The 57,671-nt window shown below is 55.4% G+C and carries 49 protein-coding genes, 2 pseudogenes and 1 other annotated feature (1 of these 52 running past the window's edge); of the genes and pseudogenes, 22 read left to right on the plus strand and 29 right to left on the minus strand.

The window, feature by feature from the left end; translation table 11 throughout:
* Positions 1–129, plus strand: a pseudogene (locus FHS21_RS30995) (slipin family protein); the annotation flags it as partial.
* A gap of 758 nt (positions 130–887) precedes the next feature.
* Here FHS21_RS30995 and nhaA read toward each other — a convergent pair.
* On the minus strand, positions 888–2,063 hold the full coding sequence (nhaA, locus tag FHS21_RS27015; RefSeq protein WP_183664982.1) for a Na+/H+ antiporter NhaA: 1,176 nt from the start codon (positions 2,061–2,063) through the stop codon (positions 888–890).
* Between the two features lie 618 nt (positions 2,064–2,681).
* On the opposite strand from nhaA, the gene FHS21_RS27020 reads away from it, so the two are divergent.
* Positions 2,682–2,957: a hypothetical protein gene (locus tag FHS21_RS27020; RefSeq protein ID WP_183664984.1), complete on the plus strand. Its 276-nt coding sequence runs from the start codon at positions 2,682–2,684 to the stop codon at positions 2,955–2,957.
* A gap of 584 nt (positions 2,958–3,541) precedes the next feature.
* Complete coding sequence (locus tag FHS21_RS27025) at positions 3,542–5,458, plus strand: potassium transporter Kup (RefSeq protein WP_446686532.1); 1,917 nt, start codon at positions 3,542–3,544, stop codon at positions 5,456–5,458.
* A 451-nt stretch (positions 5,459–5,909) separates the two neighbouring features.
* On the opposite strand, the gene FHS21_RS27030 is transcribed toward FHS21_RS27025, so the two are convergent.
* Together FHS21_RS27030 and FHS21_RS27035 are read right to left on the minus strand one after the other, a co-directional pair.
* A complete protein-coding gene (locus FHS21_RS27030) occupies positions 5,910–7,970 on the minus strand; it encodes a TRAP transporter permease (protein ID WP_183664989.1) in 2,061 nt (686 codons plus the stop codon).
* Positions 7,971–8,060: 90 nt separating this feature from the next.
* Entirely contained in the window at positions 8,061–9,047 is a 987-nt protein-coding gene (locus tag FHS21_RS27035) for a TAXI family TRAP transporter solute-binding subunit (RefSeq protein ID WP_183664991.1), read from the minus strand.
* 534 nt (positions 9,048–9,581) lie between these two features.
* On the opposite strand from FHS21_RS27035, the gene FHS21_RS27040 reads away from it, so the two are divergent.
* The 3 genes from FHS21_RS27040 (at position 9,582) to FHS21_RS27050 (ending at position 12,779) form a co-directional block, all read left to right on the plus strand.
* Entirely contained in the window at positions 9,582–10,067 is a 486-nt protein-coding gene (locus tag FHS21_RS27040; RefSeq protein WP_183664993.1) for a hypothetical protein, read from the plus strand.
* Positions 10,068–10,438: 371 nt separating this feature from the next.
* On the plus strand, positions 10,439–11,020 hold the full coding sequence (locus FHS21_RS27045; RefSeq protein ID WP_183664995.1) for a TRAP transporter small permease subunit: 582 nt from the start codon (positions 10,439–10,441) through the stop codon (positions 11,018–11,020).
* Positions 11,013–12,779 (plus strand): TRAP transporter large permease, encoded by a 1,767-nt coding sequence (locus tag FHS21_RS27050; protein ID WP_183664997.1) that lies wholly within the window; start codon positions 11,013–11,015, stop codon positions 12,777–12,779. Before FHS21_RS27045 ends, FHS21_RS27050 begins: the two co-directional genes overlap by 8 nt.
* Before the next feature lie 1,176 nt (positions 12,780–13,955).
* On the opposite strand, the gene FHS21_RS27055 is transcribed toward FHS21_RS27050, so the two are convergent.
* Positions 13,956–14,207, minus strand: a complete 252-nt coding sequence (locus FHS21_RS27055; protein ID WP_183664998.1) for a hypothetical protein — start codon at positions 14,205–14,207, stop codon at positions 13,956–13,958.
* 1,078 nt (positions 14,208–15,285) lie between these two features.
* On the opposite strand from FHS21_RS27055, the gene FHS21_RS27060 reads away from it, so the two are divergent.
* The 4 genes from FHS21_RS27060 (at position 15,286) to FHS21_RS27075 (ending at position 20,811) form a co-directional block, all read left to right on the plus strand.
* On the plus strand, positions 15,286–17,160 hold the full coding sequence (locus tag FHS21_RS27060) for an ABC transporter ATP-binding protein/permease (protein WP_183665071.1): 1,875 nt from the start codon (positions 15,286–15,288) through the stop codon (positions 17,158–17,160).
* A 150-nt stretch (positions 17,161–17,310) separates the two neighbouring features.
* Positions 17,311–18,261: a TAXI family TRAP transporter solute-binding subunit gene (locus FHS21_RS27065; protein WP_183665000.1), complete on the plus strand. Its 951-nt coding sequence runs from the start codon at positions 17,311–17,313 to the stop codon at positions 18,259–18,261.
* 88 nt (positions 18,262–18,349) lie between these two features.
* Positions 18,350–20,452 carry a TRAP transporter permease gene (locus tag FHS21_RS27070; RefSeq protein ID WP_183665002.1) on the plus strand — a complete coding sequence of 701 codons (2,103 nt, stop codon included), beginning with the start codon at positions 18,350–18,352 and terminating at the stop codon, positions 20,450–20,452.
* Between the two features lie 32 nt (positions 20,453–20,484).
* Positions 20,485–20,811, plus strand: coding sequence for a DUF1850 domain-containing protein (locus FHS21_RS27075; protein ID WP_312879941.1), 327 nt, complete (start codon positions 20,485–20,487; stop codon positions 20,809–20,811).
* 489 nt (positions 20,812–21,300) lie between these two features.
* On the opposite strand, the gene FHS21_RS27080 is transcribed toward FHS21_RS27075, so the two are convergent.
* The 4 genes from FHS21_RS27080 to FHS21_RS27095 all read right to left on the minus strand — a co-directional run bounded on the left by FHS21_RS27080 (position 21,301) and on the right by FHS21_RS27095 (position 24,020).
* Positions 21,301–22,032, minus strand: coding sequence for a DUF4336 domain-containing protein (locus FHS21_RS27080; RefSeq protein WP_183665004.1), 732 nt, complete (start codon positions 22,030–22,032; stop codon positions 21,301–21,303).
* Positions 22,033–22,232: 200 nt separating this feature from the next.
* Complete coding sequence (locus FHS21_RS27085; protein ID WP_183665006.1) at positions 22,233–22,445, minus strand: hypothetical protein; 213 nt, start codon at positions 22,443–22,445, stop codon at positions 22,233–22,235.
* A gap of 837 nt (positions 22,446–23,282) precedes the next feature.
* Positions 23,283–23,549, minus strand: a complete 267-nt coding sequence (locus FHS21_RS27090) for a DUF982 domain-containing protein (protein ID WP_183665008.1) — start codon at positions 23,547–23,549, stop codon at positions 23,283–23,285.
* A 60-nt stretch (positions 23,550–23,609) separates the two neighbouring features.
* Positions 23,610–24,020, minus strand: coding sequence for a hypothetical protein (locus FHS21_RS27095; protein WP_183665010.1), 411 nt, complete (start codon positions 24,018–24,020; stop codon positions 23,610–23,612).
* Between the two features lie 532 nt (positions 24,021–24,552).
* Here FHS21_RS27095 and FHS21_RS27100 point away from each other — a divergent pair.
* Positions 24,553–25,977, plus strand: a complete 1,425-nt coding sequence (locus FHS21_RS27100) for a GGDEF domain-containing protein (protein ID WP_183665012.1) — start codon at positions 24,553–24,555, stop codon at positions 25,975–25,977.
* Here the strand turns inward: FHS21_RS27100 and FHS21_RS27105 are convergent.
* Positions 25,974–27,269, minus strand: coding sequence for a chloride channel protein (locus tag FHS21_RS27105; protein ID WP_183665075.1), 1,296 nt, complete (start codon positions 27,267–27,269; stop codon positions 25,974–25,976). The two genes, FHS21_RS27100 and FHS21_RS27105, sit on opposite strands and share 4 nt — an antisense overlap.
* A gap of 476 nt (positions 27,270–27,745) precedes the next feature.
* Here FHS21_RS27105 and FHS21_RS27110 point away from each other — a divergent pair, with 476 nt between their 5' ends.
* The 3 genes and pseudogenes from FHS21_RS27110 to FHS21_RS31695 all read left to right on the plus strand — a co-directional run.
* Entirely contained in the window at positions 27,746–28,105 is a 360-nt protein-coding gene (locus FHS21_RS27110) for a hypothetical protein (RefSeq protein ID WP_183665014.1), read from the plus strand.
* 203 nt (positions 28,106–28,308) lie between these two features.
* Positions 28,309–28,364, plus strand: a sequence feature (sul1 is cis-regulatory element that is thought to sense ions involved in sulfur or methionine metabolism; They are found in Alphaproteobacteria).
* Between the two features lie 67 nt (positions 28,365–28,431).
* A complete protein-coding gene (locus FHS21_RS27115; protein ID WP_183665016.1) occupies positions 28,432–29,919 on the plus strand; it encodes a SulP family inorganic anion transporter in 1,488 nt (495 codons plus the stop codon).
* A 152-nt stretch (positions 29,920–30,071) separates the two neighbouring features.
* A pseudogene (locus tag FHS21_RS31695) lies at positions 30,072–30,473 on the plus strand (SDR family oxidoreductase); the annotation flags it as partial.
* 108 nt (positions 30,474–30,581) lie between these two features.
* Here FHS21_RS31695 and FHS21_RS27125 read toward each other — a convergent pair.
* Positions 30,582–31,550, minus strand: a complete 969-nt coding sequence (locus FHS21_RS27125; protein ID WP_183665018.1) for an AraC family transcriptional regulator — start codon at positions 31,548–31,550, stop codon at positions 30,582–30,584.
* A gap of 153 nt (positions 31,551–31,703) precedes the next feature.
* Here FHS21_RS27125 and FHS21_RS27130 point away from each other — a divergent pair, with 153 nt between their 5' ends.
* Positions 31,704–33,098, plus strand: coding sequence for an FAD-dependent oxidoreductase (locus tag FHS21_RS27130; RefSeq protein ID WP_183665020.1), 1,395 nt, complete (start codon positions 31,704–31,706; stop codon positions 33,096–33,098).
* A 399-nt stretch (positions 33,099–33,497) separates the two neighbouring features.
* Here FHS21_RS27130 and FHS21_RS27135 read toward each other — a convergent pair whose 3' ends face one another.
* Complete coding sequence (locus tag FHS21_RS27135) at positions 33,498–34,205, minus strand: SDR family NAD(P)-dependent oxidoreductase (protein ID WP_183665077.1); 708 nt, start codon at positions 34,203–34,205, stop codon at positions 33,498–33,500.
* Between the two features lie 138 nt (positions 34,206–34,343).
* Between FHS21_RS27135 and FHS21_RS31415 the strand changes: the two genes are divergently transcribed.
* Positions 34,344–34,502, plus strand: coding sequence for a LysR substrate-binding domain-containing protein (locus FHS21_RS31415; RefSeq protein ID WP_312879942.1), 159 nt, complete (start codon positions 34,344–34,346; stop codon positions 34,500–34,502).
* Between the two features lie 322 nt (positions 34,503–34,824).
* Here the strand turns inward: FHS21_RS31415 and FHS21_RS27145 are convergent, their stop codons facing one another.
* On the minus strand, positions 34,825–36,597 hold the full coding sequence (locus FHS21_RS27145; protein ID WP_183665023.1) for an SLC13 family permease: 1,773 nt from the start codon (positions 36,595–36,597) through the stop codon (positions 34,825–34,827).
* A gap of 317 nt (positions 36,598–36,914) precedes the next feature.
* On the opposite strand from FHS21_RS27145, the gene FHS21_RS27150 reads away from it, so the two are divergent.
* Positions 36,915–37,637, plus strand: a complete 723-nt coding sequence (locus tag FHS21_RS27150) for a DUF2270 domain-containing protein (protein ID WP_183665025.1) — start codon at positions 36,915–36,917, stop codon at positions 37,635–37,637.
* Positions 37,638–38,030: 393 nt separating this feature from the next.
* Here FHS21_RS27150 and FHS21_RS27155 read toward each other — a convergent pair whose 3' ends face one another.
* The 3 genes from FHS21_RS27155 to FHS21_RS27170 form a co-directional block, all read right to left on the minus strand.
* Positions 38,031–38,558 carry a c-type cytochrome gene (locus FHS21_RS27155; protein WP_183665027.1) on the minus strand — a complete coding sequence of 176 codons (528 nt, stop codon included), beginning with the start codon at positions 38,556–38,558 and terminating at the stop codon, positions 38,031–38,033.
* Between the two features lie 1,087 nt (positions 38,559–39,645).
* Entirely contained in the window at positions 39,646–41,079 is a 1,434-nt protein-coding gene (locus tag FHS21_RS27165) for a hypothetical protein (protein ID WP_183665029.1), read from the minus strand.
* 391 nt (positions 41,080–41,470) lie between these two features.
* Positions 41,471–41,608 (minus strand): hypothetical protein, encoded by a 138-nt coding sequence (locus FHS21_RS27170; protein WP_183665031.1) that lies wholly within the window; start codon positions 41,606–41,608, stop codon positions 41,471–41,473.
* 416 nt (positions 41,609–42,024) lie between these two features.
* On the opposite strand from FHS21_RS27170, the gene FHS21_RS27175 reads away from it, so the two are divergent.
* From FHS21_RS27175 to FHS21_RS27190, 4 genes are all read left to right on the plus strand, one after another.
* Positions 42,025–42,777 (plus strand): transporter substrate-binding domain-containing protein, encoded by a 753-nt coding sequence (locus tag FHS21_RS27175; protein WP_376772222.1) that lies wholly within the window; start codon positions 42,025–42,027, stop codon positions 42,775–42,777.
* Between the two features lie 64 nt (positions 42,778–42,841).
* Positions 42,842–43,513: an amino acid ABC transporter permease gene (locus tag FHS21_RS27180; RefSeq protein WP_183665035.1), complete on the plus strand. Its 672-nt coding sequence runs from the start codon at positions 42,842–42,844 to the stop codon at positions 43,511–43,513.
* Entirely contained in the window at positions 43,510–44,169 is a 660-nt protein-coding gene (locus FHS21_RS27185; protein WP_183665037.1) for an amino acid ABC transporter permease, read from the plus strand. Before FHS21_RS27180 ends, FHS21_RS27185 begins: the two co-directional genes overlap by 4 nt.
* Positions 44,147–44,872 carry an amino acid ABC transporter ATP-binding protein gene (locus tag FHS21_RS27190; protein ID WP_183665039.1) on the plus strand — a complete coding sequence of 242 codons (726 nt, stop codon included), beginning with the start codon at positions 44,147–44,149 and terminating at the stop codon, positions 44,870–44,872. Before FHS21_RS27185 ends, FHS21_RS27190 begins: the two co-directional genes overlap by 23 nt.
* A gap of 358 nt (positions 44,873–45,230) precedes the next feature.
* Here FHS21_RS27190 and FHS21_RS27195 read toward each other — a convergent pair whose 3' ends face one another.
* The 7 genes from FHS21_RS27195 to FHS21_RS27225 all read right to left on the minus strand — a co-directional run bounded on the left by FHS21_RS27195 (position 45,231) and on the right by FHS21_RS27225 (position 51,736).
* Positions 45,231–45,596 carry an HVO_A0114 family putative DNA-binding protein gene (locus tag FHS21_RS27195; protein WP_183665040.1) on the minus strand — a complete coding sequence of 122 codons (366 nt, stop codon included), beginning with the start codon at positions 45,594–45,596 and terminating at the stop codon, positions 45,231–45,233.
* Positions 45,593–45,955 (minus strand): toxin-antitoxin system TumE family protein, encoded by a 363-nt coding sequence (locus tag FHS21_RS27200; RefSeq protein ID WP_183665042.1) that lies wholly within the window; start codon positions 45,953–45,955, stop codon positions 45,593–45,595. The genes FHS21_RS27195 and FHS21_RS27200 overlap by 4 nt, the downstream gene beginning before the upstream one ends.
* Before the next feature lie 130 nt (positions 45,956–46,085).
* Positions 46,086–47,480 (minus strand): NAD(P)H-dependent oxidoreductase, encoded by a 1,395-nt coding sequence (locus FHS21_RS27205; protein WP_183665044.1) that lies wholly within the window; start codon positions 47,478–47,480, stop codon positions 46,086–46,088.
* 26 nt (positions 47,481–47,506) lie between these two features.
* The gene (locus FHS21_RS27210) at positions 47,507–49,030 is read right to left on the minus strand and encodes a tripartite tricarboxylate transporter permease (protein WP_183665046.1); all 1,524 of its coding nucleotides are present in this window, start codon (positions 49,028–49,030) and stop codon (positions 47,507–47,509) included.
* A 33-nt stretch (positions 49,031–49,063) separates the two neighbouring features.
* Positions 49,064–49,564, minus strand: coding sequence for a tripartite tricarboxylate transporter TctB family protein (locus tag FHS21_RS27215; RefSeq protein ID WP_183665048.1), 501 nt, complete (start codon positions 49,562–49,564; stop codon positions 49,064–49,066).
* Positions 49,565–49,622: 58 nt separating this feature from the next.
* Complete coding sequence (locus FHS21_RS27220) at positions 49,623–50,606, minus strand: Bug family tripartite tricarboxylate transporter substrate binding protein (protein WP_183665050.1); 984 nt, start codon at positions 50,604–50,606, stop codon at positions 49,623–49,625.
* A gap of 68 nt (positions 50,607–50,674) precedes the next feature.
* The gene (locus tag FHS21_RS27225) at positions 50,675–51,736 is read right to left on the minus strand and encodes a 4-hydroxythreonine-4-phosphate dehydrogenase PdxA (RefSeq protein ID WP_183665052.1); all 1,062 of its coding nucleotides are present in this window, start codon (positions 51,734–51,736) and stop codon (positions 50,675–50,677) included.
* A gap of 181 nt (positions 51,737–51,917) precedes the next feature.
* Between FHS21_RS27225 and FHS21_RS27230 the strand changes: the two genes are divergently transcribed.
* Entirely contained in the window at positions 51,918–52,601 is a 684-nt protein-coding gene (locus FHS21_RS27230; protein ID WP_183665054.1) for a GntR family transcriptional regulator, read from the plus strand.
* 175 nt (positions 52,602–52,776) lie between these two features.
* Here the strand turns inward: FHS21_RS27230 and FHS21_RS27235 are convergent, their stop codons facing one another.
* From FHS21_RS27235 to FHS21_RS27265, 7 genes are all read right to left on the minus strand, one after another.
* Positions 52,777–53,148, minus strand: coding sequence for a nuclear transport factor 2-like protein (locus tag FHS21_RS27235; RefSeq protein ID WP_376772221.1), 372 nt, complete (start codon positions 53,146–53,148; stop codon positions 52,777–52,779).
* Positions 53,149–53,648: 500 nt separating this feature from the next.
* Positions 53,649–53,972, minus strand: coding sequence for a hypothetical protein (locus FHS21_RS27240; protein ID WP_183665056.1), 324 nt, complete (start codon positions 53,970–53,972; stop codon positions 53,649–53,651).
* 14 nt (positions 53,973–53,986) lie between these two features.
* On the minus strand, positions 53,987–54,895 hold the full coding sequence (locus FHS21_RS27245; protein ID WP_183665082.1) for a 2-hydroxyacid dehydrogenase: 909 nt from the start codon (positions 54,893–54,895) through the stop codon (positions 53,987–53,989).
* Between the two features lie 78 nt (positions 54,896–54,973).
* Complete coding sequence (locus tag FHS21_RS27250) at positions 54,974–55,753, minus strand: amino acid ABC transporter ATP-binding protein (RefSeq protein ID WP_183665058.1); 780 nt, start codon at positions 55,751–55,753, stop codon at positions 54,974–54,976.
* 30 nt (positions 55,754–55,783) lie between these two features.
* A complete protein-coding gene (locus FHS21_RS27255) occupies positions 55,784–56,587 on the minus strand; it encodes a transporter substrate-binding domain-containing protein (RefSeq protein WP_183665061.1) in 804 nt (267 codons plus the stop codon).
* A 52-nt stretch (positions 56,588–56,639) separates the two neighbouring features.
* Positions 56,640–57,296 carry an amino acid ABC transporter permease gene (locus FHS21_RS27260; RefSeq protein WP_183665084.1) on the minus strand — a complete coding sequence of 219 codons (657 nt, stop codon included), beginning with the start codon at positions 57,294–57,296 and terminating at the stop codon, positions 56,640–56,642.
* A 16-nt stretch (positions 57,297–57,312) separates the two neighbouring features.
* Positions 57,313–57,671, minus strand: partial view of an amino acid ABC transporter permease gene (locus FHS21_RS27265; RefSeq protein WP_183665064.1) — the 3' portion only. 310 nt of this gene lie beyond the right edge of the window; 359 of the gene's 669 nt are visible here — the last part of the coding sequence; its start codon lies beyond the right edge, outside the window; it ends in the stop codon at positions 57,313–57,315.

Consider the following 57,671-nt stretch of genomic DNA (forward strand, 5'->3'; position numbering starts at 1 on the left):
GAAGCCATGCAACTGCGTTATCTCAGCACGCTGAATGTGATCGCCAATGAGAAGAATTCAACGATCGTGTTTCCATTCCCGATAGAACTCGGCGAACTCTTCAAGGCTGCGGCAACGAAATCCAGATAGCGGTGTGCACGTGCACATGGTAGCTCGTCTCGCAAGATGGTATCTAAAGAATATTCCGGCCCATTGTCGCAACTCCTGGAGGCAGCTGGATTGATAAGTACGCGTGCACAGCCACAGGGTGGGCAAGTGGACGGATTTTAGCGCCTCATCTTGCGATTTGCCGCTTTGCTCGATGAGCCGATGCGCGCTTTCACTATAGTCAAAAGTTGCTTCTTGATCGAGGCTTGGGCCATTGCTTGAGCGCTTGCCCATGTGCCAAACACGTGTCCGCAATCGCGGCAGACGGCCATGGTCTCACCGGCACCCGATGCGGCACCAACTATGCCTCTGCAAGTAGGGCATTCAAAGCTGCCATCTGTGCTGTCGGCCACGTTGCTTCCTATTGTTTCCTGATGAGGCTGACACGCGTTTGCATATTGCATACACTCTCGCCTCAAGTTTGCAGCTGAGCTGCACCGGAATGGTACAAGCTGGCGTCGCGTGCCAAGGCACTGCCAGCGAGAAATTTATCACGGTATTCTTTTGCAGCAACGTTGGAAACAAGCTTGCCTGAGACTTTTCCCGAAACAGCAAACGAAAGGCAGCAGAAACTTGACTACAACAAGAAATTCTCGAATGAGACCATCGCCTCGATAGCTAATCGCGAGCTGCTACAGTTCCACAATCATACGCTCAAATTGAATTTATGTCCTGAATTCAATTTCCAGCCCCGGGCTCGGCTGCTTCCGGCCGACGCTGTGATCGGCAAGGGACGCGCATCACGCCCTTGCCGGACGTGATGGCGTCAAGCGCAGCAAGATTGCGCCGCACACTGCCGAGAGCAGTGAGCCGAAGAACACGCCAAGCTTGGTTTCATCCTGCAGCAGGGGTGAACTGGCGTAGGCAAGCAAGCCGATGAAAAGGCTCATGGTGAAGCCGATGCCGCAAAGGATCGCCACACCGTATAGTTGTAGCCAGCTTGCTCCGGCCGGACGCTCGGCCCAGCGTAGCTTGATTGCAAGCCAAGCGAAGGAGAACACACCAATCTGCTTGCCGATGAAAAGACCGGCGGCCACACCGAGCGGAACCGGATCGGCAAGATTGGACAATGACACATTGCCGAACGACACACCGGCATTGGCAAAACCGAAGATGGGCACGATGAGAAAAACGACCCAGGGCTGAATGGCGTGTTCAAGCTTGACCAGCGGTGCATCCGATCGCCCCTTTTCGCCACGCATAGGAATAGCAAGGGCAAGCAAAACGCCGGCGATGGTCGCGTGGATTCCGGACTTGAAAACCAGAATCCATAGAATCAAACCGAGAATGAGGTAGGTCCAAATCCGCACCACGCCCAAAAGGTTCATCGCGATAAGAATGGCGAAAACTGCAGCGGCACCAGCAACAGCTGGAATACTCATGCCACCTGAATAAAAAAGGGCGATAATCATGACCGCGCCCAGATCATCTATGATGGCGAGCGCCGTCAGAAAAATCTTCAGCGACAACGGCACACGCGATCCAAGCAGCGACAACACACCGAGCGAAAAGGCTATATCTGTGGCAGACGGGATCGCCCAGCCACGCAGGGTTTCCCCTTCATTGAGGGCAAGGAAGATCAAAGCCGGCACGATCATGCCACCCAGCGCGGCAAATCCGGGCAGCGCGCGGCGCGACCAATTCGACAACTGACCGCAGACCATCTCCCGCTTGATCTCGAGACCGACCAGAAGAAAGAACATGGCCATCAATCCGTCATTGACCCAATGGAGAATGCTGAGACCGCCGACATCGGTTCTAAAAAAAGCGAAATAACCTCCTCTCAACGAAGAGTTGGCGACAATCAGCGCCAGCGCAGCAACAACCATCAACATGATGCCGCCGGAGGCTTCGCTCTCAATGAATAGACGAAAAGGGGCGGACAGGCGGATTCGACGTGCGGGTTTTATATCCATGGTTCCTGATAGAATCCTAGAAAGCAAAATGCCAGCGGTCTTCGAAAGGCGAATTGTGCCGACGGCCGCTCTTAGCTTCGTTTTATCCGGAATCAAGGAGTATCACGGCTTGCTTGGCAGCCTCGACGAAGACTGCCAACCATTGGTATGCAACAGGATCCTCGCGCCAGATATTAGAAGGCACCTCGCAGGCCGTGTGCGTATGAGTGCCGCCAAGAATTGCAGCGAGCAAAAGTGATGGAGTTTGCGGAAGCAAATGTTTTTGATTTGACAGTCTGCATCGCGGGGATCACGCTATGGTTTACCTCTCCCCAGAGGAAAGAGGCTCGGTGTTATGCGATTGTCATCACGGATCCATACCGCCGGGCCTCATCTCTAGTGTTCGCAAACAAGATTTAGCTCATAGTCGCAATCATCGGCGGCAGAGTGCGTGGATTCCACGGACGACATCGCTTGTATGCCGCTTTGCCCTGACGGCATATTGCCCTTTTCATCGCGTTCGCACATCAGATCACGCCTATAATCCGCCTCGCACGAATCAGACGTGGCGCACTAGTAGATGCTATCGCAAGCAATTCGTATTATACTGTAGCGTTCTATTGCGAGGAGGAAATGCGCGTGAAAATCGCCAAGTTTCTCGCTCTCGGAGTGTTGTGCGCCTGTCCGATCTCAGCCTATACGCAACCATCGGAACAAATGAAGACGATGGCAGAAACGGGTGCGCAGTTGTCCGGCGGTATCGCGCGGATCGCCGCTGATATCTGCCAGATCAACCAAGGGCGATCGACGCGTACAAAGAACATGCCCGAAGAGCTTTTGTCGCGGATGGAAAATTCGGAGGAAACTGGATTATCGGCTGGAGCAACCAGCAACAAGCCGTCGATGATATCTTGAGGCTCAGCGCCAGCAGTCGAGCATTACCTGCAGACGATTTTCGAAACATGCGCCAATATGGGCGACGAAATAGGGCCGTAGGCGAGGTTCCGGAACCTATGCGACCGAGTTCACGACACAGTGGCGACCAACCGCATCAATAATGAAATCACGCATCCTCTCCACTGCCAGTTGCGGTCCTACCAATCATCCTTCACGAACCGCCTCGAAGCGTACCGAACGGCATCCGTCTGGGCTCTCCGCCCAGTCACTGACACCTGCTGTCACGCTGATTGGTTGTTTGTTGACCTTCCCGAGCTTCGCGACTGTGAAATTGATGGGAAGCCGACCATTCTTCGGTCTCCAATTGGCGATGATCTTCCTGTCTTCATGGCCGCCATTGAGGGATAGACGATTGGCAGATAGCTTTTCTTTTATGGCATCGGTTGCAAATGGCGATAACGCGGAAAACAGTCTGCCGTTTGCAACCAATTCTGCCAGAAGATTTTGGTTCTCTGACCGCGGCAGGACCATTGTGGCTTTTCATTCGCGGCCTCGTCACCTAGACCATGGCTGATGAGCTTGCTGCCCAATCAAAGGAGGACGTGTCATTGAGTTCGACCCAGCTGCGTGCCAACGACCCTCAAATTCCAAGCACCGCCGATGGTTCGCAGGGCCTTCCGCTTCTTGTGCTCGGAGCGTTGGGCGTCGTCTATGGCGATATTGGCACCAGCCCGCTCTATGCCTTTCGCGAGGCCTTGCACGCCGCTGGTTCCCCATCTGTTTCATTCGCCCGCCTCGAGGTCTTGGGTTTGCTCTCCCTGATTGTATGGGCGCTCACCTTGGTGGTGACAATCAAATATGTCAGCTTCGTGCTCAGGGCTGACAACAAAGGCGAAGGTGGAACACTGTCACTGACGGCGCTGGCCCGGGAGAGTTTCAAAGGCAAACCCGTATGGATACTTGTGCTTGGCGTCATAGGAGCGTCGCTGTTTATCGGCGACGCCATTATAACGCCGGCAATTTCCGTCCTCTCGGCCGTTGAAGGCCTTGAAGTTGTAGCGCCTACTTTGGCTGAGTGGGTCGTTACCATCACAGTCGCCATCATCCTTGCGCTGTTTTTCGTGCAGAGATTTGGAACCGAGCGCGTTGCATCCATATTTGGTCCGATAACGGCGCTTTGGTTCCTGGCGCTCGGTGTTTCAGGGCTGGTCCATATCGTTGAGCAACCGTCCGTTCTGGCGGCGGTTAATCCTTACTACGGCATCAGATTCCTTTTCGTGCACGCTGAAATAGCGATTCCTGTTCTGGGTGCTGTTTTTCTGGCCGTCACTGGTGCCGAAGCGCTCTATGTCGATCTTGGACACTTCGGCCGCAAACCGATCGTCGTCGCCTGGTTCGTTATGGTTTTCCCCTGTCTGCTGTTGAATTATTTTGGGCAAGGCGCATACGTTTTGACAAATCCTGTTGCCGAGCATCCGTTCTTTGAAATGCAGGCCGATTGGGCGAGAATGCCCATGGTCATTCTCGCAACGGCCGCTACCGTTATTGCCAGCCAAGCTGTGATATCGGGGGCCTATTCCCTTATTCGCCAGGCCATGCACCTCAATCTGCTACCGCGTTTTCATGTGCGTCATACATCTGAAACCCAGTCTGGTCAGATTTATATGCCGCAGATCAACACGCTGCTTTTAATTTGCGTCATCGTCCTCATCATCAGTTTCAGAAGCTCCAGTGCGCTTTCTGCGGCATACGGTATCGCAGTTACCGGAGAGATGCTCATCACCGTCGCCCTGCTGTTCGTGGTGATGCGGAAGATCTGGCGGTGGTCGTTGTTGTTGGCTCTGCTTGTCATCATTCCGCTTGCGATCATCGACACCGGCTTTTTTGTAGCCAATATTGCGAAATTTGCCCACGGCGGCTGGGTGCCAGTTGTCGTCGCACTGAGCGCCGTCTTCTTGATGCAAACGTGGATGGCGGGGCGCCGATTGCTTGCAGCGAAAACACGGGCGGATGAAATTCCTTTGAGGACTCTCATCGACAACCTGACCAACAAGAAGCCGCCAACCGTTCCAGGCACGGCAGTCTTTCTCACCAGCGATGTCGAGGGGGCGCCAACGGCACTGCTCCACAGCCTCAAGCACTACAAGGTGTTGCACGAGAAAAACGTGATATTGAGCGTTCTGACCTCTTCTTCGCCATTCGTGGCGGACGACGCCAAGATATTTTATGAAAGTTTCACGCCTCTTTTCAGCCGGGTGATCATCACCTTCGGCTATATGGAGACGCCAAACGTTCCGCGCGCCCTTGTCCTTGCAAAGAAGCTAGGCTGGAAATTCGATATTATGTCGACATCGTTCTTTTTGTCGCGGCGCACGCTGATACCGGCCGCAAAAGGAGGAATGCCATTTTGGCAGGATCGCATTTTTATAGCGCTGGCTGAAAATGCCAGCAGTGCCACAGATTATTTCCGGCTTCCAACCGGGCGCGTGGTCGAACTGGGGATTCAAACGACGATTTGACTTGCTCCGCAGGTGCTCGACTGGTCGGTTTTTCTAAGCAGCGCCAGCAGATTCAAAAGCCACACCCAACAGTGGTCCTGATAGACCAACAAACTCTACTGAGGACTACAAACCGTAGATTGCGCATGCAGACGCGGCTCTTTTCGTTTCCGGTCGGACGATAGCGCGGACCGAATAGCTCAAACACTGCTTATCCGCCGATAATGACCAGCACATACATCGACCAGTGGTAAAGAGAGCCGGTTCGCGATCACTATGTCTAACACTCACCTTGGCAAGATTGCCCAATGCACCTTGTATTGATCACCGTCTTGCTCAATTTGTTTTGTCATCGGGAAGGTGCCGTCGCGTGGAAACAAAATCGCTGATCCGCTTCATCCTTGCGTTTTTCACCACGCTCTTCGAGAGTTCTTATCGTGGGTTAATCCGACAGGCCGGCATCACACAATCTTCATTGAGCCGACGCAGCGCTCTTCAGACCGGTGAATTGACGAATCAGCACAGGCATAATGAGCAGCCCGCCAATGAGCGATGAATAGATTTCGGGTACGACAAGGAGGATCGCTGCAACGATGAGCAATATCTGTTCCCAAATCCTTGTCCTGACCAGCATGAAGCCTGACAAGGCTGCGCCGAGACAGCCAATCCCGACAGTGCAGCCGATGAAGGCAACGAAAAACGCGAACCATGTGAAGTTGGCCGTTACAAGAAGCAATGAAGGCGAAAAAACAAAAACAAAGGGGACAAGGACCTTGCCAAGCCCAAGCCGGAATGCGGTATTTCCGGTTCGGAAGGGATCCGCACCTGCCATGCCCGCCGCAGCGTAGGCAGCCAGCGCCACAGGCGGGGTAATGTCAGCAAGAACCCCGTAGTAGAAGACAAAGAAGTGCGCGACAATCGGCTCTACGCCGAGAACACCGAGCGCCGGCGCGGCGATCGTCGCCATGATAATGTAGTTCGCGGTCGTCGGAATGCCACATCCCATGAGTATGCAGACCACACCGGTCATGATCAGCGTGAAAAGCAGTGTCAGGGCTTGTGGAGCAAAAAGTGCGACCGGCAAGATTGCGCCGACCCATGTCGCCATTTCCGCGGCTGTCGATGTTACAATGAAAGAAATCTTGAACCCGACGCCGGTCAGGGTCACGACGCCGACGACGATGCCGACTGTTGCTGCGGCTGCGCCGACCGCAAGCGCGTATTTTGCGCCGTCACGCAGACCTTCGAAAACTTCCAATATGGACATTCGTTTGCGCGGGTTGAGCAATCCTACAAGCACACATAGGGTGATGCCCCAAAAGGCGGCAAGATAAGGGGTATAGCCAGCAAGCAGAATACCGACCAACACGATCAGCGGAATGACGGTGGGCCAGTCGCGTTTGAATGCCTCCTTGAGGTCCGGCATCTCCTCTGGCCTTAAACCGCGAAGCCCCGTGCGCTTGGCCTCGAAATGGACCTGCACCAGTACTCCGAAAAAGTGCATGAATGCCGGGACGATCGCCGCAAGGATGATTGTCGTGTAGGGTAGGTTGAGAAATTCGATCATCAGAAAGGCCGCGGCGCCCATGATCGGCGGGGTGATCTGTCCGCCGGTGGATGAGGCGGATTCGACGGCAGCCGCGAAATGCCGTTGGTAGCCGAGCCTGATCATTGCCGGGATGGTCAGTGAGCCGACCGTCACCGTGTTGGCAACGGACGAGCCGGAAATCATACCAAAAAGCGCTGAGCCGAAGATCGAGACTTTGGCGGGCCCGCCTGCATAGCGCCCGGCTATCCAGGCAGCACAGTCGAGGAAAAGTTGTCCGAGGCCTATGCGCGTGGCGAAGACGCCGAAAAGTACAAAATGAAAGACATAGGTGGCGACGACGCCAAGGGCGATGCCGTAGATGCCTTGGGTCGTAAGATACAGATGATTGACAAGCTGCGGAACCGTGGCGCCGGGATGAACGAGAATGCCTGGCATGGACGGACCAAAAATCGCATAGGTCATGAAAAGAACCGCGATTATGGGCAGCGGCCAACCGACGGAACGGCGTGTCGCTTCGAGAAGAATGAGGATAAGCAATCCGCCAAGGATCACGTCGGTTTGCGTTGGATTGCCGACGCGGAAGGCAAGGTCGTCTAACGGAATGAGGGGGACGTGGAGGACGGCAACCACGGCGATAATGGCGAGAAGCCAATCAATGATCGAAATCCCCAAGGGTCTCAGCAGGCTCGAAATGGCTGGCTGATCATACCCTTTGCGTGAAAATGGAAATACCAGAAATACCAGTCCGAGCACAAACGAGAGATGAATGCCACGATGCACCATCTCCGGCAGTAGCCCGAAACCAGCCGTGTAATAGTGAAAGATCGACAGGGCAATCAGCAGGGCACCGACCAGCCTGCCCGCTACCTGTGAAAGTGGCCGGAAGCGGATTTCTGAATCGAACCGTTCCTCGAGTTCCCTCGCCTTCGCCTCGTCAAGCTCCATCGGCGACGAAGGCGCGTTCTTTATAGAGTCAGGGTTCATGCGGGCTCCGTTGCTTGGTGCGATGGCTCTGAAAGCGCAGGCGCGCCTAAGATGGCGCGCCTTGTACCGTCCGGAATTTTACCTGTTCGCCTATTTTAACACACCGGCTTCCTTGTAGAAGCGTTCGGCCCCCGGATGCAGGGGGATGCCGAGGCCAGTCGTGGCATTCTTAAGGGTGATCAGCTTGCCTTTGGCATGCCCCGCATCCAGGGCCGTGCGCGTGGCATCGTTCCACATGACCTTCGTAATATTGTAGACAAGATCGTCCGGCTGTTTGGCGCTCGTTACCCATTGCGCCGCTACCGATATCGTCGGCGTTTCGCCGACATCCTTGTACGTCCCTGCAGGAATGATATCCTTGGCAAAAAAGCTGTTGTCGGCAAGGAGTTTATCGGCTTCGGGTCCAGTTATCGGCACAAGCGAAATGCCGCTCGAGGTCGCAAGTTCCGAAATTGCCCCTGTGGGATAGCCGCCGACGAAGAAATAAGCATCGAGCGCGCCATCGCGCAAGCGGTCCCCTGCGGGTCCCGGTTTGAGGTATTCGGCCTTGATATCCTTTTCGGTAAGGCCGTAGGCACCCAGCACGATCCGCGCATCGACGATTGTGCCGGAGCCAGGTTCATCGAGCGAAACGCGCTTGCCTTTGAGGTCCGCCACAGATTTTATTGCTGCGCCCTTGCGTGCGACCAGATGGATCGTTTCGGGATAGAGTGTTGCGATCAGCCGCAAATCTTCGACCTTACCTTTGCCTTCATAGAGCCCGGTACCGCTATACGCCCAATAGGCAACGTCGGATTGAGAGAACCCCGATTCCATTGCGCCGCCTTGAATCGCGTTGATATTGGCGACGGAGCCGTTCGACGAGACTGCCGTTGCCACGAGACCCGAGACTCCTTTGTCACCGCTGCCGGAAATGGCATTCGCGATTAGGCCTCCGATCGGATAATAGGTTCCAGCAGTCCCTCCAGTCCCGATACGGAAAAACGCCGGTGTCTGCGCGATGGCAAGACTTGATCCAATTGCCACGCCAACAATGAGCGTTGCGGCTAGAAATCGAAAGTTCTTGAAGAATTTCATCGTGTTCCCCTTATCCCTTATTAAGGAGGCAAGGATCGTAACCATGAAAAGGATTGTCAACCTCACGGCGCGAGAAAATCGTTGATCTCTACCGCGCGACTGGCACCCACCACATACCAAACGTCCAACCTTTGCTATTCACATTTGCCGACTGCACGGCATGGCGAAGTGAAAGACATAACAGCAGCTCGCTTGAAATCCACAGCAGAGAGCTTCATTTGGCCAATCGCCGATAACATGACAAGCCGATATACCCATTAAGGCGAAGCTGAAGGAGACCGACCAACATACCGCCGGACAGAGAAGCGGCGGTCTTTGTGTTCAGCCGCATAATCCATGGGGCGGGAATCTGTGTCGGCTTTACTCGCGCTATCGACAACAAGGGGCAGCGCCTAGATGGGAGCAGTACCTTCGCTGCTTGGCCCGAGGGTGGGCCGCATTATCGTGATTGGACTTCTAAACTCGTGGGAGCCACATTTGCCAAGGATATACACGGGGAAATGGGCGGTCCAACTATCGTTAGAGGAGGCGAAAATGAAGCACCATGTACTCGAGCAACTGCAGAGCGTCGCCGAGGTCGATCAAGACTATCCGCACCAAGCCATGTCGCGCAACGGACGCCTTGAACGCTGGGCACAGCTCCTTGAACAAAAACCCGAACGGCGCCTCGCGACACTGTACGAGACCGAGTATCAGTCAGCCAGAGAGCGTACGGCCATACGCAGCGCGGGTTCGCCGATCTCAGTGGCCTTCGAGGATTCAGTCTTCCGAGCAGGTGGATTGAAAGACGACACTTACGGTGAAGCGATGCGATTCTTCGAACTGTCCGACAGACAACTGCACAAGATCACGTGCTACTGTCAATTCGGCGCGACCGTCAGTGCGGCGATGGCAGCCCATTACATTCGCAAGGCAGTTGGCAGGCCAGAGCGCGGTGTGTTCGCATGGCTGCGTAATATAGTCACCGCTTACTTGATCGAGTCTGGTAATCGTCAATCCAGGTCGCTGCTGGAACGTTGAACTGACGACATCCGTCCTCGCCAAGCTCGATCTTGCTGCCTGGGCAAGTGGGAGATCGATAAGCGTCACCGTCGTCGGCAAACAATTGTCGTCGAAACAGCTGGGGCTTGCCATGCAACCGGCTCTTCCCACATGACGCTGGATTTCGACTTCGGTCGGCAGCATCTGTTTCGGAGAATGACGATTGCGGCCATGCCACGATCGGCAGCTCGATTGAAATCCTGGCAGAGAGCTCCATTTGACCAATCGCCGATAACGTGACAAGCCGATATACCTATTAAGTCGAGGCTGAAGAGAGACCGACCAACATACCGCGGACAAAGAAGCGGCGGTCTTTGTGTTCAGCCACATAATCCATGGGGAGGGAATCTGTGTCGGCTTTACTCACGCTATCGAGAACAATTGATCGTATCAACGAATTCATCGGACGTTATGTAGCTTGGCTTATTTTTTTGGCGGTTATCGTCAGCGCCGGCAATGCGATCATTCGCAAGACCTTCAATATGTCCTCGAATTCCTGGCTGGAACTGCAGTGGTATCTCTTCGGGGGAGCCTTTATGCTCGCAGCCGCATATACGCTACAGCGGAACGAACATATTCGTATTGACATCGTCTATGGAGTTTTTTCCCGTCGCGTTCAGCACTGGATCGATCTGTTCGGACATGTAGCATTTCTCATGCCATTCGTCATTCTGATGATTTCCTACTTCATCCCTTACGTCAGGCTCTCCTATGACAGTGGCGAGGTTTCCTCCAGCGCAGGTGGATTGATCCTGTGGCCGGCCAAACTCGTCCTACTAATTGGCTTTCTCCTCCTCGGCATACAAGGCGTTTCGGAGATTATTAAGAAGATTGCCGTGATCCGCGGAGATCTACCGGATCCTAACCCCCCGAGGTCCCTTGAGGAAATTGCGGAACAGGAAGTGGCCTTGGCGGAGGCGCGCAATGATTGAGTTTATTGCGCAAAACATGGCGCCAATTATGTTCGCTTCCCTGATCATCTTCATGCTGATCGGCTACCCGGTGGCTTTTGCCCTTGCAGCCAACGGCTTGCTGTTCTTTTTCGCGGGCGTCCAACTGGCACCCTATTCTAACGGGAGCATCACGCTCTCCTGGCCCTTGCTTTATGCGTTGCCCGAACGCTTCTGGGGCACAATGTCCAATGAAACTTTGCTTGCCATTCCTTTCTTCACCTTCATGGGTATAGTCCTCGAGCGCTCCGGCATGGCCGAAGACCTGCTCGATACGATTGGCCAGCTGTTTGGACCGGTCCGGGGTGGCTTGGCCTATGCCGTTATTTTCGTTGGGGCGCTCCTTGCGGCAACCACTGGCGTGGTCGCTGCGTCCGTGATCGCAATGGGCCTAATTTCGCTACCTATCATGTTGCGTTACGGATATGACCGCCGCGTTGCATCCGGTGTTATTGCGGCCTCTGGAACTTTGGCGCAGATCATCCCGCCATCACTGGTTCTGATCGTTCTCGCCGACCAGCTAGGCCGCTCGGTTGGAGATATGTATCACGGCGCACTTATTCCCGGTCTTGTTCTTAGCGGGCTTTATGTCGGCTACATCTTACTAATGACGTTCTGGAAGCGGGATTCCATGCCCGCCCTTCCTATCGAAGCCCGTACTTTGGGCTCTGGCATTGCCTCACTCATCGTCACACTCGCCATCGCCGGTGCTGGTGCTTATGGAGCCAGTCTTCTGCTTGCGACTTTCGCCGGATCCAACGCCGATATTTGGGGCGCCACGCTTGCAACTGTCCTCATCTATGGGTTTGCTCTTGCTGACCGGTCTTTCGGATTTAACCTGATGTCCCGCTTGGCCCAGCAAGTCATCATCGTCATGATACCGCCCCTTGCCTTGATCTTTCTCGTTCTCGGGACAATTTTCCTCGGCATTGCAACACCTACCGAAGGTGGTGCAATGGGTGCGGTGGGTGCTTTGATCATGGCTGCCTCAAAAGGGCGGCTCAGCTTGAGCGTCATAAGTCAGGCATTAGCCTCCACAACACGACTGTCGTCATTTGTGATGTTTATCCTGCTAGGGGCGCGCGTCTTCTCGTTGACCTTTTATGGCGTAAACGGTCACGTATGGGTAGAGCATCTGCTTGTCGGGCTGCCCGGCGGTGAGGTCGGCTTTCTTATCGTCGTCAATGTGCTGGTATTTTTCCTGGCCTTCTTCCTCGATTTCTTCGAGCTCGCCTTCATAATCGTGCCTCTGCTCGCGCCTGCTGCCGACAAACTCGGGATCGATTTGATCTGGTTCGGCATTCTTCTTGGCATCAACATGCAGACGAGTTTCATGCATCCGCCGTTCGGTTTCGCCTTGTTCTATCTTCGGTCCGTCGCGGCAAAGGTGCCTTATCTCGACAAAATAACTGGAAAGAAAATTCAGCCCGTCACCACGGGTCAGATTTATTGGGGCGCCGTGCCCTTCGTCTGCATCCAGGTAATAATGATAGGATTAACGATCGCATTTCCGCAAATGGTGATGCACTACAAAGGCACGGGTCCTGTGGCCGATCCGGCAACAATGAAGATCGAAATACCAGGTTTCGGTCAAGGCGATGGTCTGGGTGGCGGATTGGGAGGGGGCCTTGGTGGCGGAGCTGGTAACGATCTGAGTTCACCACCCTTCGGCAAGCCTCCATCCGATCCCTCGGTACCCGCACCGCCAGCGCCAAACCTAAACGAGCCGCCGAAAATGTAGTGCCTGCTAACCGTTCAGGCTACGGCACCGGCGGCTTCTGAACGTCCAGGAATTGTGCTGTAGGATATGAAGCGATGCCGAGCGTTGGCACACCACGTCAAGGTTGCTGGGCTCTGACCGGACAGCATCCTCGCGACCTATGCGATTTGTTGCTCTGCGCATAGACGGTCACTGATGTTGCTACCGCAGATCGCATTCCAGATCAGCAAGGCGACGAGTTTGCCGTTTTTCCTGCAGAACATGTTTGTCTTCAGTCTTAGGCAGGCCGGGAAATAAGTGGTGCGCCAGTTCAAACATACGAAAAGGACATTCCCATTCTTGCGGGCGCCAAGAGAATGAGGCACGGCGCGCTGCCATTCAAGTGGGGAGCACAACCGAGCCTCACCGCCGGCGCTGGGCTCACGCATTGGCTTGAAACAATTGCGTCAACCTTGGCTTTGAATGCAACTGGCCGCGACTTACATCCCCAGATGGTGGGCTGACTTCACTGTCCACCAAGTTGCGAAAACCACTGGGTTTAGGCCACTCCACACGAAAAAGTCTGACCTATGAGTTGGGGTAGTCTCATAGGTCAGGAAAACGCACCATACGCGTGACAACGGAATAACGGTATCATTGAGACGAAGAATCACAATACGTTCAATTGGATGAAGCTCATCGAACAAAAGTCCGACTTACCAGCAAAGCGATTAAACTGGCAGGCCGGACTTTAATTTTGCTGACGCGTGGAAAAGAAGCAGTCTGCTCTACGCCAGCGGTTTCATCGCCAATAAGGGGCAGGCGTGGAACCGCTATTCAAATGTTCTCTTCGATTGCGGGACACCACGGCGACTCCAATCTTCGATTGGGAATTTGCCCCCCGCTGGGCTCCGTCTCAAGGCTAAAGGCAAGTGCGCTGGGTAAATAAATAGAACGATGTAATTTGGCTCACCATCGCGTGAACGTGCCACAACACAAAGCCCGATCTAGCAGCACGCAATCACCTTAGACCGGCTTCTGCTGAGCGTTGGGCACCCAGTCCGAAACACACCGCCAATACGAAGACAAGGTAAGAACCAGCCGATGCCTTCGTCATGGCTTACTGCGCTACAACAAAAAACAGTCTTTCATATAACTTACCAAATTCTTTTACTCCGGCCGGCTCAGCAATTGCCGTCAATCTCAACCCGGCACACGCTATGCCCCGTGACTAGATATTTCCAACACCATCATCTTAATAGCTTCAGCCCTGACGGCACTATAAACGTGACTGGCAAGGACGATGCTGCTACGCTGCTGGGTGCGGGGAGGAAATAAAACCCAGTCGTCATTCGAGTTCTTGCGCAGCGTCCAGCCAGAGATGATCACCAGCGGCAGCGCAATGTCAAAACGTGCAGTGCCGTCAGACTGAACTTCGAAGTGGTCAATGCATATCTCATCCGTTGTCAAGACATCAAACCTTAGACCCTGAGTGAAATAGGCGAGAAATTGACCGGCTCGTCCGTTTCCACTGAAATTCTATCGGCGTCTGTTGAAGTCGGACGACATCCATACCCTGATAGATACATTCGGCGCCAAATTTTTCTTATGGCCAGGAGCGAACATTCTTATCAGGCACAGTCATGCGAGTTCCTGCACATCCAAGGCGTCAACACTGAGTTCAAGCTAACAGCGCTTCACGAGGCTCGGCACACCGCGTCCCTTCGACCTCGGATAGCCGAGCCTCACAGTCGGGCTTGGTGTTCCGACACACGCATTGTGTCGGATTGAAACAATCGCGTCAACCGATTCTGCCTCCGAAAGATAAAACCACTAAGTTTCCTGAGAACTGGTATCGAAATCGGATTTCCCACGGTTATATGAGTGCAGCTCCAGTTCTTCAGCCACGAATAGAGGCTGGATACAACCTGCAAGCGGGTCAGCAGGCGATTGTCACGGCGTTAAGATCGGCATGATGACCTATGGCAGCAGAGCGTGGGTGGAAAACGAAGCGGACGGACCTTTATGGCCCTGTTGCGCTCCAAGAAGAAATTGAATGTAGCCGCTGTTCAGCACAAGGTACCGCAACACATTACGGCTATTCCTTACTTGGTACCACCGTTGCCATTAATTCGTTCTCAGAATGTATATAGCAGACGGTTGATGCCTGTTGTCGGTCACAGGTGTAAGCAAAGTCCGCTTTTGGAATAAATCAATTCTTACCCCGTGCTGTGAATCAAAGAAGTTGCCGTTGATCACATTGGGCTCATAACAGGGCAATGTAACGTCTGGCCGATTGATATGAACGAGTAATCGGCATTTCCGGAGCCATACGATCGATCTTGGGCTCCCATTTATAGCCAACATAGCCATCCCCGGAAGCTTGTTGACGTCGAGAAGTTCAACCAATATTAACCACGGTTTGTTGCAATGAGTAACATTGTGTTACCTTAACTTGAGAATCAAACCGGGAAAATCGTTGCAAAAAGACCAAATCGCCACGGAACCACAGCTGGAGCGCGGCGCGCCGAGCAATCTTGTGTCGTCCATGCGTAACTTCTGGGGACTCATCCGGGCCTATTGGACGTCCGAGCGGTGGGTCGAAGCCTGGCTTTTGACACTCTCAATTGGATTTCTCACAGCTGCGGCAAGCAAGGCCAGCGTCTGGATGGCGGTTGCCTCAGGTGATCTGCTCAACTCAATTGTCAACATTCATGATCCGCTTCAAGCAAATCCGCTTGCAGTAATCTTATCCAATGCCGGACTGCTCATCTTGCTGATGATCCTGAAGGAAGTCGGGTTTGTCGGTTTTCGCCATCTCTTGTCAACAACTCTCCATCGCAAATGGCGCGGCTGGCTGAACAATCGCTTCAACGAAGCCCTGCTCGATCAAAACCATACGCATTACCATTTGCAGCAAGGCGGCGGCGACAACAGTCCAGAAATGCCAGACAATATTGATCAGCGTGTTCAAGAGTCGATCAAGGGCATGACCGGTGGGGCCATCGGTCTTGCTATGGGAATTCTCGGCGTCCTCATGTCTGTGCTTTTTGTCGGTCAAAAGCTTATCGAGATGTCAACGGAGGTCTCGGGGTTTGCCTTCCTCGGTGCATATGGCACTGCGACGCTCGCCTTTGTGGCCATAGCTCTTTATGTGCCCTTCAGCACCTGGATTGCCATGCGCATTGGCCGCGTTCTTGAGACGATCACCGTCGAGATGCAACGGAGTGAAGGTAGCTACCGAAGTGAAATGACAACATTCTTGCGGCGCAGCTTTCAGGTGGCCGCATCGGATGGCGAAAATGTCCAGAAAGCAGTGAACGAGGGACTTTATTCCGGGGTGGACCGAGCTTGGGCCCGCTTCACCAGATATGACGCTTGTTATATGTCATTTACATCCATCTACAATTATTTTGCAGTCAGGATCGTTGCCTACCTGCCCGGTCTGTTGCCCTATATGAGCCACACCATCAGTCTCAAAAACTATATTACCGGCGCCGAGCTTGTGGGTTCGATGATCAATGAATGCTCGTGGTTTATTCAGGTCATGCCGGCGATTGCCAATCTCAAAGCCAATGCCAAACGCGTCACTGAACTCGCCGAAGCAATCCACATTGTCCAGCAACCCGCCAACTTCTACGCCAGAAGTGGTGTCAGTGAGTTCCGGCACAGCACCCAGCATGAACTTTTTGGTTTGACTGTTCGTAATCTCGAGTTGATGCACCGGGATAATACCACCGCACCATTCTTGTCTGTGGCGCATTTGCGGTTCCGCAAGGGCGACTGGACTTATCTGAAAGGTGAATCCGGTAGTGGCAAAACCTGTCTGCTCAAGGCAATAAACGGACTATGGCCGCATGGCCGCGGCGACATCATCTTGCCAGAGAAAGTCGACGCCCTGTATGCCGCGCAAGAGGTCAAGCTTCCTGCAGTTTCGCTCAAACAACTCGTTTGCCTTCCCAAGGGCGAAAGCGAATTCAAGGACGTATCCGTTGCCGCCGCTCTTCACCGCGCAGACATGGGCGATTTCATCGAAGACATCTCCAGGGATGCGCGGGACGGTACGTCGTGGGACCAACTGCTTTCGGGCGGGCAGAAGCAAAAACTGGTATTGGCACGCATTCTCCTTCACAAGCCCGGCATATTGTTTCTGGACGAAGCGACAGGTGCCCTCGACCCGCAAGCCAAGATTGCGTTTCACCAGGCAATCCGGGATTATTGCCCTTCGATTACGGTCATCAGCGTCATGCATGAACATGAGCCACCGAAATCGAAATCCGGCTATAATTTTTATTCCCACGTCTTGGAAATTCAAAATGGCCAAGCCGATCTCGTCAGCCTTCGGCCGACCATGCGGCCTGCCACTACTGTAGAGACGATAGCAAGACATCCAACCGTCCAGCCGATGATCGCAGCTGAGTAAAAGGGGTTTTTTGGAGCAATCCTGCTATCGGCTCAAACAGGGTGTTTTTACAATATGCAAAATTAATAGTTGGCAATTCTCTTCTACGCACTAACAATACAACATCGATCGCCCCCCGATGGGGAAGAATCTGGGTTGGGAGGCCTTGAAATGCTGAAATCAAAATTATTGACTGGCGCTTTTATTTTTTCTCTTGGGCTCGGTATCGCGCCCACTAAAGCTGCTGAATTTATCAACGTTTTGACCGGGGGCACATCAGGTGTTTACTATCCCCTCGGAGTTGCCCTATCCGAAATATATGGAAAGGGAATTGAAGGAGCGCGAACCCAGGTCCAAGCGACAAAGGCGTCGGTTGAGAACCTGAACTTGTTGCAGCAAGGCAATGGAGAAATCGCTTTTGCTCTGGCCGATTCTGTAAAACTGGGATGGGAAGGCAACAAGGAAGCTGGTTTTCCGGGCAAGCTCGATAAACTCCGGGCAATCGCAGCAATTTATCCAAACTACATTCAGATTGTTGCCAGCCAAGAGTCCGGCATCAAGACGATCGCCGATTTGAAAGGCAAAAGTCTCTCCGTTGGCGCGCCTGCGTCGGGAACTGAACTGAATGCCCGAACCATCTTTAAAGCATCGAATATGGATTATAAGGATCTTGGCAAAATAGAGTATCTTCCATTTGCCGAATCCGTGGAGTTGATCAAGAATCGCCAAATGAATGCAACCTTGCAATCTGCCGGCCTTGGTGTTGCTTCCATTCGCGACCTTGCCACGTCACTACCTATCAATGTCGTCGCAGTGCCACCAGAAACCGTTGCGAAGATTGGGGCGCCCTACCTCTCTGTTATCATCCCAAAAGACACCTATGAAGGCCAGACCGAGGACGTCCCGACTGCGGCGGTCGGCAATATACTTGTTTCGCATGAAGGCGTTTCTGAAGAAACAGCTTACCAAATGACCAAACTGTTGTTTGACAATGTCGATAAGCTTGCTGCTTCCCATGCGGCGGCAAAGGCCATCAAACTTGAAAATGCTATTGCCGGCCTGCCAATCCCCCTTCATCCCGGCGCAGAACGCTACTACAGGGAAAAAGGCATTATTAAGTAGGTCCCTTCATCAGACTGTTTTGCCACTTATCCAGCGGTAATATCATTTGCCGCTGGGTAAATCCTTGCAATTTCGGGAGTCGGTCACGATGCAAACTGCAAGAGCAGGGACAAATGGTCAGGATCTCGATGAGGAGATCATCGAGGGTTTACCCGCGGGTTTCGGTGATGGTTTATCAGGACAGATTGCCTTCGGCATCGCGATCGCGTTTTCGCTGTTTCAACTTTACATCGCCGCGTATGGGTCTTTGCCAAGCCAGGTTCAACGGGCCATGCATGTGGGTTTCCTTTTGCTGCTCGGCTTTGCCTTGCTTGGCAACTTGCGGGCTAGGACCCTTTGGGGGAAATGGGTCTTCTGGCTTCTAGGCATCGCGGGGTTTTGCACCGGGCTTTACAACTGGATTTTCTACGTATCACTCATTCAGCGCAGTGGCTTTCTCAATTCTGTTGATCTTGCAGTCGGCACTGTACTCCTTATCCTTGTCTTCGAAGGAGCCCGCCGCCTGATGGGTTTGCCACTGGCGATCATCGCAGGTGTATTCCTGCTCTATTGTTTCACGGGCCAGTATCTGCCTGATCCATTTGTTCATCGCGGATACTCGTTTGAACAGATCATTGATACGTTTGCCTTTGGGACGGAAGGTATCTACGGAACGCCTATCTATGTTTCGGCAGCCTATATTTTTATCTTCGTCGTTTTCGCTGCATTTCTTGAACGTGCCGGGATGATTGCACTTTTCAACGACTTCGCACTCGGACTGGTTGGCGGGGTACGGGGCGGACCCGCACAAGTCTGCATTCTTTCTTCTGCCCTCATGGGCACAATCTCAGGTTCGGGCGTTGCAAACGTGGTCGCAAGCGGGCAATTCACCATCCCCCTGATGAAGAGATTTGGCTTTCGCGCCGCCTTTGCAGGCGGCGTTGAAGCGACCTCTTCCATGGGTGGTCAGATCATGCCGCCCGTAATGGGTGCTGTTGCATTCATCATGGCTGAAACGTTGAATGTCCCCTACGCCGACATTGTGAAGGCAGCGTTCATCCCTGCGGTTCTTTATTTCGGTGCCTGCTTCTGGATGGTTTACCTCGAGTCAGGCAAAGCGGGCCTGAAGGGCATGGACAAGGCCAGCCTTCCCAATCCATGGAAAGCAGTTCGCCAGCACTGGCCTCTTGTCTTGCCTCTTGCAGCTTTGATCTACCTGTTGTTTGCCGGATATACGCCGATTTTCGCCGGGACGATGGGACTGGCGCTGACGATTGTCCTCATCCTCGGCACGCCGCTGGCTGCACAAATTGGTCCGATGGCCTTTCGGATTGTCTTCTGGATCGCTCTCGGTCTTGCATCTGCAGCGTTCGTCAGATTCGGCGTGAACGTTTTGGCGTGGGTGATTGGTGGTCTCATTTTTGCCTGTCTTCTCTTCAAGGGTGGACGCGAAACCTTGATTGTCTGCCGTGATTCACTTGCGGAAGGCGCGAAGAACGCCCTGCCGGTCGGGATCGCCTGCGCGATCGTCGGTGTTGTTATTGGCACACTGACGCTCACCGGCATTGCCTCTACCTTCATTGGCGCAATTATAGACATTGGGCGAGATAACCTGTTTCTGTCATTGGTCCTTACGATGATAACCTGTCTTGTCCTTGGTATGGGAATTCCGACTATTCCCAATTACATCATTACCTCCTCTCTCGCGGGTCCTGCCCTGCTCGAATTAGGCGTGCCGTTGCTCGTCAGTCATATGTTCGTATTTTATTTCGGCATCATGGCCGACCTTACGCCACCAGTGGCGCTCGCGGCATTTGCAGCCGCCCCGATGGCTAAGGTTTCGGGAATGAAGATCGCAGTGCAGGCGACGAAACTAGCCATCGCAGGATTTATCGTGCCATTCATGGCGGTCTATACACCGGCACTCATGCTACAGGATCCCGGTCCCATGGCTGCTATCATTGGGTATCCCGGCGAAGTGGCATACATCTTCGTCAAGGCATGCCTCGGTATCGCCCTGTTTGGATCGGCCGTGGTTGGATTTCTGATCACACGCATGATGCTATGGGAACGTTGCATCGCATTGACTTCAGCGGCGTTATTGGTGCTCGCAGAACCGTTGACGGATGAAGTTGGCTGGGCCCTCGCCGTTCTTTTCATTGGGCAGCACTTGTGGCGGGCGCGCAAAGCAAAATCAGTACCCGTCGCATGAGTACTTGTCTCATAGTCGCCGGTAAAACTATAATGGCAGCCGCTTTCTCGCTATCCTGGACGCATTCTGTCGAGCGGACGCGCTGGGAGGAAAGCTGGCATGTCAAATCGGATGGAATGCAAATTGTTGAAGCGCGAGTGAAAGGTTCCGGAGCTGGCATCGATCCCCCGGACGGGTCGGTGTTGAAAAATGATTGGTGGACGTTCCACCCGAAAGTACCGTCTCAGAAACGACTGGTCCTTGCTTCTTCCGGAGCGACAGGCGGTGGATGGAGGTTCTGTACCGAGAGCGGCTGCAAGTTTTTAGGCGCGGCGGCTGGTCCTCCAACGATCATTCAAATTTGCGAGATTCAGAAGTGACCCAATCCTCGCTATACGATCACCCAAGCCGGGACTTCCAGAATTCTAGATTATATCGTTTGCGATAACAGCTCAAAACGATCCGAAGTGCAGCAGTAACGGGTGGAACTGCTGACTTCCAGAATCGTTTTGTAAACTCTTGGAAAAATGATCTTATGGACGATGCGGTTACATCCACACGTGATCTAAAAATAAGAACATTGGCAAAAGGCTTGAAGACCATCAGGTATCGGGTTCTGATGTTTTCAACGAGAAGCGTAGGCAGATTCAGATGAAATGTCAGGCAAGATTGGCCAATCGAGGGTTGTGGATTAGAAACTCTTAAAGCTGGAGTTACAGAACGACTGGTTTGTTCTATTCGACAATTTTAATTATGGGATGACCCTCCTCGACAACGAGTTTGCGCGAAGAAAGTGGCTTGGGCCCGGCATTGTGTTTCGAAAGACTCTATCCCCCTCGTGCTCCCATGGGCGAACTGGCTTACTGACGTTAGTTAAGCAGCCAATGGAAAGCGCGTTGCAATTTGTCTGTTCCATTGGTCTCATACCATCGACCGTGTGCAAGGATTACCCGCTCGGGTTTCAACGATATCATCGTTTCGACTGCCGCTTTTAACTGCGTTCTAGGATAGGTTAGCCGCATGTCGCGCGGCATACCGCCATGCGGCGCCTGCACGCCACCCAACCAGGTCAGCATTTGCATCCAGAGCGACCCCTGTTTGTGGGATTCGAAATTCTCGATAAGGTCCGTGAGAATGAGGGTTTGACTTGGCCGGTGAAAGAATATGACTTCTGTCATGTAACTGCCTTTCACCGAGATGGTGCGCAGCTCGCCATCCCAAGGATAATCCTCGGCACGATCAAGATTAGAATGATCGACAGCAATATGCCCCGCTGCCTGCTCCTCTGCGCGTGGCGCAAGAAAGACTTCGGCATCATCAAATGCTTTTTTCCAATCTGGAATCCACCAATAATGGATTCGGTTGGGTGCGATAATCCATTGCACTATGCCTAACGCCTCGACTTCAGTCTTGAGGGCCGGCGTTATTGCCGTTGGTGAATGGATAAACAATTTATCATCCCCCAGCCGGACTATGGTCATTCGGGTGGGAAAGCGCATTTTAAGAAATGGCGGGCCAAACCTGATAACAGGACCGTCAACGATCCAAACATCCTCGCACACCGGTTTGATAGTATTCAACGGCGGATAGGTATCTGTCATCTCGCTGTTCATGGATCAACTATCGCAAAGGAGTTGAGGTTCCTTGCCTGACTTGCCGCCGTTCACTGAGGAGGGCATTTGGTCTTCACCCTCTCCTGAAGAACACGTCAACGAAAGCCCAAGCAAGGAGGCATGATGCGACAATGACCACGGCGTTTTCCCAGTTCATGCAACGCCTCCCATCTGGATGTCAGCGTCGACTACAACTTATCGGCAAGATCAATTCCGACGCTCAAAAAGATCGCAATTGCCACAACGGCAATTCCGATCCGAATCGTTCTTGCATCGCGTTTCGCCAGTTCTGCTCGTGCCTTAAGCGCGTAAGGGCCATCGTCGCGAGTAGCAATTTCGATTACTTCGCCTCTCGGAAGCACACGCAAAGCGGCTTCCATCTCTGTTGAATTGCCGTCCATTTTTCTCCGGGGGAGGACAAGGGGAATCCGCAACCTCCCTCCCAATCTGCCAAGTGCGCACGGGCAATGTGGTGAGCCTTCGCATTCGGCCAACAAGTACAATATAACAAGATTGGCATTGGCTCCACCTATGATCGGCACGACCATCCGATATTGGCAAGAGACACTTTCCCGTCGGACCGGTGAGCTGGATCGATTCGCAAGATGACCGAGACGGCAGGGCCTTTGGTGTTATCTTTCCCGAAACCGAAAGAACAATATTGATTAAAATACAGTTATTCGCCTCTTCTCCTGCATCTCAGGTCACTCAACCACAGACCATATGCTTCAAATATTATCCTTCCTGCATACTCCGAAGACCTTCAAAGTTTCCAATTTCCTCGGACCGCAGTTCAAATACTTACGACATACCATCGATATGGAGGCGCGTTGATATTCTCCTGTGGCTCGGTTTAGCACGATCACTTCACCTCCTATTCCGCGCCATGCCGGCCAAAACCCTGTGATGTAGTCGTCATTTACTGACGTGATTTCGTAGGTCCGACTGCCGCGCCTGATTATTCCTTCTGCAATGTCCAGAACGAAGTCCGCGGCAACCTCGCCTCTGGAGTTCCGACACTCGAATTTGGTTGGTGCCGCATTTGCCGCCGAGCTCGATAGTAAAATGAGCAAACCGACGATACGGGCGATTGATACCACTGCCATTTCTAGTTGTTCTCCGATTAGCAGCTGTGCCCGCAACAGGAGGTTGATCGCGGGCTTTTCTTTGCAATCTCATTGCGCCGAACCTCCTCATCCAAAGGCCAAAGCGACGAAACCATTCTTAGCACCGCAGTATCAAAGCCCTCGCCGGCTGAAACCATAGTCGACAAAAATACCTGCCTCCCTGGCAGCATCGATAAAGGCTGCTCTTGCAGCGGCGATCGAGCAATTTCCTTTAAGCGCGTCACGGCATGCTTGTTGCGCAATGGCATATCGATCGTCACGCTCAGATGGCCAGTAGTTGACAAGAAAATCAACGGCTTGACCGATGGAAACAATGCGGTGAGTTGTTGTGCCATCAGCCAGCAGCACCGTTATAATTGGAAATTCGGCGCCTATCATCGATCACGCGGCGCTACAACGGGGCCCAGCCACGAAGTCTTAAGCGGATTGAACACTTGGTCATCCTCCTGACGTAGGAGACGGCCCATTTGACGCCGATATACGATCCAATGTAGCAAGCTCTTTGGCACAAAGCGAAGCGACCCCGGGCAAACTTTTCTTCATCCCCCTCAACTTGACCCACCCGCCGTCTTCAACATATTCGCTGCGCTTCCATGTCGATAGATCCTTCAATGTAGCCAAATTACTATCCGCATTTGCTTCTGATTTAAATTTCTCCACGCAAAGCGCTGCCGCAAGTTCCGCTCGAGCGTCCTGCGCAGCATCTTCTGCCATCCAGCTCGCTCGTCCTGCAGTAGTCCAGCCTGCAAACAGAAATCCGATTAACATTGTTCCAGCGGATGCTCCCACCATTGACCAGAGCCAAAGTTTCTTCGACGGTCGAAAATCATTCCAGCGGTTCGGGTACATTTGTCATTCCTCCGCAACAGCGCTCCCCGTTTGTTACATTCGGTAATATATTGAGAGTATCACGATTTGATAATCTGAAAACCAATAAAGTCGGGATGCCCTTAGTTGCATGTCAACCGGAATATCGGTTTTCAACTACACCTGATCGACGAGAGCAATCGCGCTGGCGCGAAGTCCAAGCGGAACCGCAACTCAATTGGCCTCCTGCTGGGAAGGATACTGACGGTCGGCGCCAGTCGGTGCGTGGAACGAAACGCGAATTTGGCCATTGTTGAACTGGCCCCACACGCCGATAAGCTTAAACAAAGCGAACAGGCTCGTCCCATCTGTGCGAAATCTTCAACCACAGGGATCACTAAGGTTATGCACAACTGTCGGGCGGGCCGCATCAACTTGAGGCTCCTGCGGCCTTCGGCATGCAACCCATAGCACGCGAATCCGCCCCCCTTCTGTTCGCGTCGGGAACCGCTTGACCTGACGCTGCAAATGGGAGGAAGCTATCCGAAAGAACAAACGTGGGGGAAATTGCCTAATGACTTTGGCAATTTTTGAAGCTCGGGCGGCGTACATTAAGAAAATTCGTGGCGGCCTAATACTCGGTGTAGTCGTATTTGCGGCCTCGATGTTGGGCATTCTGACGCGAGTAGAAGGTTCGTTCGCGGCATTCTGGCCAGCAAACCCCATCGTTCTTGGTATAATGATACGCTTTCCGCAGCTTAGCTCGCTGCGCACCTGGATTGCTGCGTTTGCCGGATACATGGCCGCTGATCTTTTGGCCGGAGGTAGCTATACCGTTGCGCTATGGCTTTCCTGCGCCAACCTTGTGGGAGTACTGGTAGGCTTTTTGCTGTTTCAACGACTTCCGGACACCGACAGGTCACTCAAAAGGCCACTCTCCATCGTTTGGCTGTTCACAATCTGTCTCATTAGCGCGGCCGTATCAGCCCTCGCTGGTGCAGGAGTAGGACATGCCATGCTCGGACGGCATTTCACAGCTGGACTTGCGTTTTGGTTTACCACCGAGCTGGTCAACAGCATCATTCTGCTACCGGTTATCCTAACCACGCCTACGGCAAAGCGCACACTGCTCCATATAACTGAGCTCACCAAAACGCGCTGGGACGCGAAGACCTTTTTGCCTGTCCTTGCTTTATTGGGTCTGATGTGCACAAGCATGATGGTGGGACGTCCGGGATCCTTCGCCTATCCCATTCCAGCGCTTCTTTGGTGTGCCATGACGTACGGCCTGTTCGCCACGACGATTCTAACGCTGTGCTTCTCTATATGGGCAATATCCGCCATCTCGGCAGGTATTCTTCCATTCCTTATGGGCGATGACCCTCTGATGTCGATGATGTCGCAACGACTAGCCATTGCCCTCATAGCCTTGGGACCTCTGACGGTGGCCAGCATAAATACGATGAAGGATGAATTGCTCAGGCGTCTTGAGTATAGCGTGAACCATGATTTTTTGACGCAGGCGCTCTCGCGAGGTGCCCTTATGAAGTCCGCGAATGATTTGTTGGCGAGAAACGACGAAACGAATGGGTTCTTCTGCGTTCTGATGCTGGACATTGATAATTTCAAGGCGATTAATGACAAATACGGCCATGCCGCAGGCGACTGTGTACTCGTCGCGTTTTCCGATGTTGTAGCTGGAGAACTGGGCAGCGACGACCTGTTTGGAAGACTTGGTGGTGAAGAGTTCAAACTGGTATTCACGACGCACAATCCAGGCGACGCTAAAATGGCTGCCGAGAATATCCGCAGCAAAACCGAGACGCTGATACTTCGAACCGGTGATGGCACGATACCAAACATCACTGTGAGTGGAGGCTTGGTGATTCGGCTGCCGATGTGCCGTGAACCGCTGGATAATCTCTTTGCTATTGCTGATAAGTGTCTCTACCAGGCAAAATCGGCTGGTAAGAACAGGATTGTTACATCACCTTCCTAGCCCGCCGACGCCATTTCGGCCCGCTTGCGCCGGATCGCATCGGCAATAAACACACGCGACAGTGAATGGTAGAGCGGTTCATGCGAGATGATGCGGGCCGTGCCGTAGCCGAGCATTGCCGTACACATTAGTGCGATCACGCTGTTGTGACTACCTGTCATTTCCAGAATGATGACGAAAGCTGTCATTGGTGCCTGGACCACACCCGCGAAATATCCGGCCATGCCAAGAATCGCAGCAAGTCCAATATTGCTGCCAATCAGCTGGCCGACGGCGCTGCCGAAGCCCGCCCCCACCGAAAGCGACGGAGCGAAGATGCCGCCGGGAATGCCAGAAATCATTGAAAGGAACCCGGCCAATAGTTTTTCAAGGAAAAAATACCAGGGCAGAGCGTTGCCTTCGACAGCGCCACGAGCTTGCTCATATCCTGTCCCAAATGTCATGCCGCCAGAGACGATACCGATGACCGCAACCGCAAAACCACAGATCGCCGCCAGCAGCACCATCCGTGACAGCGGGGCGAAAGCAGCCCAACGCCTGATACGGCGCGATGCCCTGAGAGCACCAGCACTAAAGCACGCGCCGAACGCACCGCCGCCGACACCGCACAGGATCACCAGCAACCAGTCCGAAAAGCTTGTCGTGGCGGCGGCCAACTCCCCGAAATAGGTGTAGTTGCCGACAAATCCAATAGCGGCAAGTCCCGAAAGAATCACCGCCGTCAGAACCAGCCCATTGGCACGCGACTCGTATGATTTCCCCATTTCCTCTATGGCAAAAACAATGCCAGCGAGCGGCGTGTTGAAGGCGGCGGCAATGCCTGCTGCCGATCCCGCTAGAATAAGACCGCGCGCGTGAGCCATGCCACCCCAGCGCGCTGCTTGTAGCATCACCGATGCACCGACCTGGACGGTCGGGCCTTCACGTCCAATTGAGGCGCCGGACAAGAGACCCATGACCGTCAGCAGGATTTTGCCTGCGACCATCTTTAAGGAAAGAAGCCGGAATCGATCGTCATCATCTGTCAGATAACGGGCAGCAATGGCCTGGGGAATGCCGCTGCCTTGGGAATTAGGAAAAAACCGCAAAGCCATATAGGCGCAGATGACAAAGCCCATAGGCGTGATCGCCAGTGGCAGGTACGTGGTCCATCCACCACTTCCCCTCGCCATTTGAAAGAGATGTTGCGCCACGTCGGCGAGCTTCGCAAAGCCGACGCTGATAGCACCAATGGCAAGCGCACCTACCCAGAAAACCAGCCTGGGTCGCCAGACGCGTGTATTGCCCCACATCGCCTGGGAGCGGCGCAAGACAGAATTTTGGCGGTGAATCGGGCGCACAACGGATCCTCTATCAAGGGCGGAGTACCCGCCTGTAACCGAACTAACACGTCAAGCCTTGTGCTGCCAGAGCATGCCAACCCGAGAAGCCGTCGTGTGGGATGGCACCTTCGGCCAGTCGATGCCCGGGCGTTCAAACGTTTATAATCCTGCTGAGCGCATTCATGATCTTGCCTTCCAACACATGAAAGCGACCGAGGCGGCATGCTGCCTGGGTTAGAAGCCACTAGAGCCGACAAATCGGATCAATAAATTGTCTGTTGATTTTGACACGCAAGACCCCTTGCAATGCTGTCAACAACATGTCGCGTCCCTTGGCGATCGTCATTTTCCCAGTTCGTCGCCAACGACGTTGATAACATAGCCTTGCTCCAAGATTTTACATTCGTCGATAGCGGTGAGACAATCAAACAACGAAGGAAAGGACCATGAAAATCGCCAAGCTCATGATGGTTGTGCTGCTTGTGGTTTCGACTATCCCCGCCTATGCACAATCGGCAAGCCAGATAAAGAAATTGGCGGGTACTGGGGCGCAGATGTTGGGAGGTACGGCACGCATTGCTACCGATATATGCAAGATCGACCAGGGGCTGATTGCTTCCTACAAAGAGCGTGCGCGAACGTCCTATGCTGCGGACATAAACTTCGAGCGCAACTGGAGCATAGGTTGGAATGATCAGCAAAATGTCGTCGATAATATTATGACGCTTAAAACCAACAATCCAGGTGAATACCGGCTTCAGAAAACTGAACTTTGCGCGGCCATCAGCGACGAAATGCAGCCATAAGACCAAAACTGAAACAACTTCAAGTTGAGCTACTCCCTACAAGTCGCACCACAAACAATGCTTTGCTTTTCTTCGCAAATACCATTCTAGCGCCGTCCTGCGCCGCGCTTCTATCACTCAGCAGGGGCGCAGGAATCGGAAGACCACCATCAGAGATTTCGATGTTGCTCTGCAGCGGTTTCTGGGTTAACGAAGGCCATCCACACGGACCCGGTGAAAATCCGGGTGGCTCTTCTGGCCGCCGATCCGCCAGACAACACAGCAACGCAACCATTTCAAGGACCGAGTTCAGCGCGGCCCATTGCATTCAACTGTGAAAAATCCCAATGCCAAATCTTTCCACCTATCGCCTGGAGTGGTTTTCCAACATCCGTGGCGACATCCTCTCCGGCATCGTTGTCGCACTTGCCCTGATCCCTGAAGCCATCGGCTTTTCCGTTATCGCCGGCGTCGATCCCAAGGTTGGCCTCTACGCATCTTTCGCAATCGCCTGCGTCGCCGCCCTCACAGGGGGACGGCCCGGCATGATCTCGGCAGCCACTGCTGCGACCGCCGTCGTCATGGTATCCCTCGTCAAGGAGCATGGCCTCCAGTACCTCTTCGCCGCGACTATCCTCATGGGCGTCATTCAGATCACGGCTGGCTTTCTCAAGCTCGGCCGCGTAATGCGCTTCGTGTCCCGCTCGGTCATCACGGGTTTCGTCAATGCGCTGGCGATCCTGATCTTCCTGGCGCAGTTGCCGGAACTCATCAGTGTGCCGTACCAGACCTATTTCATGATCGCGGGCGGTCTTGCCATCATCTACCTATTCCCTTACGTCACCAAAGCGATCCCCTCGCCTCTGGTGTCTATCGTCGTGCTGACTTTCATCGCCTGGTGGACAGGTATGGAACTGCGCACCGTCGGTGACCTTGGCGAACTGCCTTCGACCATGCCGTTCCTCATGCTGCCGCATGTGCCTCTGACTTGGGAAACGCTGCAGATCATACTTCCTTATTCGTTGACGCTGGCGGCCGTCGGCCTGCTTGAATCCCTCCTGACGGCCCAGATTGTCGATGACATGACTGACACGCCCAGCAATAAAAACCAGGAATGTATCGGCCAGGGTGCGGGCAATATCGCCTCGGCGCTGATCGGTGGAATGGGCGGCTGCGCCATGATCGGTCAGTCGGTGATCAACGTTACGTCAGGCGGGCGCGGCCGGCTCTCGACCTTCGTCGCAGGAGCATTCCTTTTGTTCTTGATCGTCGTCCTTAATGACCTTGTGCGGATCATTCCGATGGCTGCGCTCGTCGCCGTGATGATCATGGTTTCCGTCGGAACATTCTCCTGGCGCTCGATTCTGGAGCTGAAGCGCAACCCGCTTCCTTCATCGTTTGTGATGCTGGCGACCGTGGTTACTGTGGTTACCACCCATGATCTGGCGAAAGGTGTTATCGTTGGTGTTCTCTTGTCGGGCATCTTCTTCGCTGGAAAGGTCTCCAAGCTCTTCAGCATCGACAAGCAACGCAACGACACAACCGGTACAGTGAGATATGTCGTCGAGGGCCAGATCTTCTTCGCCTCCGCCGAGAGCTTCGTCGGCGCATTTGACTTCTCGAATAACATCCGGAAGGTCCTGATAGACGTGAGCCGTGCTCATCTTTGGGACATCACCGCTGTCGGCGCTCTCGACAAGATCGTGATCAAATTCCGCCGTGCGGGCGTCGATGTCGAGGTGCTCGGCTTCAACAAGGCGAGTGCCGACATGGTTGACAAGTTCGCCCTTCACGACAAGGCTGAGCGGCAGGCCGCCGGCGCAGCTTTGCATTGATTTCTGGTGTCGATATCGACCGCGATCGACTCAATACTGACGGTAGCACGGATGCGACCGACGCTCTTGCATTCTGTCGGTCCTTGTACAGGCTGCCTGACGCTCGGCTGGTATCGGTACATTGTCACTGACCAGAAGGCACTTACCGGCGGCCGGCGCTGACGGCGGCGCAAGGCTCCGTCGTGCTGATGTCAGGCAATTCGGCCGTTTTCCCGAAGGCCGCCTATGCCGCGGTCGGCACGATCAATGCGGCGCTATCAGCGCTTGCCAAGGCCTTCTCCGATCGGGGCATCAAGGATTGCGTGCAGGTCAATAGCGGGCTCCCCGGGCCTGTCATGACCGGGCGGCGGCGCAACTATCTGGAACAGTGGGCTCCATTGCACGACATGACGGTGGAAGAGGCAACCGCCCGGTTTCCGAAGGAAGCCGGTATTGCCCGCTACGGCTAGCCTGAGGCAATTGCCGAGTTGATGGCGTTCATCGTCTCGCCGGCTGCACACTGGATGAGTGCGACGACACCGCGCTTGGATGGTGGCGAGGTGAAGTCGGTCTGACTTAAATGGGAGAGCCGCGCGGGTGCGCCTGATCTAATCTGATAAGGGCAGCTCGCGAGATCAGTCTGAGGCAAACTGTCGACAAACAGCTGCTAGCGTTCAACACGATCATTTTCGCTCGTGATCTGCTGCTCGCGACGCCCTACGCCATTGGGCAGGCGTCATGCCCAGATGCTGTTTGAACACGCGCTGAAAAGCGGCCTCTGAGCGGTAGCCTGCGACCTCTGCGATAGCTGCAGTAGAATCGGTTGTTTTCTTCAGTTCATCGGCCGCCACACTCATGCGGATATCGAGGAGGAGGTCGTTGGCAGATCGGCCGAGATTGCGCTGAAAATGGCGCGCCAGCGTTGCCCTGGACATATGACAAAGGTCGGCAAGTTTGGGAAGGGTCCATGGATGCGCCGGGTCGAGGAACATCGCAGTAAGCGCCGGGGCGAGTCTTTGATGACCCCCCAGAGCAGGCAGTCCGGGAGGACCTTCGTCTGATTCGCAGGCCAGCCGCAGTGCGAGCGTAAACAGAGCCGCTGAGAGCGCATTGAGCATTGCATGACCGCCGAGGCTCTCGATACTTGTCTCCACACGCATGAGCGCTACCAGGCTCGTCAATTGGTGGCGCGTGGCAGTCTGCTGCAACGTCGGGGAGGACGATATTCCGCGCACGATCAGACGCGAACTTAGATAGGCGCCCAACAGGCGATCATGAGGAGGTGTCAGGATGAACCGTCCGCACAGCATATCCAATCGTTCGCCAGATCCTGCGTTCTCGCTAATCGTCAGATTAAGGCCGACGCGCTGGGTCGCCGGGATTGGCTGGACGCCGCTACCATCATGCAAAAGATGGGGAGCACCGGTCGGAACGAGCAGGATGTCACCTGCCGCAAGGCGCTGCGGCACACCACCATCCGCATCGTTCACAAATGCCACGCCGCTCAGGACCACATGATAGACGATATCGCCCATGGCACCCTGGCGATAGGCCACCTGCCACGGTGCGCCATAGCGGCAGCGCACTTCCAATCGACCGCTTATGGTCATCAATTCTAGAAGACGGCTGAGCCAATCGATTGGCTGTGACATGGGAGGCCTTGAATGAGACGAACGAGCATACGATTGAGATCAATCAACATTAACAAACTCACGGTCGGTTCGTAAAGTCATGTCTCAATCAATCGGCCACCCGGCACAAGACGTCGGGGTGCCGCAAGGCAAGTGTAGAACAGGAGTAACGTTATGTCTGATACCGAATATTTCGACACGCTGATACTTGGCAGCGGCCAAGGCGGCAAGCTCCTAGCCTGGCATCTCGCACGCTCGGGCCAGCGGGTCGCGGTCGTGGAACGGCGTTGGGTCGGCGGGGCCTGCCCGGCTGTGGCTTGCCTGCCGAGCAAGAACGAATTGTGGAGCGCGCGTGTCGCCCACATGGTTCAGCGCGCAGCGGAGTTCGGGACGGTGACCGGGCCGGTTAAAACCGATATGACGAGGGTGCGCGGGCGCAAGCAGGAGATGGTCGATCGTGAGATCGTCTTTCATCTCGGTGCCTATGAGGAGAGCGGCGCCGAACTGATCATGGGCGAAGGTCGTTTTGTTGCAACAAAGACGATCGAAGTTCAGTTGAATGATGGCGGAAGTCGCCGACTGTCGGGCGATCATGTCGTGGTAAATGTCGGCAGCCACGCGGCCATCCCCGATATTCCCGGCCTTGAAGCCGCCCGTTCTTTAACTCATATCGAGGCCCTGGAGCTCGACTATCTGCCCTCCCATTTGATCGTGCTTGGCGGCGGCTATGTCGGAATCGAGATGGCGCAGGCCTATCGTCGGTTCGGCAGTCGGGTCACCATTATTGAGCCGGGTGCTCGGCTCATGGGTCGGGAAGATCCCGACGTGGCGGACGAAATGCAGCGCATCCTCGATGCCGAGGGTATCGAGATTCTGCTCGACGCTCGGCCTGTGCAGGTGCAGGGGCTGTCCGGCGATGCCGTCACCGTCGCGGTTCGGACCGCAACAGGCGAGCAGGCGGTGGATGGCAGCGATCTCCTGGTTGCGGTCGGGCGCGTTGCCAACACTGCCGACATCGGCTTAGAGACGACCGGCGTCGAACGCGATGCTCGCGGCTTTATCCAAGTCAATGAGCGGCTTGAAACAACGGCGGCTGGCATATGGGCGATCGGCGAATGCGCCGGCAGTCCGCAGTTTACCCATGTTTCGGTCGACGATTTTCGGATTGTCCGCGACAACATGGCCGGCGGCAATCGTCGGACAGACGACCGGCAGGTTCCTTATGTTATGTTCACCGATCCGCCGCTTGCCCGAGTAGGTCTCAGTGAGGGCGAGGCCCAACGCCAGGGGATTGAGTTTCGTCTTGCTACCTTGCCGATGAGCAAAGTACTACGGACCGAGGCGACCGACGAGACGCAGGGCTTCATGAAGGTTCTTGTGGCTGCGGACGATGATCGTATCCTTGGCTTTACCATGATCGGCTCGGAGGCTGGAGAGGTGATGGCGGTGGTGCAGACCGCCATGCTTGCCGGTCTTGCCTATCATAAGCTGCGCGACGCCGTCATCGTCCACCTGACAATTGCAGAGGGTCTAGGACCGCTGTTTGCAAATGTGCCGCCTGGGTCGTGACGGCTGAAACAGCAAGTTGCAAACCGCTCGGATATCCGGAAATTGGCCACCAGGTCCGTTCTTTAACATAAAACGGTCCGGCGGAAGCGCGATCGCGTTTTGGTTAAACGATTTCGAGCCGACGGAAGATTCAGGCCCTGCGGGGTCGATCAACCGATCTCACCCCTGGCGAAATCTATTGAGGTGCAACGAGATGGTAAAGCAGGCCGAGACGGCGTGATCTACTTCGGGATGAACTGGCGTCGGCGGCGGAACTGATGCAAACCGCAATCACCGCCGCCGCTACGTCAGGCCCTATTTCCAGCTGGTGTAGTCGGCGGCAACACATACTAACGGTGCTCGATCCTGACCGAACCGCTTCGTCAGCTGAACGCATCCCCATCCGTTGATGGCTCATGGTCAGACCTGAGCGAGGCCGCCATCAACAGGGAGATCGATGCCGGTGATGTAGGAGGACTCGTCCGATGCCAGGAAGTAGGCGCCAGCCGCGAGTTCTTCCGGCAGGCCGAGACGGCCAAGCGGCGTCATCGACGCAAATGCGCCCTTAGCGGCATCCGAAGCTTCGTCGCTCTCGAATTGGCCACGGATTATTGGTGTCTCCGTTGCCCCTGGGCTTAGCGTGTTGACCCGAATACCCTTGTCCTTAAGTTCCTGAGCCCAGACGCGCACGAGACCTCGAACAGCGGCCTTGGTGGCTGTGTAGATACCGTGAGCGGGAATGCCCTTCACGTTGACGATCGAGGAAACGACGACGATCGAGCCTCCGCGGCTCATCAGAGGCAGCGCCTTTTGCACAGTGAAGACGACACCCTTGACGTTGATGTCCATGGTCTTGTCGTAATGGGCTTCCGAGAGATCGAAGATCTTGGCGTGCTCGACGAAGCCCGCATTTGCGATCACGATATCAACGACGTCTTTTTCCGCCTGGACAGTAGCGTAAAGCCGGTCGAGATCGGCAAGGCTGGTGACGTCGCCTTGTACTGTGGTGACGTTCCTGCCGATTTCGGCCTTCGCCTTTTGGAGCTCTGCCTCGCGGCGGCCGGTGAGGAAGACGTAAGCGCCTTCGCGAACAAATCGCTTGGCAGTCGCCAGCTGGTCTACAGCCAGCTGGAAGACACATGGGCGTTCCGGCGAGAGGAGGAGATGGCCTCTGTGACTGTTCGCGGCCGCGTCAGGCTCAGCGCCGCGGAGGGAATCCGCGCCGGCGTTCTGGCGGACATGGGCTTGGCGGTGACATCTGACTAGATGTTCGCTCCGGAACTGGCAAGCGGGGCAGTGCAACGGTTGCTGCCGGAGTGGACGCTTCCAACGATTGATCTTTGGGCCGTCTACCCGTCCGGGCGGTTGGCGAGCGCCAAGGCACGTGCGTTCGCCGACTTCGTGGGAATTATTCTCGCTGAGTAATTGGACACAATTGCATCCCGGATAGATCGGAGCGGGCTAGATGTCCGCGGCGGGGGATTGAACGGGTCGGATCAGTCTACTTTCATACCGCGCAGTTTATCTACCGCCTTGAAAGGAACCGAACCGTAGAATACCGGACAGGGGAGCGCAGTTCCACTTGAGGCAATATGCGACTATCAGAAGCTCATACCGCCAAAAGCTGGGTCGCGGACCGCGGGCAACCAGTCTCGGAGCCGAGGCGTCAATAATTGTTGCAACGCATTAATCAAGGTCTTCCTCAAGGCAAAGATGTTTCGGGCGAGATCGAGCCTCATGATGTCCTTCAATGAAGCGGCCAGAACAGCAGCAATGCCGGCACTGCCGTCAGCACGATGATCACCGAAAGTGGCAAGCCTAACCGAGGATAGTCGCTGAACTTGTAGCCGCCCGGCCCCATAACCAGCGTGTTGCACTGGTGGCCGATGGGTGTCAGGAAATCGCAACCGGCGCCAATGGCAACGGCCATCAAAAAGGCCTCCGGCTTGAAACCGAGAGTGCTGGCAAAACTGGTCGCAATTGGCGCCATCACCAGCACCGTTGCGGCATTATTTAGGAACGGGGTGACGGCCATCGCGGCCACCAGGATAAGGGTCAATGCCCCGAAGGGGGGTAGTTGATGTGCTACTTGGGTCAACCAATGTGCGATCAGTTCGGTGCCACCGGACGTCCTCAAGGCGTCACTGACAGGTATAAGGGTTGCAAGCATCATCAGTATCGGACCATCGATTGCTGTATAAACCTCCCCAAGCGGAATCGCACGAAACAGCACCATAGCAACCGCACCGGCAAAGAAGGCAATCGACACCGGCAGCAGAGCGAACGCTGTCGCTCCGATCGCCGCAAGCAGAATGACGAGGGGAACAATCCCGCGCCTGACGCTGCCCAGCATGATCGTCCGTTTTGCCAGTGGCAGGCAGCCGAACTCACGCAGCAATGTCGGCAGTACACTGCTCTGCCCCTGCAGCACGACGACGTCCCCGAACCGGAAGGTGATCTCGCCCAAGCGCTCCTTGATCCTTTCGCCATGCCGGCTGACGGCAAGCAGATTGACGTTGTATCGATCGAACAGGGCAAGGCGCTGTGCCGACATATCGATCAACGGCGAGCGTTCGCCGATGACCGCTTCAATCGCCTCCGTCTCCGCCGATCGCTCCTTGTCCGAAGGTGACCGGTCACGCGAAAGTTTCAACTTTCCAGCCGTGACGATGGCGTCTAGCGCATGCGGGTCGCCCTCAAGTACCAGAACGTCGCCTTCCGCCAGTATGGAATCGGGGAGAGGTGTAACCCGGTGATCAGCGCGCACGATAGACGTTACCATTGCCGCACCTTCGGCCGGCTTTATCAGATCTGTCACCGTTATGCCCACGGCTGCCGACCCCTTCGCTACAGCTGCCTCGGAGACGTAATTGCGAATCTCGATCGCCTCGTCCACAGAAACCGTTTCGCGCATCCGCTCCGGAACCAGCCGGTAAAACAACACCAGATAAATGATCCCGGTGGCAGCAAGTGTTGCACCGACAGGGGTGAAATCGAACATGGAGAAGCTCTGACCAACCATTTCCGCGCGCACGCGCGAGATCACGATGTTCGGCGAGGTACCGATCTGCGTCATCAGGCCGCCAATAAGGGCACCGAATGCCATGGGCATTAGGAACACGGAAGCCGACACGTTCGATCGTCGCGCGAACTGGTAGGCAATGGGGATCATGATCGCCAGCGCACCGATATTTTTCACGAACGCCGACAGCACGGTCACAATGATCACCAGTATGGCGAGCTGTGCCCTTACGGACGACACCTGTGGCACGAACCGCTGCACCGCCGCTTCCATCAGCCCGGAACGCGCCACTCCGGCACTGACAACGAGTGCACTGCCGACGATGATAACAATTTCGTCGCTGAAACCGCTAAACGCCGCCTCAATGGGGACGACTCCAAGTACGACCGCTGCAAGGAGCGAACACATCGCCACGATATCATAGCGGACCCGGCCCCAAACGAATGCGGCCATCATCAGGCCTATTACCGTGAAAGCCAGGAATTGTTGAGTTGTCATGAAGTCTCCGTTTCTCACGCAATTCCGATAAAGCAGGATCGTTCCTTGCTCAATAAGTTTCCATGGCGCACGGATGTCTAAGCCGTAGCAAATGAAAAATCGGGATGAAGCGAAGTCTTTAGCCGATACCGTGACCCACAGGGTTGATAACCCGGTGTTTGCCAAAATATCCGCTTCAACAGTGACGCCTTCAAAATATCGGACGAGCATTTTCAACTACAAGTTCTCTTGACTCTCTTCAACCTCCAGAACGAAACTAGAACGCGAAGCAAGTATTGGCGATTAAATACGGTGGAGGGTCGTGCTGGGAGGCGGATATGAACGAAGCTCAGGAACAACTGCCGGTCAGCGACACCACGGCTCGATGGTCAGTCCCGCCGTTTCCAGCCACATCAGCCGAGTACATCACGGTATTGGCGCATTATCACCGCGCCGAGATGGGCCGCATGGCAGGGTGGCGCGACAGGATCGACCGCACAACCAACTGGGCCATTACCGGCGTTGCAGCAATGCTGTCTCTGTCGTTGTCATCGCCGACGTCGCATCACGGCGTGCTCTTGTTCGCCATGGTGCTGGTGCAACTTCTTCTGATCATCGAGGCGCGACGCTATCGATTCTTCGACGTCTACCGCGGACGAGTACGCCGACTGGAGAAACACTATTTTGCTCAGGTCTTTGAACCCCTGCCGGAGTTGGATAGCGACTGGGCGCGCCTGCTCGGCCAAGATTTGCGCAAGCCGCAATTCCTGATCTCCATCCGAGCGGCGATGTCGCGGCGGCTGCGCCGTAATTATTTATGGATGTTCCTCGTCCTGCTTCTGGCTTGGGTATTGAAAATCTCGACGCCTAAATTGCAGGATGACGGGGTGGCGCTGGATGTTGCGCGATCACTCCATGAGATCGTCGCAAACGCCGCATTCGGGCCGTTACCGGGCTGGGCCATATTGCTCGGGGTAATTGCATTCTACTGCTGGCTCGCCTACGCCGCCCTGCTCGCCGGCGACTCTGACAAGAAGGAGCACGGCGAGGTTCATGTCTGATGGGAGAAAGCAGGGCGCAGAATAGCGCACTCGCCCTGCCCACAAAGTACGTCCCGCAACTGCGCTGCCCGCGTGCGGCACCAAGAGTCGCTGGCCGCAAAATGAGGAATAGTGGCTCGATCCCCTATTTGAGCCGTGTATGGTCAAACCGCAGGTAAAACATACAAACCGGTGCTTTTCGGCCTGTCGATCTAACTTGGGTAGCGGACATAAATGCTGCATCCAGTCGCATCTTTGGTATATGGACAGAGACATCAAACTCGACACATGATTTCCGCTCGCCGAAGATTTTATATCATGTGTGCGACCATGAACTCCTAAGGGGAAAACCGCGATTGGAGCCTGATGAGTCGCTCCAGCGCAGCTATCAAATCTCATCCGTTCTGACCTTGTCTATTTCGGTGCCGCCGCTGCGGTTTCGCCGGGCGGCAAGATCCGGAACATAAAGGTCGATACCTTCTTACCGGGTTTAACCGGATCGGGAATCTTGTTCTTGACCGGCTTCACGTTTTGGAGAAATGCTGCGATCGCCATGGCGTCATCCTTGGTGAGATGCGCAAAAGCTTGCCAGGGCATGATAGGGGCGAGGACGCGACCATCTGGCCGTTGACCAGTCTGAAGAGCAGTTACAATTTGCTCGAGGCTCCAGCCACCAATGCCGGTCTCCTTGTCGGGCGTGACGTTGGGTCCGACAACTACACCGACACCGGGAATCTCGAAGCCCACATCCGAGCCGCCAAGAAAGCGCGACAGATCCGGCTTTCCGAAGAAGTAACCCGGCGTGTGGCAGTCGTTGCATCCGCTTATCGTGACGAGGTATTCGCCCCGCGTAATCTGTGCGTCGTCGGCCACGGCCGCAAACGATAGCAACCCAAGGCCCGATGCGGTTACGAATGCAAATCGAATTGGCGTTTGAAACATCGTTTTCTCCCTCCTATTTTTAAGTCCGTACGGTTCACAATGCGTCTGCGCCCGTGTCGCTTTTGACTTCTGCAATAAGCGTACGGAATGCTGATCACATCACATACGGCCTGATGTTTTTCACGTTTAAGTCCGCCGCATAGCCGTGCATCTGGTCATTGCATTTGACAATTGCTGGGTCCAAGAACAGGAATCTCAGCCTTCAAAATCTAATCCCTTCCCCATGGGCCCTATAGTAACTATTTGGGTTGAGCATCCGGCACTGACGCTTATCATGCTATCGCCCTGCCAATCCGGTCATTTTCTTGTCACTCGCGAACCGTCGGGTGGTACCCGTCACATCCTAGCCAGCGAGATCCTTGAGGAACTTACCATTCACCCAACCCTTCCTTTTCGAAGGGCCGTAAACTATCGCGACCCAGGAACCCCGAGAGTCACAAGAGGAGACGATGTCACCGTTGTGGATTTCGTCCAGCTTCCGATACTTTATCCCCGGGCCCGCCCGGACGGCGAGGAACCCGTCGCCTTTCGGGTCGACGCCCGTGACAGTGCTGCTGGCGCACCAGGCCGCCTGACCATCACCACCCTTATCGGAGAAGGGAATATCCAGCGCCCGCGCCGATGACGTTCGGCTGATTGCTTCAACATATCCTTCAAAGCTGCACGTCGCCCCATGAAAAAAGTCACATCCGGAACCCTCACTGGTCAGGAATCGATTGCCCTTTTTCTCGATGGAAATCTCGCACTTTTGTCCTGAATCGCTGAGTGTTGCAGTCCAACGGTTCGGGCCCGACGTGGTAAGTTTTCCGCTTCCGTTGCCTGCGCAGCCCGCTGCGCCGACGCTGATACTGAAATTACTTCTTTGGGTGACACTAATCTCCCCTTTGCTCCGTTGCCATCCATCTTCCCCGCGTATCTGCCGTTTTCCATAGCGAAAACATTGCCAGTCATGAGCAACACGCCCATCGCAGCCAAATATTCCTTTCTCATATTCTGCTCCCCATGTTTGCCACGTCGCGTGTGCTCGTCGGCCTTCAGTGGCGGTAAGATCATCAGAGCACCCAACAAACCAGCTCCCGCTACGCGACTATCCAGGGTTCAAGCTCGAGCCGTCCCATCCTCCGCCAAGGGCCTGCCGGACAAAACGCACTTTTTGCGGCCCCTCCAGCCTTCCCCCGGGAAAGCGGACTTCGAGCGAAAAGCTGCCCTCCACCGGCTCACCCGTACGGAAAGAAACGAGCTTCGAATACTGTTCGAAATCGCAGACATATTGTTCGCCCGGCTTCTCCGCCAGGCATCCGGTCTTGACGATCTTTTTCAGCCTGACCTCCAATTCGCCGAGTTGGCATTGGGGCAAGTCGGTCACGGGGCGCTGCTCGCCAGGATTGCAACGCATCGCTGCATATATCGCGTTCACCCTTTCTGTGACGCTGTACATGAACAATGCCATGTCGTTGGCGCTCGGTTCGCGGCGATCCTCTGCGCTGGCGGTACTTTCGACGACAACCTCGGCCAGTGCCGCCTCTCGCCGACCTTCCGCCGCGATGGCGGCAAGGGTTTCCGACGTGCTCCTGCCGTCAAGAACATTTCGGATCACGTTCTCGGTCGCTGCGCGGGGATCAGGTTGACGTCGCGCTTCTGCGAACGCTTCCTGAAATTCAGTTGCGATGGCAGGATTCGATTCAAGCTCTGCAATCTTCTGCCACATGGGAGCGAGCAGGTTTTCCTGGTCCAATGTCCCGAACGATTGTTCGAGGAATTGCCGATAATCCTCTATCGGAGCAAGCGCGCCGCGTGCCATAGCCAAGCCGTCCAAGCTGGTGGGCACGTTTACGGCCGAGGCCGCAATCTCAGTCAACTTGGGCCTGAGAACTTCAGCTACCCGCTGCTTGCAGACCTCGGAAACCCGATGTTTGACCCCATCCGGCCAGTCAGACCTCTGCGCCCGTTGGTATATCCGGAATACTTGCCCTATGCCCTGAGGAAAAACTTTCGGGTCGGACGACAGTTCGGCAAGAAGCGCATCGGCCCCTATACTTGCCCGCGCTGCCCCGATTTCCGCCAGCAAAACGTCGATGGTCGGCCGGTCGACCTTACTAAAGTTGACCTCGATTTCGAGCTGCCTCCACCAGTACTGGTTGGCGACGCGTTTGCGCTCGTATTCTTGAATCCTGTCGCGGATAGCTTTGATCCAGGCCGGCCCCTTTCTGTCGAACATACCTGCTATGGGAGGCGGTATTTTTTCTACAGGCGGAAGCAAAAAGGCCCTAAACACCCCGGGTTTGCATTCAGGAAGCGTCCCATCAATGACGCGTTTGCTGCCGCTTTGGCCAACCTGTCCTTGCAGTCCTACAGCGCGGAAGCCCGTAGGCTGAGCGATCCATGATCCGGGCAGCAACTGAAACGTTCCTGTTGGCGTGACCGTGCCGACAACATTGTAGCTCGCCTTTTTCCACCCGGAACTGTATTCAAAAACGCCTTTCAGTTCACCGTTCTTGGACTCGTTGATGGATAGCGTCATCTTGAGGTCCTGTGTTCGACCGCAAGCAAAGACGCCCCTCCATTGGCCGAGAAGGTCATCGTTAGCGAGGACTGGACTATTCGAACAGACCAAGAGAAATATAGCGCTGAGCCATCGGTTCATAGGATCCCCCGAACCCCCGATCACGACACATAATGTTACAGCTACCCGATTGTTGCGGATAGGTAGCCTTTTTAGTTACAGGTTGAGGCTTGTATCGAATGTCTGGTTCATGCGATTAACCAGCGCGCAGCACAGCCAGCGGAGCATCGCTCGCCCGAATTAATTCTGAATGTGGTGGCAGTTGCAGCCTGCCGCACCGCGTTTCATCGTTTCCCCATATCGTCTGATATGGGGGTCGCCGAAAATTCAATTTAGTGAAACGCTCAGCTCAGTCGAGGCGAAATACATCCTTCAACAGCTTCTTTAGCGCGGTTTGCGCCGCTTCAGTTGATGCTTTGTCATATCCCACGGTCGGACCGAACTCTACACAAGCATCATCGTAGGTGAAGACCTTATGAAGGGTCATGTGGTCCATCCACCGAACGTAGATGTACGGGTGCTTCAAGGTCAACAGGCGATCCTGGACGTGTCACAGTGACTGGAATACGTTATCGCCACAGAAGGGCTGGGTGATATAGTTGCGCTCGCCGCCACACCGTTGACCGTGCTCCGACCAGATCGTGCCTACGTCAAGACGATATGACTATAGAGTGCTCAAGACTTAGGCAATCACTCAGGCCTGCCGACGCAACCAGCACCTCGCCGCCGCGGCGAGGTGCTTGTACTTGCTGGAACCGGCAGTTTCATTGGTCTGTTCGCCCGCACGCAAATGTTCCGGATGTTTGGCATGGAAATTGCTTCATCAAATCCTGACAACAAGCCAGAACAGGAAATATGCAGATGAAGCGCAGACAATTTCTCCTCACACTAGGTGCCGCGGTCATGATGATGACGCCTATGCTGGTGCCCAAGGCCGCGCAGGCCGACGCGCTTGCCGATATTACGGCGCGCGGTACGCTGCGTGTGGCAGTGCCGCAGGATTTCCCGCCCTTCGGGAGCGTGGGCACCGACATGGCGCCCATGGGCTATGACATCGACATGGCCAACCTGATCGCTGAGAAACTCGGTGTGAAGACCGAACTGGTGCCGGTGACGAGCGCCAACCGCATTCCCTATCTGCAGACGAACAAGGTGGACCTGGTCATTTCAAGCCTGGGCAAGAACGCAGAACGCGAAGCGGTCATCGATTTTTCCAAACCTTACGCGCCGTTCTTCAATGGCGTCTTTGCGCCAGAGTCCGTCGCCGTAGCAAAAGCTGAAGACCTATCCGGCAAGACAGTCGGCGTAACGCGCGGCGCCATCGAGGATCTCGAACTGACCAAGATCGCCACCGGCGATACGGTGATCAAGCGCTATGAAGACAATAACGGCACGATTTCCGCCTTTCTCTCCGGCCAGGTTGAAGTCGTGGCAACAGGCAACGTCGTTGCAGCGGCCATCCTTGCCAAGAACCCGCCGAAGCGCCCCGAACTGAAGTTCCTGATCAAGAACTCTCCCTGCTATATCGGCCTCAACAAGAACGAGCCCGCGCTCCTCGAAAAGGTCAATGCCGTCATTGCATCCGCCAAGTCCGATGGTTCGCTGACCAGCATCGCACAGAAATGGCTGGGTGCCGGCATCCCGGCCGACCTCTGATACGAGCATCGCATGGCGCCCGGTAACGCGGGCGCCTATCCTCTCGAGCAGACGGGGTTTCCACTTGAAGTACATGTTTGATTATGCTTGGCTGGCTCAATACTGGCCCGTGCTGCTGAAAGGCATTCTCGTTACTATCCAGTTGATCACAGTCGGCGCTGCTGCGGGCATAGCGCTCGGCATCGCCTGCGCCTGGGTTCGAAGCCTCGGACCGAAATGGTTGCGCCCGGCGGTAACGGCCTATGTGGAACTGATCCGAAACACGCCGTTCCTGATCCAGCTGTTCTTCATCTTCTTCGGCCTTCCGTCGCTTGGTCTGCAAATGAGCGAATTCCAAGCAGCGAACCTGGCGATGATCATCAATCTCGGGGCCTATAGCTGCGAGATCATCCGGGCGGGAATCCAGGCGACCCCGCGCGGGCAATTCGAAGCGGGGGCGAGCCTTGCCATGACACCGTTCGAGACCTTCCGTCATGTCATCCTTGTCCCGTCGCTGCAGCGGATCTGGCCGGCGCTCTGTTCGCAGGTCATCATCGTCATGCTCGGTTCGTCCGTCGTTTCGCAGATTGCTGCCGAAGACCTGACATTTGCCGCCAATTTCATCCAGTCCCGCACCTTCAGGGCCTTCGAAGCCTATTTCGTCTCGACGGCAATCTACCTGGTGCTCGCGATCCTGCTGCGGCAGGTGCTCATTGCGGCCGGTTCATTCATTTTCCCGCGGAGGAGCGGCCGATGATCGAGTTTTCACTCTGGGACATCGTCCGCAACCTCCTGCTGGCGGCGCGATGGACAGTCGTGCTGTCGCTGGTATCCTTCATGGGCGGCGCATTGGTCGGCACGCTTCTGCTCTTCATGCGCATCGGACGCCGGCGCGTATTGGGCCTCTTCGCCAAATATTATGTCGAGCTGTTCCAGGGCACGCCGCTGCTGATGCAATTGTTCCTGGCATTCTTCGGGCTCGGTCTTGTCGGCATCGACGTGCCCGCCTGGCTGGCGGCTGGCGTTGCGCTGATCCTCTGGTCCGCTGCATTCCTCACCGAGATCTGGCGCGGCTGCGTTGAAGCGATCGCCAAGGGCCAGTGGGAGGCATCGTCGAGCCTCGGCATGGGGTATGTGCAGCAGATGCGCTACGTGATCCTGCCGCAAGCGATGAAGATTGCGATCCCCCCGACCGTCGGCTTCTCCGTTCAGGTCATCAAGGGGACTGCCCTCACCTCGATCATCGGTTTTGTCGAGCTCTCAAAGGCCGGAACCGTCGTGACCAATGCGACCTTCCAGCCCTTCATGGTCTATGGGCTCGTCGCGCTGATCTATTTCGCGCTGTGCTGGCCGCTATCAAAGAGCAGCCAGGTATTGGAAAGGAAGCTCAATGTCGCTCATCGAAATCACTGAAGTCCGCAAGAGTTTCGGGGCCAACGAGGTTCTGAAGGGCATTAACATCGATGTCGATCCGGGCGAAGTCATTGCTATCATCGGCAAGAGCGGCTCGGGCAAATCAACGCTGCTGCGTTGCATCAACGGTCTGGAGCTCATCGACAACGGTTCGATTTCCGTTGCGGGCGCGGGATTGCTGCCGGATGAGCTCCATCTCAAGGCGCTGCGGCTGAAGGTCGGCATGATCTTCCAGCAGTTCAATCTCTTTCCGCATCTGACCGCAGGGGGCAATGTGGTGCTGTCGCAGATGGTGGTCAGGAAGACGCCCAAGGCCGAGGCCGAAGCGATGGCGCGCAAGATGCTTGAGCGTGTCGGCCTTGGCCATAAATACGATGCCTTTCCCGACGAACTGTCCGGCGGCCAGCAGCAGCGCGTAGCTATCGCACGGGCGTTGGCGATGCAGCCGATCGCGCTGCTATGCGACGAGATCACCTCGGCGCTCGACCCGGAACTCGTGGCAGAAGTTCTCGGTGTCGTGCGGGAACTCGCGTCGGAGGGCATGACGCTGCTGATGGTCACGCACGAAATGAAATTCGCCCGCGACGTGTGCAGCCGGGTGGTCTTCATGCATCAGGGCCGCGTGCACGAGATCGGCAAGCCGGAGGAGGTGTTTGCCGACCCGAAGACACCGGAACTAAAGCAGTTCTTAGGTATGCATTAGGCTGACTGGTCAGACCTTCCTTACTCAATGCATGAACAGTTCCGAATACCATCTGTCGTGACTGCCGTGAGCGCGGCACACGTTGCGCCGATGCTTTGCATCAGACTCGAATTCATCCGGAATTTGATAGACCTACGCAATCCCAAACGTCGGATGAATCTGGCGTTTATTCAAAATCGCCACTTGTTGATAAACGTTCGTTTGAAATGCCGATGATAGATGTTTTTGTTCAATCTAGGTTGGGTCCTAAAAGTCTACGATCGCTGAATAGGCACTGGCGTTCGGATGTTCTTGTCATGCCGGCTGGTCGGCGAACGTTATCGGTCAATATGTCATCACCCTGCCAGCTTTTTGGGCCTTATGCGTAGGCAGGCATCTCCAATGCAATACGATCGTAAGTGACATGCGGGATGAGTTTGCCCCCCTCGCCTTTCTCTAGCTCAACCAACCCATATCGTTGCATCGTTCGTAGCGTGCGACTTAGATTTGATTTTGCTCGTCCTGACATCGTTTCCAGTTCGGCAATCGAGGCGGGCTTTTCTTTAACGATGATCTCAAGGAGAGCGCGATTTCGATCCGACAAAACCTTGGCAAAGCTTTCGATGGAGGTGAACCAGACCTTCGGATCGTCCCTCCTGGGCTTAAGCTGCCCCCGAGCAATAGCCATGGTCCGGCTCTTCATCGTCTCATAGCTCGCAATTCCAACATGAAGTGTCTTCTTCATTTGATCACTCCTATCTCTCTCAAAACGCCATCGACTTCGTTCCAGAAGTCTCCAAGTAAGGTGGCAGCGTCACTGTACTCATAAGGCTTCACCGTTCGAAAACGGTGCTTGTGGTCGAATTTTTGCGTCGACTTGCGGCTTGGCCCACTCACCGCTGAGATCGCGTGAGCATTGTCAAAGCCTACCAGCCGCTCCCCACCTGATCCGTGTAACGTCAATGAATAGCGCAACCCGTGCGGCCGTTGCGGCGTGACCGTGACTGCTTTGACGGCGAACTTGACCCAATACGTCTGGCCAACAAACATTGTTTGACCGTCCAGATCGAGCAGAGCATCAAGACTCGTGTCACGCGCACTCATGCCATCCTGTTATCATTTAGTGATAACTGCCGCAAGTTCAATATCCAATGACATTCCATAGCAGACAGTATGCGATTTTCGGAGCACATACAGAAAACAACAGGAGCAGGCCCCTCGTCTCTTTCAGAGTTTATTTTGTATCGTGTATGTGCCCGAAGAAGTGCGCATCCTGTTGCTGGCGCAAACTTAGAAGGTGTGAGGCGTCTAGTTCCACATCTGCGAGCCGGATCGGGTCGCCCGCCTTAACCGGGCGGATCAGTCTACGGTTCGCCACCAGGTAGAAAGGAGCTGGTTGCTCGGCCGCGAGCGGTCCTGCGGGAAGGAGGACCGCCGATACCTGTTCGATAGCGTGGTGGTGGCCCGTCGCAGCCAGGATCTTGCCGGTGCCGAGATCGGCTTCCGCGATGGCAGCAATATCGAACCGCGGTTGCGGGTGCCGTGTTCCGCTGGAACGAAGCTTCAGACCTGCTTCGAGGACGCTGGTGGCCGCCTCAAGTCCGAGAAGATGCCGCGGGAGGTAGACCATCGCCGTCGCTCCGCTGCGGCTTAGAACATGGCCTTTTTCCGCAAGAAGGCTCCAACTCGCTGCATCTCGGCACCTAACCACGACAAAGACTCCACCCGCAAAGCTGACTTCGCCAGGAAGGCGCAGGCAATGGAAGACATCCATTCGGCGCTCGCCCTCCAAGAGCCCGCCAACTGTCTGCGTGGAAAAAAATGTTGGCACCTCCGAAATCCGGGCTATGGGGCAGTGAAGGTCTGGAAGGTCAGGGACAAGATTGATCGAATGGGAAACAACGGCGAGTTCGCAAAGATCGGGAACCGCACGTTGGGGCAGTGCGGCGGCCAACCGAGACCGTGCAGCGGCAATTTCGGTGACGTCACGTTGGCCGAGTTCAAGATGATCGGCAAAGCCAGGAGCATCGACAATGACGCCATTGCTCGTGAGCGTTCCCGTCAGAGAATCGAAGACGAAATCATACTCGCTGGACTTTCCGGCACAGACAATTTCGAAGCCAAGAACCTCTGCCCATGTGACAAGACCGATTAGAAGGCTGGGCTGATCGCCGTCAACCGGGGTGACCACGGTTCCCCTTTGAGATGCCATTCGAGCAAGGCCGGGCCCGATGACGCTGTCAACCTCTTTGGATACTAGCGCGACATGTTTGCCGGCACCAATCGCAAGCTCGGCATGACGTGCGCCTGCTTCCGGGTGCCCGGTCGCTTCTACCAACACATCAAATGGCAAATCGACGATATGTGCAACGTCCCCCGCAGCAATGCACAGGCCATTCTCCCATGCCCGCTTGGCCTCCTCTTTGCTGCGGCACTCAGCGACCGCCTCGAAGCCAGCGGATTTCATGGCCTCGGCGGCCGTAGCGCTATCGACATCGACAGCGATACGCAAATCGAGGAGAGGAACATGCCTGCCCTGGGCCAGGAAACTTCGGCCAAACCCGCCGGTGCCGACAATGCACACGTCGATTGGCCGAGACGCATCGCCGAAATAATCATGATAGTTCACGGTGTTGGATCCTTTCGGTACGGCACTTAAATCTTCGCTGAATGTCCCGCGGCACGGCGCCGGAGATTGCGGACGCCAACTGCGTTCGCAAGTATCGGCCAGAGAAGCATCAGCAGTCCCAGCGCCATGATTCCAGTGACCAGCGGGTTCGACCAGAAGATCGACAGCGAGCCATTCGACATCAGCATGGATTGACGGAAAGCATCTTCGGCCTTGTCGCCAAGGACCATGGCGAGAACGAGAGGGGCGATCGGGTAATCCAGTTTCTTGAACAGATAGCCGAGTATTCCGAAGCCGAGCACCAGCCACATATCGAAGGTTGAATTGGCTATCTGATAGGCGCCTGAGAAGATAATTGCCACGATCACCGGTCCGACGATCGAGAAGGGCACCCGCAGAATGGACGCATAGATGGGAACCGTGGCAAGTACCAGCACAACGGCGACGACATTACCAAGATACATTGACGCGATGAGACCCCACACGAAATCCGGGCGATCGATAAAGAGCATGGGGCCGGGTGTCAGCCCCCATATCATCAGCCCTCCCATCATCACCGCCGCCGTTGCCGAGCCAGGCACGCCAAGGGCAAGCATCGGCAGCAGTGCCGCTGTACCTGCCGAGTGGTCGGCCGTTTCCGGCGAGACGATGCCGCGAGGGTCGCCCTTGCCAAATCCGGACTTGTCCTTGGCAAACCGCCTTGCCAGGCCATAGCTCATGAACGAGGCCGCTGTCGGGCCGGCCGGCGTGATCCCCATCCAGATGCCGATCACCGTTGAACGCAGGATCGACCAGCTGTAACGGGGCATCTCCTTTAGCGCCTTGAGCACATCTACGATCCTGACCCGCGCCTTGATGCCATCAAACCGCAAGCCTTCTTCGGTGGTCAGCAGCAACTCGCCAATACCGAAAAGCCCCATGACTGCCACGAGGAAGGAGACCCCCTTGATCAGATCCGGAATGCCGAATGTCAGGCGCAATCCGCCGGAAATCGTATCCATGCCGACGGTGGCAAAGGCAAAACCCAGCATCATTGTGACAAGTGTCTTAGCCGGTGCATTTCCGCTCATTCCGATGAAGCTGGCGAATGCCAGAAAATAAACGGCGAAAAATTCCGGCGAGGAGAACTGCAACGCAAAACCGGCAACCCAGGTGGAAAGCAGGGTGATCATGATCACACCGGCCAACGCCCCGATACCGGCTGACATGAACGCAAGCGTAAGCGCGCGTGTTGCCTGCCCGTTCTTCGCCATAGGATAGCCGTCAAAGGTCGTCGCTACAGATGAAGGTTCACCGGGGATATTGAAGAGTATCGAGGTCGTCGAGCCACCAAAGAGGGCGCCCCAATACATGCAGGAAAGGAGAATTATGGCCGAGATCGGATCCATCGTGAACGTCAGCGGCAGGAGCAGCGAGACACCATTCGGCGCACCGAGACCTGGCAGCACACCGACGAGTATCCCGAGCATGACGCCGACGATCATGATAAGAATGTGGTGCCAGGTGATGATGGTCGAAAACCCATCCATCAGGTAACTGAAATTTCCCATCGGCATCTCCCAAGTGTCCCGGCAATTGCAGGATCAGTAAATTCCGAGCCAACCTTCGATTGGCCCCTTGAGAAGCGGCACCTGAAAGCCGACCTCAAAAACGAGATAGAAGAGTGCGGATACGGCGAGCGCGGCGCAGGTTGACACCCACCACCGGTAACCTCCCTGCCATTTCATGGAGCCGAAGATGTAAAGCGCCGTGCCGACGTAGAGACCAAGGAGCAGCGAAATGACGATGAAGGCAACGATCGGCAGAAAGAAACCAAGGACCGGTTTAGCCCGTTCGATATCGATGAAAATCTCGCCTTCATGGTTGTAGAAGAAGAGGCTGCGCAAGAGCGTAACGACACTTCCCAGGATTACCAGGCTACCGACAATAAATGGGAAATAACCCGCCTCGGGTCCGGTATCACTCCAGCCGACGCCGCTTCGCCATGACTCAATACAGATGGCAATGCCGACTCCTCCGGTCAGGAGCGTTGTTACGATTTCCATCGTTTTGCGAGATACATATCCTTTTTGCAACTCGGCCATGCTCTCCTCCATCCGCCGTCAGTCGCGAGGCGCCCACCGCGGGCGCCTCGCGATCAGATCACTCGACCAGCCAGCCTTCGCGCTTGAGAACCTTGCGCACGTTCTCGCGATCACTGGTTTGATAGGTGGTAAAATCGCCACCAGCGAGGAACTGCGACGTTTGCGAAGTCTTGGCCACATAGTCGGCCCATTCCGATGTCTCGGAGACCTTCTTCAGAACGTCCTGATAGAATTTCACGGCATCCTCGTCGACTCCCGCTGGCAACCAGACCGTGCGCGGCATGCGGTAGCTGTCAATTGCCAACCCAGCCTCGGCGCATGTCGGTATGTCGCTCCAGCCCTTGCCGTCATGCACTGGCTCGCTTTTGGGAAAACGGTCGGGCCGGAAGACACATAGCGGCTTCACCATTCCGGCCTGCCATTGGCCTCGGTTCTCATTGGGATTGTTTACATTGGCATCGATGTGGCCACCAGCCAACTGGACCGCTGCCTCACCGCCGCTCTTGAACGGAATGTATCGGAACTCAGCCCCTGTCGTCTCGGCTATGGTCGAGACGAGAATCTGGTCCGTGTCCTTGGACTGGCTGCCGCCGAACTGGATCGCTTTCGGCTCGGCTTTTGCTGCGGTTACGAAGGTCTTGATGTCATTGACTTCGGATTTGCCATTCACCCAGACCAGGAATTCATCGAGCGCGAGTGCGGCGACCGGCGTCAGGTCTTCAGGTTTATAGGGAACAGCCGCAACACTTGGCAGCAGATATTCATTGTTCGTGCCGAATGTCAGTTTGTAAGGATCGCCCTTGTAACCGGCGGCGTAGACGAAACCCTCGGCGCCACTACCGCCGCCCTTGTTGGTCACAACGACCGGCGCATCCATCAACTTATGCTTGGCGATGATGGATTGTACCGTTCGCGCGAAGTTATCCGTGCCGCCACCTGGACCAGAGGTGACAACGAACTCGACTGGTTTTGTCGGTTCGAAGGCCACTGCCGGGGTGATGGCTGTCATTGCGAGCAGCATCCCTGCGATTTGTTTCAGCATATTGAATCCTCCCTGTTGCTATACCGCCCGCCGCATGCTCCAACCCCGACGGCACGGTCCTGTCCTCGTTAACTCCTGTTGCGCCCCGCCTCTCTCGAGACGATTTGCTGCCTGGCCATCTTCGCCGCCAATAGCCCAGCCTCGCGCGATGCGCCGACGTCCGCGATGCCGCGCCCGGCAATGTCGTAGGCTGTGCCGTGTGCCGGCGTACAGAGCGGGAATGGCAACCCACCCATCATCGTGACTCCCTTGTCGAAGCCCATCATCTTCATCGCGATCTGGCCCTGGTCGTGGTACATGGTCAAAACTGCGTGGAAGCCTTCCTTCAATGCCCGCAGGAATACCGTGTCTGCGGGAAATGGCCCATCCACGGCATAACCGGCTGCCTTCGCACGGGCGACGGCAGGCTCGATGACTTCGATTTCCTCCATCCCGAAACTGCCGCCATCGCCAGCGTGCGGATTGAGCCCTGCGACTGCGATTTTGGGATTGTCGATGCCAGCGAGGCGCAGACAGGCAGTTGTCAGCTCGACCTCCGCCAGGATGGCACCGATGCTGATGTGGGCGGAAACGGCAGAAAGCGGGATATGCGAGGTTACACGCGCATTCCAGACACGTTCGAGAACGTTGAACTCGCGCATCTTGCCGTTGAAGGACAGAACATCGGAGACAAATCGAATCTCGTCATCGTAGCCGGGATAGGCGTAACGCATCGCTTTCTTGTTGAAAGGTGTGAAGCAGATTCCATCAACGCTGCCCTTGTCGGCCAGATGGAGAGCGAAGCGAAAATTTTCGGTCGCAAACGTACCACCTGCTAGCGTTGCCTCGCCTCGCACCACATTCTGGGGATCGAGGTTGCAAAGATCCACAAAGACTGGCCGCTCCGAAAGTTCCGTCGAAAAGTCGCTCGCCGACCGATAGTCGAGATCGAGTTCGATGTTTGCGGTTCCTGCACCCTCCTCCAGGATGCGACGATCGCCGATGACGATGAAATGAGCAGCATTTCGGAGTTCAGGCAGGGCAAGCATTTGCGCAGTCAGTTCGGGACTGATTCCGGCCGGATCGCCCATGACAAGTGCCAGAACGGGCCGCTCCGCCTCCGCGGTGGCTGCTGGTTTGGCGTTCGCCATAAAAACTCCTCCTCTCCAGATGAGGCTTAAAGGACTACAAACAAATTTTCCTGTATGCAAGCATTTTGTATACAGTATAAAAAATAACGTATGAAGGCGGTATCATTTTTGTTCTACCAATGCGAAAATGACCGGAGGAACCGACTCGCCAGTTGGGCAGCGGAACGAGGGGAGAAACACCATGGCATCTGAAATGGTCGAGGCTAATGGACGACGGACAGTTGCCACTATCTCGCGTCAGTCGCTCCATGGAGAAATCGTCACGCGTTTGCGGGACATGATCATCGAAGGAGATCTGCAGCCGGGCGAGCGCATTTACGAAACCCAGCTCGGTGAGGAACTGGGCGTATCGCGCACGCCGCTGCGCGAAGCGCTGAAATTCCTGGCCAGCGAAGGTTTGGTCGAGCTTGTGCCGAGCCGGGGCGCCGTGGTCAAACGTTTCTCAGCCAAGGACGTGGAGGACATGCTCATTGTCCTGCGGTCATTGGAAATGCTCGCCGGACGTATCGCATGCGAGGTGGCGAGCGACGAAGGCATCGCGCGGTTGCGGTCATTGCATGATGCAATGGTAAAACACTATAAGGCGGCTGAACGGCTCGAATATTACAAGGTCAACCAACAGATACATACCGGCATTGTAGCCCTGGCAAACAATGCCCCGCTGGCCGAAGTGCACGGATTGCTGCAATCGCGAGTCAAGCGCATTCGCTTCATCGGACACGAGGGAGCGGAGCGATGGGCAGGGGCAGTCGCGGAGCATGAAACGATCATCGCGGCGCTCGAAGCACGCGACGCCGAAACTTTGGCCCGCGAGCTTGACACTCACCTTGCCAATGGCTGGGAGCGGGTGAAGTCTGTCGTCTGACTTCTGGTTGAAAGGAAGCAGATGATTGCTTTGCGCGGGAGCACGTACCGGGGACTTTAGGCTGTTCTGAAAAAGAAGCGACCCCGATGGGGATAAATATTCCGTTGAAAAATGCCGACAAGATCACTTTTGGATTTTCGCCCAGATGTCAGGTGCGCACTTAGCAAAACCTTGTTCAGGTCACGCCGCCCCCTCGGTCTCCAATGCCTGAGGCGCCAACATTAGTTTCGGCGTCTGCCATAACGTAATGCACATATTTGTAGTCATGGATGAACCTGATCTCATCACCGCGCCACTCCAGCCACATGAAATAGTTTGGAGTCGCAGCCAACCGATTTTCAAAGACCGCGATAACTTCTCGACCCTCGAGCCAAGCAGGTGCAAGCCACACGCCGGCGAGCTTTGCGCAGATGCTGAAGAACATTCCAACGTCAGCGGAGCCAACACGAATGGGATGGGTCGATTGATTGAGTTTTACGTCATCCGCAAGTAGTGCACGCAGGCTGTCCCAGTCTCTGTGGTTGAACAAGGCGATATAGCGCGTCACTTCAGCTGACCGCGGCTTGATTTCAGAAGGCTGCGACGCCTCCCCGTTGATTTCGCGAGGCCCGTTAGCGGTCTAGCAGTTCGCTGACTCAATCGGAGCGGAACCCGTGGATGTATATGGCGCAGCGTATAACGCCGAAGTCGTCGTGCTGGCATTGGCTTTTCCTGTCGCGGCAACCTTGCCCACAGATCTATTCGATCGCTCTGCTGACGCGTTGTGATCATCGATACATCAAACTATTACCCTGACGTGCGGGACTCTCGAATTCCGGACATCGACGAGGGTATGCTGGAAAGCATCTGGACATCGCGTCGCCTCGATCGCCCGATCTTCAAGGCGTTCAACAGTCTTATGTTCTATGTGCTCTCCCAATTGGGGAAGCCGGAGGGTTCGTCAAACCGGCTGGCCATCCCCGTGGCAGGTGATGACCCTAAGGGAAAGTCAGTCGTCATGAGTCTCATAAATGACATGGATTTGAGTCAAGATCGCGCCCCGATTGATCAGTCGTGGGCCAAATCGAAAACATGGTGATAAATATGGCCTGTGAACATTTCGAGCAGGCCCTTTGTCATTTCCCGGCTTTCGTAACGCACCTGAGACGCCAGAGCCGCCACTAGTGCGTCGCGGCTTTCATACATGGTGGACAAAACCATAGGATAGCAGGGAGCACCCTCGTCCCGTTCGATATCGTAGAGAACGCGCACTTCCTTGACACCAGGAAAAGCGAGCCACATGGGTAGGAGCTTCTCGGCGACATAGGATTTGAAGGCCTGTTCACGCCCCGCATGAATACTACCTTCGAAGAAGGCCTGACGGATGATCATGGTCTCGTCCCAGCTCAGTTGACGGTGGTTGGCGGCTTTTCGCCGGCGAAATGGGCGGCGATATTGGCAAGCACGAGCTCGCCCATGGCCACCCGGGTTTCAACCGTGGCACTGCCCTGATGGGGCATCAGCACGGTGTTCGGCGCGGTGAAGAATTCCTCGCGGATCTGCGGCTCGCCAACGAAAACATCAAGGCCGGCCGCCGCGATCGTGCCGCCGTTTAGGGCGGAGAGCAGCGCATCCTCGTCGACGACGGTGCCGCGCGCGATGTTGACCAGAACGCCGTTGGGACCGAGTGCCTTCAGCACATCCGCATTGACGATATTCTGGGTTGCGGCGCTGGCGGCGATGCAGACGGCGAGAATATCGCTGTCCCCGGCAAGCTCCACGGGCGAGACGCAGGATTTCCAGCTGACGTCGGTGATCGACGAACGGTTCCAGTAACGCACGTCCATGCCGAAAGCTTCGGCGCGTTTGCCGAACGCCTTGCCGATCTGGCCGAGGCCAAGAATGCCGACGCGCTTGCCTTTGGGGCTGTTGCCAAGTGGAAAGGCTTCTCCCTTCGCCCAACGGCCTTCGTGCACCATCCGGTCGCCTTTCGGAATATGACGGAGAACGGCGAGCAGCAGCGCTATGCCTAGATCGGCGACGTCGTCCGTCAACACGCCGGGCGTCGTGGTGACGTCGATGTTACGGTTGCGGGCAAACGTCAAGTCTACCTTGTCCGTGCCGACGCCGTTGATGGCGATAACGCCAAGCGACGGCATCTTTTCGATCCATTCGTTGGAGATGCCGGTGCCGCCGCCGGTGGCGACCGCGCGGATCGCAGGCAACGCCACCTCGATCGACGGCTTCTGCGCCGCATCGTAGACCCGGTGAACCGTATAGACAGTGTCGAGTTGGTCCTCGACGAATTGCATCATCGGCTCAACGAGCAGGATATCTGGTTTCATGTCTGAAACTCCGTATTTCAAAGGATTGGCCCGGCCGGAAATTTGGAATCAGGAAATCTGGCCAAGGAAGTTTTTCAAGCGCTCGTTTTTGGGATTACCGAAGAAATCCTTCGGCGTACCCGTCTCGATGATTTCCCCAAGATCCATGAAGATCACCCGGTCTGCCACCTGGCGGGCAAAGCCCATTTCGTGCGTCACGCAGAGCATGGTCATGCCCTCGCGGGCGAGGTCAATCATGGTGTCCAGCACCTCCTTGACCATTTCCGGATCGAGGGCCGAGGTGGGCTCGTCGAACAGCATGATCTTCGGGTTCATGCACAGCGCACGCGCAATCGCTACGCGCTGCTGCTGACCGCCCGAAAGCTGCGCGGGATATTTTTCCGCCTGCTCGGGAATACGCACGCGCTCCAGGAATTTCCGAGCGGTCTTTTCCGCCTCGGCTCTGGAGATGCCACGCACCTTCATCGGTGCCAGCGTGCAGTTTTCCAGCACGGTCATATGTGGAAACAAGTTGAACTGCTGAAAGACCATGCCGGTCTCCTGCCGCACGATGTCGACATTCTTGCCCCCCGCCGTCAGATCATGGCCATCGACGACAACCCGGCCTCTCTGGATAGTCTCAAGCTGGTTGATGCAGCGGATCAGCGTCGATTTTCCGGAACCGGAAGGGCCGCAGATGACGATCCTTTCCCCCCGGTTGACAGAAAGCTCGATGTCCTTCAGCGCGTGGAAGTCGCCATACCACTTGTTGACGCCTTCCATTCGCACGACCAGATCGGAAGTTCCGTGCACGTCTGCCGGTGATGCGCTACCGTTCACTTCAGTCATGGCGAGGAACTCCCTTTCAGTCTTGCTTGCTTACTTCTTGGCTTTGGCCACGAAATCCGGCAGCGGGGCGCCGAGCCACTTTTCATGTATCTTGCTGAGGTCGCCGTTGGCTTTCACCTTGTCGACAAACGCGTTGACTGCGGCAAGCAGCTCCGTCGAACCCTTTCGAACGGCAATACCCTGCACCTGCTGACTGAGCTGGAGCTTTTGGTTGAAGCGGCCGGGAGCAGCCTTTTCGATCTGGGCTGCGACGACATTCGAAACGCCGATCAGCGCGACCTGACCGGAAAGCAACGCCTGGACGGCACTGGAATCGTCATCGAAACGCTGGATCTTGGCATCCTTCGGCGCAATCTTGGTGACAGCCGTATCCTGCGTGCTGGCGCGAGCGACGCCGATGGACTTGCCGGAGAGGTCTTCCGGCTTGGCGACAGCAATGTCTGTGGCTCCGAATACGCCGATCGAGATACCGGCATATGGCGTCGAGAAATCGACGCTTTTGGCGCGCTCTTCGGTTATGCCGAGCGAGGCGACAAGCAGATCGACCTGATTGCTCTGCAGGTACGGAATGCGGTTCGGGCCGGTAACCGGAACGATCTGCACCTTCACGCCCCACTCCTCGCCGAGCAGTTTTGCGACGTCGGCGTCATAGCCGTCCGGCTGGTTGTTGGTATTCATTATCCCGAATGGCGGGAAATCGACCAGCATGCCAATCTTGACCGTGCCTGCCGACTTGATGTCTTCAACGGTCTGAGCCGTTGCGACGGACGTCACTGCGCCAACCATCAGGCCGGCACCAATCACAGCCATCATCTTGCGTCTGGAAATGTTCATTTTTTCCTACCCTTTCATTTGTGCCGGTGTCCTCCCTCCGGCCCGGGTCCCGTCAACGTGCCGTTGCGCGGGAAAATCTCAGCTCCATCCGGCGCGCAAGCACCGAAAGAGGCCAGCAAAGCACGAAATAGATCGCAGCCACCGTTGAGAAGACCAGGAACGGGCTGAAGGTAGCGTTGTTGATGATCTGCCCCTGGCGAGTGAGCTCGGTGAAGCCGATGATCGCCGCCAGCGAGGTACCCTTGATAAGCTGGACGAGGAAACCGACTGTCGGCGCCACCGCGATCTTCGAGGCCTGCGGCAAGATGATGTAGCGCATGCGGTTGTAGTAGCGGAGCCCGAGCGCGGTCGCAGCCTCCCGTTGGCCGGACGGAACCGCCTCGATACAGCCGCGCCAGATTTCGCCCAGGAACGCACTGGCATGCAGGGTTAATGCTACAGTGGCGGCAAGCCATGGATTGATGGCGAAGCCGAAAATGTTCATACCGAAGAACACCAGAAAGAGCTGCATCAGGAGCGGCGTTCCCTGGAAGACGCGGATGAACCCGGTGGCGATGAGGCGCGGCCATTTCGTATCCGAGACGCGCAGCAGCGCGATCAGCAGGCCGCCAATGCCGCCGCCGGCAAAGGCGATAGCCGACAGCGCGATGGTCCACTGCGCTGCGAGCACGATGATCCAGAATTCGTTGAAGCCGAACGGTCTGATCAATGGCATGTTCAGGCTCCTATCGGCTCAGCGGATATTTGAAGGCGGCCTTCTCGATCACCGAGAAGATCGTCGAGAAACCAATCGACATGACGAGATACATGATCGTGATGACGATATACACCTCGAAGCTCGCGAAGGTTTGCGACTGTAGATTGTTGCCGGCGGCGGCAAGATCATCGGCGGAGATCGCCGATACGACGCTCGAGGTCAGCATCAGGTAGATGAACTGGCTGGTCAGTGAGGGATATACGGTACGAAGCGCCGGCTTCATGATGATATAGCGGAAGATCTGCAGCTTCGAGAGACCGAGTGCGGTCCCCGCCTCCACCTGCCCCTTCTGGATCGACTCAATGCCGGCGCGGATGATTTCCGTGC

The sequence above is a fragment of the Phyllobacterium trifolii genome, assembly GCF_014192095.1.
In the GTDB taxonomy this organism is placed as follows: domain Bacteria; phylum Pseudomonadota; class Alphaproteobacteria; order Rhizobiales; family Rhizobiaceae; genus Phyllobacterium; species Phyllobacterium trifolii.

Excerpts from the sequence above, each read along its gene's own strand:
- FHS21_RS27150 (WP_183665025.1), top strand. The coding sequence starts at position 36,915 with ATGAACGAAGCTCAGGAACAACTGCCGGTCAGCGACACCACGGCTCGA.
- FHS21_RS27035 (WP_183664991.1), bottom strand. The coding sequence starts at position 9,047 with ATGAAATTCTTCAAGAACTTTCGATTTCTAGCCGCAACGCTCATTGTT.
- FHS21_RS27210 (WP_183665046.1), bottom strand. The coding sequence starts at position 49,030 with ATGGGAAATTTCAGTTACCTGATGGATGGGTTTTCGACCATCATCACC.
- FHS21_RS27245 (WP_183665082.1), bottom strand. The coding sequence starts at position 54,895 with ATGATGCAATTCGTCGAGGACCAACTCGACACTGTCTATACGGTTCAC.
- FHS21_RS27040 (WP_183664993.1), top strand. The coding sequence starts at position 9,582 with ATGAAGCACCATGTACTCGAGCAACTGCAGAGCGTCGCCGAGGTCGAT.
- nhaA (WP_183664982.1), bottom strand. The coding sequence starts at position 2,063 with ATGGATATAAAACCCGCACGTCGAATCCGCCTGTCCGCCCCTTTTCGT.
- FHS21_RS27200 (WP_183665042.1), bottom strand. The coding sequence starts at position 45,955 with ATGAGTGCGCGTGACACGAGTCTTGATGCTCTGCTCGATCTGGACGGT.
- FHS21_RS27105 (WP_183665075.1), bottom strand. The coding sequence starts at position 27,269 with ATGTGGGGCAATACACGCGTCTGGCGACCCAGGCTGGTTTTCTGGGTA.
- FHS21_RS27240 (WP_183665056.1), bottom strand. The coding sequence starts at position 53,972 with ATGATCATCCGTCAGGCCTTCTTCGAAGGTAGTATTCATGCGGGGCGT.
- FHS21_RS27220 (WP_183665050.1), bottom strand. The coding sequence starts at position 50,606 with ATGCTGAAACAAATCGCAGGGATGCTGCTCGCAATGACAGCCATCACC.
- FHS21_RS27095 (WP_183665010.1), bottom strand. The coding sequence starts at position 24,020 with ATGTACCCGAACCGCTGGAATGATTTTCGACCGTCGAAGAAACTTTGG.
- FHS21_RS27165 (WP_183665029.1), bottom strand. The coding sequence starts at position 41,079 with ATGACGCTATCCATCAACGAGTCCAAGAACGGTGAACTGAAAGGCGTT.
- FHS21_RS27130 (WP_183665020.1), top strand. The coding sequence starts at position 31,704 with ATGTCTGATACCGAATATTTCGACACGCTGATACTTGGCAGCGGCCAA.
- FHS21_RS27065 (WP_183665000.1), top strand. The coding sequence starts at position 17,311 with ATGCTGAAATCAAAATTATTGACTGGCGCTTTTATTTTTTCTCTTGGG.
- FHS21_RS27170 (WP_183665031.1), bottom strand. The coding sequence starts at position 41,608 with ATGACCCTTCATAAGGTCTTCACCTACGATGATGCTTGTGTAGAGTTC.
- FHS21_RS27225 (WP_183665052.1), bottom strand. The coding sequence starts at position 51,736 with ATGGCGAACGCCAAACCAGCAGCCACCGCGGAGGCGGAGCGGCCCGTT.
- FHS21_RS27085 (WP_183665006.1), bottom strand. The coding sequence starts at position 22,445 with ATGGACGGCAATTCAACAGAGATGGAAGCCGCTTTGCGTGTGCTTCCG.
- FHS21_RS27230 (WP_183665054.1), top strand. The coding sequence starts at position 51,918 with ATGGCATCTGAAATGGTCGAGGCTAATGGACGACGGACAGTTGCCACT.
- FHS21_RS27255 (WP_183665061.1), bottom strand. The coding sequence starts at position 56,587 with ATGAACATTTCCAGACGCAAGATGATGGCTGTGATTGGTGCCGGCCTG.
- FHS21_RS27050 (WP_183664997.1), top strand. The coding sequence starts at position 11,013 with ATGATTGAGTTTATTGCGCAAAACATGGCGCCAATTATGTTCGCTTCC.
- FHS21_RS27030 (WP_183664989.1), bottom strand. The coding sequence starts at position 7,970 with ATGAACCCTGACTCTATAAAGAACGCGCCTTCGTCGCCGATGGAGCTT.
- FHS21_RS27155 (WP_183665027.1), bottom strand. The coding sequence starts at position 38,558 with ATGTTTCAAACGCCAATTCGATTTGCATTCGTAACCGCATCGGGCCTT.
- FHS21_RS27195 (WP_183665040.1), bottom strand. The coding sequence starts at position 45,596 with ATGAAGAAGACACTTCATGTTGGAATTGCGAGCTATGAGACGATGAAG.
- FHS21_RS27100 (WP_183665012.1), top strand. The coding sequence starts at position 24,553 with ATGACTTTGGCAATTTTTGAAGCTCGGGCGGCGTACATTAAGAAAATT.
- FHS21_RS27115 (WP_183665016.1), top strand. The coding sequence starts at position 28,432 with ATGCCAAATCTTTCCACCTATCGCCTGGAGTGGTTTTCCAACATCCGT.
- FHS21_RS27175 (WP_376772222.1), top strand. The coding sequence starts at position 42,025 with ATGATGATGACGCCTATGCTGGTGCCCAAGGCCGCGCAGGCCGACGCG.
- FHS21_RS27090 (WP_183665008.1), bottom strand. The coding sequence starts at position 23,549 with ATGATAGGCGCCGAATTTCCAATTATAACGGTGCTGCTGGCTGATGGC.
- FHS21_RS27080 (WP_183665004.1), bottom strand. The coding sequence starts at position 22,032 with ATGACAGATACCTATCCGCCGTTGAATACTATCAAACCGGTGTGCGAG.
- FHS21_RS27075 (WP_312879941.1), top strand. The coding sequence starts at position 20,485 with ATGGCAGCCGCTTTCTCGCTATCCTGGACGCATTCTGTCGAGCGGACG.
- FHS21_RS27060 (WP_183665071.1), top strand. The coding sequence starts at position 15,286 with ATGCGTAACTTCTGGGGACTCATCCGGGCCTATTGGACGTCCGAGCGG.
- FHS21_RS27145 (WP_183665023.1), bottom strand. The coding sequence starts at position 36,597 with ATGACAACTCAACAATTCCTGGCTTTCACGGTAATAGGCCTGATGATG.
- FHS21_RS27215 (WP_183665048.1), bottom strand. The coding sequence starts at position 49,564 with ATGGCCGAGTTGCAAAAAGGATATGTATCTCGCAAAACGATGGAAATC.
- FHS21_RS27250 (WP_183665058.1), bottom strand. The coding sequence starts at position 55,753 with ATGACTGAAGTGAACGGTAGCGCATCACCGGCAGACGTGCACGGAACT.
- FHS21_RS27070 (WP_183665002.1), top strand. The coding sequence starts at position 18,350 with ATGCAAACTGCAAGAGCAGGGACAAATGGTCAGGATCTCGATGAGGAG.
- FHS21_RS27110 (WP_183665014.1), top strand. The coding sequence starts at position 27,746 with ATGAAAATCGCCAAGCTCATGATGGTTGTGCTGCTTGTGGTTTCGACT.
- FHS21_RS27190 (WP_183665039.1), top strand. The coding sequence starts at position 44,147 with ATGTCGCTCATCGAAATCACTGAAGTCCGCAAGAGTTTCGGGGCCAAC.
- FHS21_RS27185 (WP_183665037.1), top strand. The coding sequence starts at position 43,510 with ATGATCGAGTTTTCACTCTGGGACATCGTCCGCAACCTCCTGCTGGCG.
- FHS21_RS31415 (WP_312879942.1), top strand. The coding sequence starts at position 34,344 with ATGTTCGCTCCGGAACTGGCAAGCGGGGCAGTGCAACGGTTGCTGCCG.
- FHS21_RS27125 (WP_183665018.1), bottom strand. The coding sequence starts at position 31,550 with ATGTCACAGCCAATCGATTGGCTCAGCCGTCTTCTAGAATTGATGACC.